General features: G+C 34.0%; 58 protein-coding genes, 1 pseudogene and 2 other annotated features (1 of these 61 running past the window's edge). Of the genes and pseudogenes, 46 read left to right on the top strand and 13 right to left on the bottom strand.

The window, feature by feature from the left end; translation table 11 throughout:
• On the bottom strand, positions 1-1,430 hold the 5' portion of the coding sequence (gene helD / locus ACQKM9_RS18085) for an RNA polymerase recycling motor HelD (protein WP_427735781.1). The gene continues 907 nt to the left of window position 1, outside the view; the window shows 1,430 of its 2,337 coding nt (coding positions 1-1,430); the start codon lies at positions 1,428-1,430; the stop codon falls past the left edge of the window.
• Positions 1,431-1,794: 364 nt separating this feature from the next.
• On the opposite strand from helD, the gene ACQKM9_RS18080 reads away from it, so the two are divergent.
• The 4 genes from ACQKM9_RS18080 to ACQKM9_RS18065 all read left to right on the top strand — a co-directional run bounded on the left by ACQKM9_RS18080 (position 1,795) and on the right by ACQKM9_RS18065 (position 3,668).
• Positions 1,795-2,061, top strand: coding sequence for a hypothetical protein (locus tag ACQKM9_RS18080; RefSeq protein ID WP_427735780.1), 267 nt, complete (start codon positions 1,795-1,797; stop codon positions 2,059-2,061).
• Between the two features lie 324 nt (positions 2,062-2,385).
• Positions 2,386-2,901, top strand: a complete 516-nt coding sequence (locus ACQKM9_RS18075; protein ID WP_427735779.1) for a YwhD family protein — start codon at positions 2,386-2,388, stop codon at positions 2,899-2,901.
• A 17-nt stretch (positions 2,902-2,918) separates the two neighbouring features.
• Positions 2,919-3,155 carry an indolepyruvate ferredoxin oxidoreductase subunit alpha gene (locus tag ACQKM9_RS18070; protein ID WP_427735778.1) on the top strand — a complete coding sequence of 79 codons (237 nt, stop codon included), beginning with the start codon at positions 2,919-2,921 and terminating at the stop codon, positions 3,153-3,155.
• A 39-nt stretch (positions 3,156-3,194) separates the two neighbouring features.
• Positions 3,195-3,668 (top strand): DUF1189 family protein, encoded by a 474-nt coding sequence (locus ACQKM9_RS18065; RefSeq protein ID WP_427735777.1) that lies wholly within the window; start codon positions 3,195-3,197, stop codon positions 3,666-3,668.
• 440 nt (positions 3,669-4,108) lie between these two features.
• On the opposite strand, the gene ACQKM9_RS18060 is transcribed toward ACQKM9_RS18065, so the two are convergent.
• Positions 4,109-4,783 (bottom strand): hypothetical protein, encoded by a 675-nt coding sequence (locus tag ACQKM9_RS18060; protein ID WP_427735776.1) that lies wholly within the window; start codon positions 4,781-4,783, stop codon positions 4,109-4,111.
• A 368-nt stretch (positions 4,784-5,151) separates the two neighbouring features.
• On the opposite strand from ACQKM9_RS18060, the gene ACQKM9_RS18055 reads away from it, so the two are divergent.
• Positions 5,152-6,726: a long-chain-fatty-acid--CoA ligase gene (locus ACQKM9_RS18055; RefSeq protein WP_427735775.1), complete on the top strand. Its 1,575-nt coding sequence runs from the start codon at positions 5,152-5,154 to the stop codon at positions 6,724-6,726.
• Between the two features lie 828 nt (positions 6,727-7,554).
• Here ACQKM9_RS18055 and ACQKM9_RS18050 read toward each other — a convergent pair.
• The gene (locus tag ACQKM9_RS18050; protein WP_427735774.1) at positions 7,555-7,932 is read right to left on the bottom strand and encodes a hypothetical protein; all 378 of its coding nucleotides are present in this window, start codon (positions 7,930-7,932) and stop codon (positions 7,555-7,557) included.
• Positions 7,933-8,256: 324 nt separating this feature from the next.
• Between ACQKM9_RS18050 and ACQKM9_RS18045 the strand changes: the two genes are divergently transcribed.
• From ACQKM9_RS18045 to ACQKM9_RS18035, 3 genes are all read left to right on the top strand, one after another.
• A complete protein-coding gene (locus ACQKM9_RS18045) occupies positions 8,257-8,679 on the top strand; it encodes a hypothetical protein (protein ID WP_427735773.1) in 423 nt (140 codons plus the stop codon).
• A gap of 62 nt (positions 8,680-8,741) precedes the next feature.
• Positions 8,742-9,593, top strand: a complete 852-nt coding sequence (locus ACQKM9_RS18040; protein WP_427735772.1) for a M15 family metallopeptidase — start codon at positions 8,742-8,744, stop codon at positions 9,591-9,593.
• Positions 9,594-9,824: 231 nt separating this feature from the next.
• A complete protein-coding gene (locus ACQKM9_RS18035; RefSeq protein ID WP_427735771.1) occupies positions 9,825-9,980 on the top strand; it encodes a hypothetical protein in 156 nt (51 codons plus the stop codon).
• A 275-nt stretch (positions 9,981-10,255) separates the two neighbouring features.
• Here the strand turns inward: ACQKM9_RS18035 and ACQKM9_RS18030 are convergent, their stop codons facing one another.
• Positions 10,256-10,513: a translation initiation factor 2 gene (locus tag ACQKM9_RS18030; RefSeq protein WP_427735770.1), complete on the bottom strand. Its 258-nt coding sequence runs from the start codon at positions 10,511-10,513 to the stop codon at positions 10,256-10,258.
• A gap of 849 nt (positions 10,514-11,362) precedes the next feature.
• Between ACQKM9_RS18030 and ACQKM9_RS18025 the strand changes: the two genes are divergently transcribed.
• On the top strand, positions 11,363-11,641 hold the full coding sequence (locus ACQKM9_RS18025; RefSeq protein WP_427735769.1) for a YesK family protein: 279 nt from the start codon (positions 11,363-11,365) through the stop codon (positions 11,639-11,641).
• Positions 11,642-11,723: 82 nt separating this feature from the next.
• Here ACQKM9_RS18025 and ACQKM9_RS18020 read toward each other — a convergent pair whose 3' ends face one another.
• Complete coding sequence (locus ACQKM9_RS18020; protein ID WP_427735767.1) at positions 11,724-12,464, bottom strand: GTP pyrophosphokinase; 741 nt, start codon at positions 12,462-12,464, stop codon at positions 11,724-11,726.
• A gap of 609 nt (positions 12,465-13,073) precedes the next feature.
• Between ACQKM9_RS18020 and ACQKM9_RS18015 the strand changes: the two genes are divergently transcribed.
• The 7 genes and pseudogenes from ACQKM9_RS18015 to ACQKM9_RS17985 all read left to right on the top strand — a co-directional run bounded on the left by ACQKM9_RS18015 (position 13,074) and on the right by ACQKM9_RS17985 (position 19,572).
• Positions 13,074-15,014, top strand: a complete 1,941-nt coding sequence (locus ACQKM9_RS18015) for a GTP-binding protein (protein ID WP_427735766.1) — start codon at positions 13,074-13,076, stop codon at positions 15,012-15,014.
• Positions 15,015-15,231: 217 nt separating this feature from the next.
• Positions 15,232-15,834, top strand: a complete 603-nt coding sequence (locus ACQKM9_RS18010) for a class I SAM-dependent methyltransferase (RefSeq protein ID WP_427735765.1) — start codon at positions 15,232-15,234, stop codon at positions 15,832-15,834.
• Between the two features lie 295 nt (positions 15,835-16,129).
• Positions 16,130-16,705 carry a histidine phosphatase family protein gene (locus tag ACQKM9_RS18005; RefSeq protein WP_427735764.1) on the top strand — a complete coding sequence of 192 codons (576 nt, stop codon included), beginning with the start codon at positions 16,130-16,132 and terminating at the stop codon, positions 16,703-16,705.
• A gap of 49 nt (positions 16,706-16,754) precedes the next feature.
• Positions 16,755-17,114 carry a hypothetical protein gene (locus ACQKM9_RS18000; RefSeq protein WP_427735763.1) on the top strand — a complete coding sequence of 120 codons (360 nt, stop codon included), beginning with the start codon at positions 16,755-16,757 and terminating at the stop codon, positions 17,112-17,114.
• A 110-nt stretch (positions 17,115-17,224) separates the two neighbouring features.
• Complete coding sequence (locus ACQKM9_RS17995) at positions 17,225-17,413, top strand: DNA-directed RNA polymerase subunit alpha C-terminal domain-containing protein (protein ID WP_427735762.1); 189 nt, start codon at positions 17,225-17,227, stop codon at positions 17,411-17,413.
• A 1,061-nt stretch (positions 17,414-18,474) separates the two neighbouring features.
• A pseudogene (locus ACQKM9_RS17990) lies at positions 18,475-18,993 on the top strand (GrpB family protein).
• A 9-nt stretch (positions 18,994-19,002) separates the two neighbouring features.
• Positions 19,003-19,572, top strand: a complete 570-nt coding sequence (locus ACQKM9_RS17985; RefSeq protein WP_427735761.1) for a GNAT family N-acetyltransferase — start codon at positions 19,003-19,005, stop codon at positions 19,570-19,572.
• A gap of 288 nt (positions 19,573-19,860) precedes the next feature.
• Here ACQKM9_RS17985 and ACQKM9_RS17980 read toward each other — a convergent pair whose 3' ends face one another.
• Positions 19,861-21,144, bottom strand: coding sequence for an MFS transporter (locus ACQKM9_RS17980; RefSeq protein ID WP_427735760.1), 1,284 nt, complete (start codon positions 21,142-21,144; stop codon positions 19,861-19,863).
• Between the two features lie 1,032 nt (positions 21,145-22,176).
• Positions 22,177-22,393 (top strand) — a binding site (T-box leader).
• A 106-nt stretch (positions 22,394-22,499) separates the two neighbouring features.
• Between ACQKM9_RS17980 and argS the strand changes: the two genes are divergently transcribed.
• Together argS and ACQKM9_RS17970 are read left to right on the top strand one after the other, a co-directional pair.
• Positions 22,500-24,182 carry an arginine--tRNA ligase gene (gene argS / locus ACQKM9_RS17975; RefSeq protein ID WP_427735759.1) on the top strand — a complete coding sequence of 561 codons (1,683 nt, stop codon included), beginning with the start codon at positions 22,500-22,502 and terminating at the stop codon, positions 24,180-24,182.
• Between the two features lie 30 nt (positions 24,183-24,212).
• On the top strand, positions 24,213-24,863 hold the full coding sequence (locus ACQKM9_RS17970) for an HAD family hydrolase (RefSeq protein ID WP_427735758.1): 651 nt from the start codon (positions 24,213-24,215) through the stop codon (positions 24,861-24,863).
• A 71-nt stretch (positions 24,864-24,934) separates the two neighbouring features.
• Here the strand turns inward: ACQKM9_RS17970 and ACQKM9_RS17965 are convergent, their stop codons facing one another.
• Positions 24,935-25,438 (bottom strand): hypothetical protein, encoded by a 504-nt coding sequence (locus ACQKM9_RS17965; protein ID WP_427735757.1) that lies wholly within the window; start codon positions 25,436-25,438, stop codon positions 24,935-24,937.
• Positions 25,439-26,426: 988 nt separating this feature from the next.
• Between ACQKM9_RS17965 and ACQKM9_RS17960 the strand changes: the two genes are divergently transcribed.
• The 14 genes from ACQKM9_RS17960 to ACQKM9_RS17895 all read left to right on the top strand — a co-directional run bounded on the left by ACQKM9_RS17960 (position 26,427) and on the right by ACQKM9_RS17895 (position 41,050).
• Entirely contained in the window at positions 26,427-27,311 is an 885-nt protein-coding gene (locus tag ACQKM9_RS17960; protein WP_427735756.1) for a phosphotransferase family protein, read from the top strand.
• 155 nt (positions 27,312-27,466) lie between these two features.
• The gene (locus ACQKM9_RS17955) at positions 27,467-28,705 is read left to right on the top strand and encodes an MFS transporter (RefSeq protein WP_427735755.1); all 1,239 of its coding nucleotides are present in this window, start codon (positions 27,467-27,469) and stop codon (positions 28,703-28,705) included.
• A 602-nt stretch (positions 28,706-29,307) separates the two neighbouring features.
• Positions 29,308-29,781, top strand: coding sequence for an NUDIX hydrolase (locus ACQKM9_RS17950; protein ID WP_427735754.1), 474 nt, complete (start codon positions 29,308-29,310; stop codon positions 29,779-29,781).
• A 60-nt stretch (positions 29,782-29,841) separates the two neighbouring features.
• Positions 29,842-30,435, top strand: coding sequence for a protein kinase (locus tag ACQKM9_RS17945; RefSeq protein WP_427735753.1), 594 nt, complete (start codon positions 29,842-29,844; stop codon positions 30,433-30,435).
• Between the two features lie 48 nt (positions 30,436-30,483).
• Positions 30,484-31,353 (top strand): GNAT family acetyltransferase, encoded by an 870-nt coding sequence (locus tag ACQKM9_RS17940; protein ID WP_427735752.1) that lies wholly within the window; start codon positions 30,484-30,486, stop codon positions 31,351-31,353.
• 113 nt (positions 31,354-31,466) lie between these two features.
• Positions 31,467-32,330 carry an AraC family transcriptional regulator gene (locus ACQKM9_RS17935; protein ID WP_427735751.1) on the top strand — a complete coding sequence of 288 codons (864 nt, stop codon included), beginning with the start codon at positions 31,467-31,469 and terminating at the stop codon, positions 32,328-32,330.
• A 147-nt stretch (positions 32,331-32,477) separates the two neighbouring features.
• Positions 32,478-33,023 (top strand): GNAT family N-acetyltransferase, encoded by a 546-nt coding sequence (locus ACQKM9_RS17930; protein ID WP_427735750.1) that lies wholly within the window; start codon positions 32,478-32,480, stop codon positions 33,021-33,023.
• Between the two features lie 52 nt (positions 33,024-33,075).
• Entirely contained in the window at positions 33,076-33,537 is a 462-nt protein-coding gene (locus tag ACQKM9_RS17925; RefSeq protein ID WP_427735749.1) for a DinB family protein, read from the top strand.
• 185 nt (positions 33,538-33,722) lie between these two features.
• Entirely contained in the window at positions 33,723-34,595 is an 873-nt protein-coding gene (locus ACQKM9_RS17920) for a YitT family protein (RefSeq protein ID WP_427735748.1), read from the top strand.
• Positions 34,596-34,826: 231 nt separating this feature from the next.
• Entirely contained in the window at positions 34,827-35,513 is a 687-nt protein-coding gene (locus ACQKM9_RS17915) for an MBL fold metallo-hydrolase (protein ID WP_427735747.1), read from the top strand.
• 358 nt (positions 35,514-35,871) lie between these two features.
• Positions 35,872-36,103: a binding site (T-box leader), on the top strand.
• 86 nt (positions 36,104-36,189) lie between these two features.
• On the top strand, positions 36,190-37,554 hold the full coding sequence (locus tag ACQKM9_RS17910; RefSeq protein ID WP_427735793.1) for a sodium-dependent transporter: 1,365 nt from the start codon (positions 36,190-36,192) through the stop codon (positions 37,552-37,554).
• 453 nt (positions 37,555-38,007) lie between these two features.
• Positions 38,008-39,360 carry a PepSY-associated TM helix domain-containing protein gene (locus ACQKM9_RS17905; protein ID WP_427735746.1) on the top strand — a complete coding sequence of 451 codons (1,353 nt, stop codon included), beginning with the start codon at positions 38,008-38,010 and terminating at the stop codon, positions 39,358-39,360.
• Between the two features lie 336 nt (positions 39,361-39,696).
• Positions 39,697-39,912, top strand: coding sequence for a hypothetical protein (locus tag ACQKM9_RS17900; protein ID WP_427735744.1), 216 nt, complete (start codon positions 39,697-39,699; stop codon positions 39,910-39,912).
• Positions 39,905-41,050: a Ger(x)C family spore germination protein gene (locus ACQKM9_RS17895; protein WP_427735743.1), complete on the top strand. Its 1,146-nt coding sequence runs from the start codon at positions 39,905-39,907 to the stop codon at positions 41,048-41,050. Before ACQKM9_RS17900 ends, ACQKM9_RS17895 begins: the two co-directional genes overlap by 8 nt.
• 318 nt (positions 41,051-41,368) lie before the next feature.
• On the opposite strand, the gene ACQKM9_RS17890 is transcribed toward ACQKM9_RS17895, so the two are convergent.
• Positions 41,369-41,779 (bottom strand): hypothetical protein, encoded by a 411-nt coding sequence (locus ACQKM9_RS17890; RefSeq protein WP_427735742.1) that lies wholly within the window; start codon positions 41,777-41,779, stop codon positions 41,369-41,371.
• 298 nt (positions 41,780-42,077) lie between these two features.
• The gene (locus ACQKM9_RS17885; protein WP_427735741.1) at positions 42,078-43,016 is read right to left on the bottom strand and encodes a helix-turn-helix transcriptional regulator; all 939 of its coding nucleotides are present in this window, start codon (positions 43,014-43,016) and stop codon (positions 42,078-42,080) included.
• 86 nt (positions 43,017-43,102) lie between these two features.
• Between ACQKM9_RS17885 and ACQKM9_RS17880 the strand changes: the two genes are divergently transcribed.
• From ACQKM9_RS17880 to ACQKM9_RS17870, 3 genes are all read left to right on the top strand, one after another.
• A complete protein-coding gene (locus ACQKM9_RS17880) occupies positions 43,103-43,546 on the top strand; it encodes a VOC family protein (RefSeq protein WP_427735740.1) in 444 nt (147 codons plus the stop codon).
• A gap of 465 nt (positions 43,547-44,011) precedes the next feature.
• Entirely contained in the window at positions 44,012-44,251 is a 240-nt protein-coding gene (locus tag ACQKM9_RS17875) for a small acid-soluble spore protein Tlp (protein WP_427735739.1), read from the top strand.
• Between the two features lie 807 nt (positions 44,252-45,058).
• On the top strand, positions 45,059-45,553 hold the full coding sequence (locus ACQKM9_RS17870) for a hypothetical protein (protein ID WP_427735738.1): 495 nt from the start codon (positions 45,059-45,061) through the stop codon (positions 45,551-45,553).
• A 347-nt stretch (positions 45,554-45,900) separates the two neighbouring features.
• On the opposite strand, the gene ACQKM9_RS17865 is transcribed toward ACQKM9_RS17870, so the two are convergent.
• A complete protein-coding gene (locus tag ACQKM9_RS17865; RefSeq protein ID WP_427735737.1) occupies positions 45,901-46,818 on the bottom strand; it encodes an EamA family transporter in 918 nt (305 codons plus the stop codon).
• Between the two features lie 434 nt (positions 46,819-47,252).
• Here ACQKM9_RS17865 and ACQKM9_RS17860 point away from each other — a divergent pair, with 434 nt between their 5' ends.
• Complete coding sequence (locus ACQKM9_RS17860; RefSeq protein WP_427735736.1) at positions 47,253-47,921, top strand: hypothetical protein; 669 nt, start codon at positions 47,253-47,255, stop codon at positions 47,919-47,921.
• Between the two features lie 483 nt (positions 47,922-48,404).
• Here ACQKM9_RS17860 and ACQKM9_RS17855 read toward each other — a convergent pair whose 3' ends face one another.
• Positions 48,405-48,512: a YjcZ family sporulation protein gene (locus ACQKM9_RS17855; RefSeq protein ID WP_427735735.1), complete on the bottom strand. Its 108-nt coding sequence runs from the start codon at positions 48,510-48,512 to the stop codon at positions 48,405-48,407.
• A 307-nt stretch (positions 48,513-48,819) separates the two neighbouring features.
• Between ACQKM9_RS17855 and ACQKM9_RS17850 the strand changes: the two genes are divergently transcribed.
• The 7 genes from ACQKM9_RS17850 (at position 48,820) to ACQKM9_RS17820 (ending at position 53,921) form a co-directional block, all read left to right on the top strand.
• The gene (locus ACQKM9_RS17850) at positions 48,820-49,386 is read left to right on the top strand and encodes a DUF4256 domain-containing protein (RefSeq protein ID WP_427735734.1); all 567 of its coding nucleotides are present in this window, start codon (positions 48,820-48,822) and stop codon (positions 49,384-49,386) included.
• A 246-nt stretch (positions 49,387-49,632) separates the two neighbouring features.
• Positions 49,633-50,016, top strand: a complete 384-nt coding sequence (locus ACQKM9_RS17845) for a hypothetical protein (protein ID WP_427735733.1) — start codon at positions 49,633-49,635, stop codon at positions 50,014-50,016.
• 762 nt (positions 50,017-50,778) lie between these two features.
• Positions 50,779-51,099, top strand: a complete 321-nt coding sequence (locus tag ACQKM9_RS17840) for a PadR family transcriptional regulator (RefSeq protein ID WP_427735732.1) — start codon at positions 50,779-50,781, stop codon at positions 51,097-51,099.
• Between the two features lie 70 nt (positions 51,100-51,169).
• Positions 51,170-51,514, top strand: coding sequence for a DUF1048 domain-containing protein (locus ACQKM9_RS17835; protein ID WP_427735731.1), 345 nt, complete (start codon positions 51,170-51,172; stop codon positions 51,512-51,514).
• A gap of 170 nt (positions 51,515-51,684) precedes the next feature.
• Complete coding sequence (locus ACQKM9_RS17830; protein WP_427735730.1) at positions 51,685-52,446, top strand: ABC transporter ATP-binding protein; 762 nt, start codon at positions 51,685-51,687, stop codon at positions 52,444-52,446.
• The gene (locus ACQKM9_RS17825; RefSeq protein WP_427735729.1) at positions 52,447-53,196 is read left to right on the top strand and encodes an ABC transporter permease; all 750 of its coding nucleotides are present in this window, start codon (positions 52,447-52,449) and stop codon (positions 53,194-53,196) included. It begins immediately after the preceding gene.
• 443 nt (positions 53,197-53,639) lie between these two features.
• A complete protein-coding gene (locus tag ACQKM9_RS17820; RefSeq protein ID WP_427735728.1) occupies positions 53,640-53,921 on the top strand; it encodes a hypothetical protein in 282 nt (93 codons plus the stop codon).
• A gap of 99 nt (positions 53,922-54,020) precedes the next feature.
• On the opposite strand, the gene ACQKM9_RS17815 is transcribed toward ACQKM9_RS17820, so the two are convergent.
• Positions 54,021-54,893 carry a helix-turn-helix domain-containing protein gene (locus ACQKM9_RS17815; RefSeq protein ID WP_427735727.1) on the bottom strand — a complete coding sequence of 291 codons (873 nt, stop codon included), beginning with the start codon at positions 54,891-54,893 and terminating at the stop codon, positions 54,021-54,023.
• Between the two features lie 327 nt (positions 54,894-55,220).
• Positions 55,221-55,844 carry a hypothetical protein gene (locus ACQKM9_RS17810; RefSeq protein WP_427735726.1) on the bottom strand — a complete coding sequence of 208 codons (624 nt, stop codon included), beginning with the start codon at positions 55,842-55,844 and terminating at the stop codon, positions 55,221-55,223.
• Positions 55,845-56,278: 434 nt separating this feature from the next.
• Here ACQKM9_RS17810 and ACQKM9_RS17805 point away from each other — a divergent pair, with 434 nt between their 5' ends.
• The 3 genes from ACQKM9_RS17805 to ACQKM9_RS17795 all read left to right on the top strand — a co-directional run bounded on the left by ACQKM9_RS17805 (position 56,279) and on the right by ACQKM9_RS17795 (position 57,530).
• On the top strand, positions 56,279-56,527 hold the full coding sequence (locus tag ACQKM9_RS17805; RefSeq protein ID WP_427735725.1) for a hypothetical protein: 249 nt from the start codon (positions 56,279-56,281) through the stop codon (positions 56,525-56,527).
• Between the two features lie 161 nt (positions 56,528-56,688).
• Positions 56,689-56,952: a DUF3953 domain-containing protein gene (locus tag ACQKM9_RS17800; RefSeq protein WP_427735723.1), complete on the top strand. Its 264-nt coding sequence runs from the start codon at positions 56,689-56,691 to the stop codon at positions 56,950-56,952.
• A 32-nt stretch (positions 56,953-56,984) separates the two neighbouring features.
• The gene (locus ACQKM9_RS17795; RefSeq protein ID WP_427735721.1) at positions 56,985-57,530 is read left to right on the top strand and encodes a GrpB family protein; all 546 of its coding nucleotides are present in this window, start codon (positions 56,985-56,987) and stop codon (positions 57,528-57,530) included.
• The last annotated feature ends 141 nt before the right edge of the window (positions 57,531-57,671 follow it).

Here is a 57,671-nt window from a genome sequence, read left to right as displayed (position 1 = left end):
ATGTCGATGAAACCAAATGTTCCGACGCGTTTACGTAACGGCTTCAATTTTTGTTGAACAATCAATCGGGCAAGTACCTCAGGCTCAACCTCATAATCGGCAATCGATTCTCCCGTAAAGCCGCGTTTTTTTGCTAAGTAGGTATGGGCGTTGTGATAATCCTCGTCGTTAAGTAGCTCGATTTTTTCCTGTACCCACGGCTTAGTCAGTTCTGCCTTTTGAGTTTCGTTGATTGTCTTAACTAGCCAATCCTTTAACTTTTCAAGTCTATTATGGAATCGGAGTGAAGTGTCGTTACTATAAAACCTTTCTGCTATTTGCCCCGCAGTAACAATCGGTTCTCCTCTGAAGATCAAGTCCTTGAATATCATTCCAGAGAACTCTAACGATTTCATATATAATTCAATAGCATTGAAAAAAAGAGGTGATGCTTTGAATCGAATGCTCGCAACCCTTGACTTGTAGGAAGGGGTGTTCGTAGTAGTTAAAACATATTCCAATTGCTCGTAGGGATTTTCAACTTGAAACTCTGTACTCAGCCGATGGTCTAAGTATTCCTGAAATGTGACCTGCTGCATATTCTCTTCTCCAAGTTCTGGAAGCACACTGGATACATAACTGTTAAACATCGAATTTGGTGAAAATAGAATTATTTGATCAGCATTCATACTATCTCGATTTTTGTAGAGTAAAAAAGCGATCCGCTGCAGGGCGGCCGATGTCTTGCCACTGCCAGCTGCACCGTGTACAATAAGCAGTTTCCCACGATCATGACGGATGATTCGATTTTGCTCCTGTTGGATCGTAGCTACTATATTGTGCATATGTTTATCTGTGCCTTTGCCCAGTACCTGTTGTAAAATCTCGTCTCCAATGGTAAGACTCGTATCGAACATGGATTGAAGAACACCGTCACGGATAAGATATTGTCCCTTTTTCTCCAAAATGCCTTTGATTTCACCCTCAAGTGTTGCATACTTAGCCGGTCCAGTCTGGTACTCATAGTAGATACTTGAGATAGGTGCCCTCCAGTCATAGATAAGAAATTCCTCGCCACTTGCATCTGTAAGTGTGGAAATGCCAATATAGATTTGTTCCTGAGTAGATTCTCCTTCTTCAATGAAATCGATTCGGCCGAAGTAGGGAACCTCCTGCATACGTCGAAGCGTAGACAATCTCTTAGATACATGTCTATCGGTGCTTTGACTTACAGTTAGAGCTTGAGCCTCTTGTCTCAAGCCGATGATGGTTTCAAGATAATCGTCAAAAGTATCAAGATTCACTTTTACTTCATCAAAGAAGTGTTTTCGTATACTAACCAGTTCGTTTTGACGTCGAGAAGTTTCTTCCTCTAATTTGCTGATACGCTCCGTTATTGTCTCTATTACACTATCCACACGTTTTTGCTCCTGCAGAAATTCTGAACCCATAGCAACCACTCCTTAAAAAAATGGATTTGACAAACGAAAAAATATGTTGTATAATTTAAAATAGGGATATACTACTCTTTATTATTTTTAAGAGTATATCTATATAAATTTACCACAGGTTCTCATTTTTATCAATGTGTTGGACTTGATTTTTATGTTTGTAGATTTTTAATGCTTTTTTGCGATAACATATACTAAGTGAACGTAAAACACATCCTCTAGTTAAGAGGGTGTGTTTTTTTTGACCAATTTTACTACGAAATATATAATATCAGTTTTGAGGTAGGTTACTTAAAAAAGTTAGTAATAATTATCTCAGAATTCTCAAAAGTAGAAGGGGATAAGAGTAAGTATGATCAGTTTTTTGTTAGAATTTATTGCTGGATTATTTGGCGGTATTGGATATAGTGGATCTTTAAATACGAAAAAAATTGACCAAAATATTGAACTCTTAAAACAACATGATTGGTTTAAGAATATATACGAAGATGAAAGATATCACCGTTTGTTTTTTGTAAGTAAAAAAGTTAGACGTTATTTACAAAGTACAATTCGTGTTAGAAAAATAATTCGTAGTAAAGAAGCGCAAAAAAAGCTGTTGTTATTTCTTAATAAACAGATAAAAGCGTAATTTTCTAATTTCAATTAACGGGGATTTCATTGAAGAAGAGCTACTAAAAAATCAAACTTTTTTCCAAACTGTATATTAAATTACCAGAAAAGAAAGCATTTTGATCAATTAATGCTTTCTTTTTATTTACTATAAATCGTGATTTTTAGAGTTGATTTTAATCAAATTTACTTCCAAACCAACACTCAGACTATTGAATGAACTTTGCTAGATTGTATTGCTAGTTGACTTTAGAATCTTTATATTAAACGTATCAATCAAGTAATGAATAGAAGCAGTCGTAGCTCTTAATGATTTTATCATTTTTGAGAGAGGGGCAGGGATATGGAACCAATTAAGAAAAAGGTACAGTTTAACATTTTAAGTAGTGATTCAACGAATGGTGATGGTGGTTTTGGTGTAGGGACACTCGATTTAAATAATATTACACCAGTCATTATTGATGTAGAGCGTGAAGACGTTTTTATAGATATGGAAGCATTACATGGGAGAAGTCGGATTGAGAAAAAAGTGCGTTTTGCACCAAATCGTGAGCATGCGGGGGATGATTATTTTGCTTATTGGATTGTCTGGATTGCTATGCAAACATCGAGTAGTGGCGCATATTATGCAGGTTGTACAGCTAGTGAAGTATTAGTTTCGAAAGGAGAAAGGCGCATCAAATTGGGTTATAAATCCCTTCCCGAGCAAGTCAATATGCTGGATAAGGCGATGAAGGGTAATGTGATCATGAATCATCTAGATTCGAAGTCGAAACAATTACTCTGTCACTTTTTGAAACGCTTCAATGAAGATTACTGGGCGCGAAGTCCACAAATATTGAAGGATCAGCTCATGTAGACGAGGGGGAACGAAAAATGGCTTTTGTTATAACAGAGGCGTGTCAGGATGAAAAAGCAGCATCTTGTTTAGATGTATGTCCTGTAGATTGTATAAAACCTGTAGGGAAGCAGTATGTGATAGACCCTAGACTATGTATTGATTGCGGTGCATGTGAAACAGTATGCCCAATTGAAGCTATCTATCATGAAGATGAATTACTAGAAGCAGATCAACCAGCGAGAATAATGGCTATTAATCATTTTAGATCATAGTATTTTAAAGTAATTAAAATTGGGAGTTAAATCAGTCGAATGAGCATTGTTACTACATTTAAAGTAAGTTTATCATTACCAAAAAAGAAGGCAGTTTATCAAATAAATCGTATCAAAACGAAAGATTACTTATTGTATATTTTGCTTATGCACTTTGTAATTGCGCTTCCTAATGGCATACAGATGGCAAGTGAGTTTATAGCAAAAGGCGACATTGATAAAACCTTTCTATTAGTCTTCACTTTATACCCTCTATTAGTCATCTTGACAGGCATTACGAGTATTTCAGTACTTGCAACGACAGGAATACTAATAAGAACCATTGCAAAGAGGAAGCTCGTATATCAACTGCTTTGGAAAATGGCTATGTATGCATGTACATACCCAGTCTTACTATACACGACGATTAATCTCTTTTATAAAACAAACTCGATGATTCATCTAACATTGGTCTTGCTGTTTCTATATATTTTTACAAAAATGATTTTAGCTTATCCAAAAAAGAAGAGATGACTATTTTGTAACGAATAAAACTTAAGAATAGATGCAATGAGTCAGGAGTTGATCTACTCTTGGCTTATTTTTTATCATTCATATCAACTTTTTAAAGGGAATGGAATTACTAAATAGAATATAGCGCCCGTCAATTCAACTGGTTGCTTGATAGACTTCCCCTAGAACAAAAAGAAGTGCATCTCAATCGCCATCATTTTCACTTCGTAGGGATAACTCACACTTGTTCCCATAGAAAAAACACCTCCTAATTGAAGTTTAGGTATCTAAACCCGAATTCAATCGAAGATGCTTTTTTTATTTGTCTATATTTTTGGGCCAGTCCCCTTATTTAGTCACTCTTTTTTAATACAATTAAAACTCTTAACTATATGATAAAAGGCAACATAAGGGGCTTAGTGGTCAAGGCTAAGCTCATAATTAGGAATGTGTTATAGTAGCTACATTCTGTGATGGTAATATTCAACAGCTGCCCCCACTCCATAACCAATAATAACACCAATAGCAACACCTGCTACAACTTGTGCAACTTTTCTGGAAACCGGATTATTGATTACAGAAATAACTTCTTTACCCTGATCAGAATTACAGAATTTCAGATTTAGTTCACTAATTGTAGAGCTAATAAAATTATCTAGTTCATCTTCATTTTCAGGTATATTCAGAATTTCTACCTCATCAAAACAAAAATCATAAATTTTTTGTTGTACATCATCTGGAATTAAAGATAATTTCTTACCAATTTCTTGAGTAATGTCTACAACTTCTGCGTTACTTTCAAAAGACCGTCCTCCAACTACTAAGTCCCCAGGTGGACATGTTGGAATATGAGGAGGCCAAAATATCGGATATGGCATAGGAGGAGGAAATATCGGATTTGTAATAGTAGGAGACCATATCGGATTTGTACCTGCAGCTGCAGCTGGAATTTGATGTGAGCGAGCAATTATGTCCCAAGGAGAGGATGGAGATGGATTTGGTATACACCAAGGCACCATCATCCATGGCATTGGACTTACTCCAGTTGGTTCAGTTGGTTGAGTTGACCTTTCCCCAGGTGGTCGACATGACAAACGCGCTCCTTTGACTTTGTTATTTGGACATTTTATTATCATTATAATTCCTCCTTTTTTTTGCTTTGCTATTCGTACGAATTTTATTATTTGTTTCATACTTTTAAATATACTCCGTTACATATTTCCCTTTGACATAATTCAAGCATTCGATGTTGAGAAAATGATCCATGCGGAGGAGTATACAAAAACTTATAATGTAATCTGTATCAAATGTTGTTTCAAAGCACTAAACATTTTTGTCATTTCCTGTACTAGCACAGCATATCACTATTATATTCCATTTGTTTAGTAGCTAATTAGTAGAGAGTTTAACTTATAAAATGTTATTTTGATAAACATAAGATGACAGAATTATCTAACAAATGTAAAATGGTAATAATTACATAAAATAGAAGGGGTGTTTAGGAATGAATGTACCACTAGTTTTATCGCAGTTCCTTGATCGTGCAGTAACACTATACGGTGATAAGGAAGCTGTGCAATGCGAAGGGAGAGTATTTACATACCGCCAGTTGGAAGGGCGTGTAAATCAACTTTCAAGAGGATTACAATCAATTGGTGTTGTAAAGGGAGACAGAGTAGCATATCTAGCTTCTAACACAGTAGAAATGCTTGAAGGCTTTTATGGCATATACCAATTAGGTGCGATAATGGTACCTCTAAATATCCGATTAAAACCAGAAGACTATTTATTTATCTTAAATCATAGTGAATCGAAGGTACTATTGGTAGATCAAGATTTATATGAATTAATCTTGCCAATCAAAGACCTGTTAGAAACAATCGAGCATATTATTGTGCATTATAAAGAAGAAGCTACGGAGGAAATTGGTTATGATGAGTGGTTAGCAACATTTTCTTCAGAACCGGTTAAACGTGCTGAATTGGATGAAAATGATGTCTGCAGTTTACTTTATACAAGTGGTACAACTGGGGATCCAAAAGGAGTTATGCTGACGCATCGCAACAATTATTTACATGCATTAAGTTCGATGCATCATTTGCGTGTAACAGATGAGGACATTTACTTGCATGTTTTACCAATGTTCCATGTAAACGGCTGGGGTGCACCGTTTTATTATACAGCGAATGGCGCGACTCATATTTGCTTGAAGAAGGCCACACCAGAGGCAATTTTCCGTGAAATCGAAGCCCAAAAAGTAACAATTGTCCATATGGCACCAACTGTACTTAATTCACTATTACAATATTATGATGAGCATAAGCCTGTCGTTGATCAAAAGGTACGGGTTGTCCTTGCAGGATCTGCACCACCACATGCTTTTATCAAAAAAGTGGAACAAAAACTTGGCTGGGAATTTATCCAGGTTTACGGTATGACGGAATCTTCACCACTAAGTCTGATTTCTAGAATTCTGCCGCAGTTCAGTGACTTATCAGATGACGAAAAATCACGTTTAAAAGTAAAAGCAGGATATCAGATGATTGGCGCCGAAGTAAAAGTAGTGGACGAGTTCGGGGAAGAAGTGCCTTATGATGGTACAGCAACTGGAGAAATAGTCGTTCGCAGTCATGGTGTAATGAAAGGCTATTGGAAAAATGAGAAAGCAACATTAGAAGCAATTCAAAATGGATGGCTCCATACGGGTGATGTGGGAACCATTGATGAAAGGGGCTATATTGAAATTACAGACCGCAAAAAGGACATTATTATAAGTGGCGGTGAGAATATTTCTTCTATTGAAGTAGAAGGCGTGCTTTATGATCATCCTGCTATTTTAGAAGCAGCAGTTATCGCCATTCCTCACGAGAAATGGGGAGAAACACCACATGCATATGTTGTTCTACGGGAAAATGCAGAAGTAACAGAACAGGAAATCATCGACTTCTCCCGTTCAAAATTAGCTCATTTTAAAGCGATTAAAAGTGTGACATTCACAGACGAATTACCAAAAACAGCATCGGGTAAAATCCAAAAAGTTCATTTACGAAATGAGCATATTGAAAGTATGAAAGTTTAAGCTCTCCAACAGTCACCTAGATTAGGCTGTATTTTCAATGAAAAGAACTCATAATTGGCGCTATAAAAAGCAAATATAAAATTGCATATAATGATAATGAAAAAAGTAAAGAGGTGGTCTAGTTGATCTTTATATTAGCCAGCAGCGTGCTAGCTTTTATACTCATACTTTCTGAATACTTGAAAAGCTCGAAAATCTTCAACGTATTTTATCTTATTTCATTAATAAGCGTCATCTACACATTTGTTAGTTTCATTGATATAGGAGGAATAGAAGCTTTAAGTTATAGCATCATCTCTCTAATATTTGGCATAATTGGCGTAGGTGGTATGATAATAACACTATGTAAACAAAAACAATTGAATATGTAAAAATAGGCTTCCACAGAGTTTTTCTGTGGAGGTTTTTTGATTGTGATGCGGAATTTGGGACGAGGTTAGGACATGAATATTCTGCTAAATAACAAAGGGCCCAGTTAGCGCAACAAACGATGGAGTTAAAGCAACAATCATCACAGATAGCGCAACAAACAATAGAGTTAACACAACAATCATCCTAGTTAGCGCAATAAACAACTTTTTCACTTTCTCCAAGCTCGCTAAATGTTAAAACTACCACAAAAATGAAATTTTTGGATTAGTTTAGTGAATAGTAGATTGAATTGGGAATCACAAATAACTTCCTACTTAACATTGACCTTCGCTGTCATTCAATAGATAGAGTCAAGAATTAGCAAATGCGGTTTGGTATGATGAGGAGGTTAGCCAAACATAATTTTAGCAAAAAAACAGACTCCTAAAAGAGATTGGAATCTGTTTGGAGGAAAAGTTAAGCTTGGGGTTTTACATTTTTGTATACGTTTACAATAAAGAGGACAACAGATAAAGCGACTGCTGAGCCACCACCAGATACACAAAACTCCATAATACCGCGAGGGACATCGACATAAATAAAGATCATGCCCAATAATAAGAATGGTAATCCAATATTAAATAACCAAAACTGTACCTTAGCCAAAGTCGTCTCGCCTGCATCCTTATAAACAGAATAAATAAGTCCAATGATAGCAGCAGAAACCCATCCGACAAGGTTTATATGAGCATGTGTTGCAGCCCACTTCAGCTGAATTGTGTAATGCATAAAAAGACCATAACCAATTCCTAACGCGAAGTACAGGACAGCAATCTTAATCCATTTAGCACCCAATCGATCCATCTCCTTTTTAGTATTAATACATGTATATTCGCGAAATTCGGTATCATTACTGATAATTCGAGGATTGGAAATTTAAATTTGTATAAAATTGTATTTCAGAAAGCGAAGAAGTAAATGAGCAAGTATAGTAATCCATCTTAGTTGAAGACCATTCTGCAAAATTAAATTAATTCATCTTCAAAATATTTTTATCATGCGTCATATTGAAGAAATGTACTCCAAATGTTATTGTTTTTATATTCTGAAAAATAATTCCCGTTGTTAGTCTGATGCGGATTTCGCAATTTAAAATATTTTAGAAGAGGGTGTATGACAATGTCAGTAGTAGCAATAAATATGATGAATGCTTTTACAATCGAAAAATTACGAGATAACACCATTTCAAATGAACAAATTCTTGAGGGCTTAGAAAAACAACAAACGGAAAACTGGATAAAAAATGACCCAACACTTAACTTAGATGATTTAGTAGCTTTATATCAAGATGATAAAAATACTCTTGAAAGTGCAATAACACAAGGTTATTCAGTGAAATTTTTAACATTCAATGGACTGAAAAGCTTATTGAAATTCCGTTTTCATAAAATAGAAGGGGAAGACTTTCAGCTTTGTGATTCAGGAATAATGGATTTAAATCTTTCGAAAGAAGATCAACCTATTTTAGAGCAAATGCTTTCTATTAATTGGTATATTAAAGCTAATACAAATGATTCATCAATCAATGTATTGCTTAAATAAAGGTTATAGATTAATAGCGAATCACTCAAAGCTGAAAGGTACATAAGGAGCTGAACTTGAAATTGAATATCAAAAAAATCTTTATTGCTAGCTCGGTGCTTGGTTTACTGTTTACACTTGGTATCGCTGGGGTGTCACAAACAGCATCTGTTCAAGCCTCACCAGCTAAAAAGTCCCTAAATAAAACTTTAAAAGCAACAACGGCTGTGAATATGAGAAAAGGGATCGGCACAAAATACAAAAAAATCATGACAGTTGAAAAAGGGATATTTGTGACCGCGAGTAAGTACTCGAAAGGTTGGTACAAAGTAAGTGCTAACGGTAAAACAGGATGGGTCTCTGGTAAATACCTAACATCAGCACCCGCAAACTATAAGGAAGCCGGTCTTGTAGAATTATCTGAAAAAGATGGTTTTATCATTGACTTAAAATATGCAACGAAGAATAATTTCATGGGATATGCATTATACCCAAAAGACAGTAAAGCATTGGTGGCAAAATCGACAGCAGTAAAACTAAAAAAAGCCAATCAACTAGCACATAAAAGAGGCTATAAGATTAAGATCTGGGACGTTTATAGACCATTATCTGTTCAATGGGAAATGTACAACAAGATTCAAAACCATAACTATGTTGCAAATCCTACGTTAGATTCCAATCATAGTAAAGGAGTCAGTGTGGACGTGACATTAGTGGATTCTAAAGGTAAAGAACTGAAAATGCCAACCAAATTCGACTCCTTTTCTACTAAAGCAGGGCGTTACTATCAAGGGAATTCTAAAACAGCGCAAAAAAATATGAACTATTTAACAACAATCATGACTCAATCTGGCTTCAAAACAATCAATTCAGAATGGTGGCACTATAACGATTTGAGTAATACACATCCAACTTTAGATGTACCTACGAAATGACGCTATCAAGCTTATAGAGGCCTACTTAATTAAGTGTAAGGTTTGCGGGGGATCTACAACTAGAACGATTTTTTTATGAAATTATGCGATATTTAATAGAATATTCTAAGGTGAATTATCATCCCATTAAGCATTCATTCCACTTTAAGCAACAGGGTTAAGTACTGCTTCACCAAGGGTTCTTTCTTTCATAAGACGCTGTATGACATTTCTAGAAAACGTTTCTGTTTAATGGGGCATTATAATTTTGGTATTGATATGTTCTCTAGAATGGATCCAGTTGTGAAATTAGATCTAATCATTACTGATGAAGAAATGGGAGCTGAAAAGATTGATGTAATAAGAGCGAAGGGGGTAGAAGTAATAGTAATCAGAAATCAGGAGTAAATAGTATTACTCAAAAAAATTACACCTCCAATTGTTAGTTGTGTCTAACAATTGGGGGTACGGTTCAGATGAGACCCTCTAATGTGGTTTGTTTTTTTGGAAACGCACTTGTTAATTGATTTGAATTTATCAGAACAAAAAGACTAATTGAGACAATTGCAAACAGTAGTATTGAAATCGTACATAAAAAGCTCACTTACATCGTGTGAGCTTTGATAGTGTGCTTTTTAAGTAAGGGTTTAATAATGTTTGGCAATAGAAATGTAGAACCATTCCTATTTTTTTCGTTCTAGATTAGATATTTGTTTTGTTAGTTGCTCAACTTGTTTTTGTAGTTGCTCTAATTGTTTTGATTGGTTATCTTGATTTGAAGATCCTTGATTATTTGAAATCTCTAATTGTTGTAGTGCGATTCCAGCAGCAACAGTCTGTATTCCATCACCTAATGTAGAGATTGCAGTTCCAATCAATGCAAGTTTAGCAGCGAAAACCTCAGGTGATTCATAATTTTGATTATTTTGTCTATTATCCATCTATATCCTCCTTAAAGGGATTGAACATATTTAAGCTTAGGAATTAAAAGTTGTATTCAGATTAATCTCTGAAGATTTTTCCTTTTCTATTCGATATAGTTCATAAATTCAAAAGCCGAAAAAGCAGGGCTTTATTCGATTAACGATATTTACATAAAATGTGGTTATATAAAGCAGTTATTTGCTCCACTTACGATCTTGAACTACGAACCATTTGCTTTGGAAATATGATTAATCAATTTGTTTGTTATTTGTTATTGAGACGAATTGTAATTAAATATTTATTCACAACATGAGATATTTTATGTTAATTGAGAAGAAGATGTGACTAGTCCAAGTACTAATGAGGCTAGTTTAAGCCATATATATGTATGATTAATACAACTGACGAATTGTTCAGACTCAACATGAATTTTCTAAATGTATAGTTAGAAACAAGCAATAAAAATTAACCATTGCGCCAGAAGGAAATATAACAATAAAGGGTATTGGATCAATGAGCAATATATCCGAATAGTTATTAATTATGGAGTTTAAATATTTGTGAAATCCATTATTTTGTAAATTGAATTTTCATTTCGTAAAATACGTTACTGTAATAGCAGAAATTATCTTGATAAGACATTTGTCTGTGAATAGGCCATTGTGGAAGTATAAACTAGCTCTAGCACATATAATATTTAACTGTATTTATGTTGATGAAAGAAGATTGTCTTGGTACGGAGAGCGCATTCTAAAGATTCATATAATATATTATTTCGGAGCTTATTATTAAAAATAAGAAACAGATGATAAATATTTTTAAAAAAACTAATTTATGGAATTTTCTAATGAGAGGGGGGAATGTATATGATGTTTTTACCTTTATTATCTGGCATTATCGTTGGTGTAGTTCTGACGGTTATAGCATCGAAGTTGAAGAAAAAAGGGCATTCTAAAACAACAATTAACATTTACATGCTGGCATCGTTGGCTTTAGGAGTAGTACTCATTGCATATGGATATACAGTAGTAAGAGGATTTGAAGGATTTGCTTACTTATTGTTAGGCAGTCCAATTGTTATGGTTTCTATATATACTATTAGCAAAACCTTTTTCAGTAACACAAAAAAACACCAATTGATTTAATAATGTTTTATCTTTTATGGGGCTGTCCAAAAGTCAATGAAAACCGACTTTTGGGGGCAGCGCCTTTTTTGTTTAATTTTTTTTACCTCAGTCTATCAATAGCAATCTTTTTCATCATCTGAATAAGCATTTTCGTTGAGACTGTGTCTTCTATAGATAGATTATCTTTTTCATCATCCTCGATTTCTTTTAGGATGTTGATTTCTTTATTTAGTCGTTCCATTTTACGATCTAGTTCAGCTGCAGTAAAAGCGGCTTCTCTTAATTCATTTGTTAGTCGTTCTGGAACTTGTTTATTGTACTTATAATAGATTTTGTGTTCCAAACTTGCCCAGAAATCCATAGCAATCGTGCGGATTTGCATTTCTACGTATACATGCTCTTCACGATCCGACATAAAGACAGGTATTTTCAAAATGACGTGAAGACTTTGATAGCCATTTGGCTTTGGCTGTTGGATATAATCCTTTACTTCGATGACTTCGATGTCTGATTGAGCCTGAATCATTTCACTAATGATATAAATATCAGAAACAAAACAGCATGTAATTCGAATACCCGCAATATCTTTCATGTTTTCACGGATACCATCCAATGTTGTAGGGATATTCTTTTTACGCATTTTTATCAAAATACTTTCTGGTGATTTTATACGTGTAGTTACATGTTCTATTGGATTATATTCATGAATTAACTTGAATTCTTCCCTTAAAATACGAACCTTCGTCCCGATTTCATCTAATGCAAATTTATAAGCCATCATAAAACGAGTTAACTCTACTCGAAGTTCTTTCATATTTTGTTGCTCCATTAAATATGTCATTAAAAAATCTACACCTTTCAGAATTAAATAAAATGGTTCAATCTATTTCCTTATATATAATACACTAGCAACAATTGAATCCCTAAGAAAAACCGTTATATAGGTAAATATTGTTATATTAATTGGGTATTAAGTATAATTTTGAGAATGAATTCTTTAAATAGTGGAATAAGGTTGCATGAAAATACTATTGGTGTGGATCTAAATAAGCCTATAAAATAAAATTTTGAAAAAGAACCAATTGAATACGAAATACGAGTTTGGGACAACGAAAATAAATTGATTGCCACATTTAAAGATTTTGACGTTGTAAAAGAAAAAAGGGAAACGATAAATGAAATCTTGACTACTTGGAAAGAAGGTCGAGTTTCTTATGAAGTTGCATTAAAGGTTCTATAGTATGCAATGTGAAAGGCATAGAAAAACTTTTAGTGCCGTGTTCACATTAATTAACATAGCAAAATAAAAATGAGCTATTGCATGTTGAGCTCTTCAAGCAAAGTTTCGATTTATTAAACAACGATATTTTTCAGCGTATCTTATCTGCTTCAAGCTACCTATTCGATGCTATAATATAGTCATCTGTACTACACGAAATGAGGAGCATATATGTATAAAACAATAGGGATACTTGCCCATGTAGATGCTGGTAAAACGACATTTTCCGAGCAGCTACTTTTTCATACGAATAGTATCCGCCAGAGGGGGCGGGTTGATCACAAGGATGCCTTTTTAGACAATCATGCCATCGAGCGAGAGCGTGGTATTACTGTTTTTGCTGAGCAAGGCATTATTACATACAACGACCACACTTATACAATTATTGACACACCTGGACATGTCGATTTTTCACCTGAAATGGAGCGCGCTATTCAAGTGATGGATTATGCCATTTTAATAATTAGTGCAATTGATGGTGTAGAAGGCCATTCGGAAACGGTATGGCAATTATTACGTAAACACAATATCCCTACCTTTTTCTTTTTAAATAAAACAGATAGAGAGGGTGTCAATACGGAAGCAGTATTAAATGAGATTCGATCGAATCTTACAAAAAATGTTTGTGATATAACAACTGCTTTCCAAGATGGACAAATGCAAGAGGAGCTCATTGAATTTATTGCAGAGCGGGATGAAGAGCTTCTGGAACAGTATATGGAGTCAGGTTATGATATAGTGAAATGGCTTGAAGCATTCAAAAAACTGATTGCATCTGGAGAAATCTTCCCTTCAGCAAGTGGTTCGGCATTAAAGGATATCGGTGTGTTGGAATTCTTCTTAAAATTAGACCAACTTACGGTGACTTCTTATAGGAAAGACAGTGATTTTGCTGCACGGGTTTATAAAATACGTCATGATGATAATGATCAGCGCGTGACGTTTATGAAATGTTTTAGTGGTTCTTTGCAAGTAAGGGATGAAGTGAAATACGGAGAAAATTCAGAAAAGATCACGCAAATCCGTTTGTACAATGGCAATAAATTTACAACAGTCAATGAAGTTCGAGCTGGTGAACTTTTCGCGGTCACTGGCTTAAGTGGTGTAGAAATAGGAGAAGGTCTTGGCGTGCTCAGAGAGAAAGCAGTTTTTGAGCTCATTCCTACATTAAAATCGAAAGTCATTTTCGACACTAATATTCATGTGAAGGAAATGTTTCGTTGTTTTAAGATTTTGGATGCAGAAGATCCATCTCTCCATGTCTTTTGGGACGAGCATTTTCAAGAAATTCATGTTCATGTAATGGGGGTTATTCAACTTGAAGTGCTAGAACAGATTGTTAGAGAGCGTTTTTCATATAAAGTGTCATTTGGTGAACCGAAGATTTTGTATAAAGAAACGATTAGGGCAACTGTAACTGGGTATGGACATTTCGAGCCGCTACGACATTATGCAGAGGTGCATCTACAAATCGAACCAACTGAACGAGGTTCAGGTGTTACATTTGAGAATAAATGTCATGCAGATCATTTATCTGTCGGCAATCAAAATTTAATCCATCAACATGTAGTTGAAAGAAACCATCACGGCTTACTAACAGGTTCTGCAGTTACAGACGTGTTAATAACCCTACTAACAGGGCGTGGAAGTAACGAGCATACATCTGGTGGTGATTTCAGAGAAGCCACCCATAGGGCATTACGACAAGGTCTGGAACAAGCTGAGAATATTCTACTTGAACCGTATTATGATTTTAAGATTAAAGTAGATATGGATCATATAGGACGTGTAATGTCTGATGTTCAACAAGCTCACGGACGTTTTAATCCACCTGAAAACATAGGGGACAAGGTTGTCATAAAAGGACGCGTTCCGGTTGCCACTTTTATGAACTACAGCACAAGCTTTGCTGCTTTCACAAACGGTAAAGGTGCACTTACACTTAACTTTGCTGGCTATGATCAATGCCATAATACTGAACAAGTGATTGAAGAAATTGGTTATGATAAGAATGCAGATCCAGAGTATACGTCCACTTCAATTTTCTGTGCCAAAGGGAAGGGCTATTCTGTCCCTTGGGAAGAAGCCAAGGCTGCGATGCATTGTTTGTAGAATATTAAGGGGTACTCTTTAAATGAAGAAATATAAAAGCAGTGGGTTTCTAATAGGAATCCACTGTTTCTTTATTATCAGGTAAAATATGTTAAAATGTTTTTGGGTTGAAAATTAGAAATAAAAATTACTCAAATATAAATAATAATGAATTTACAAGTAAGGGCGATTTGTAGTGAATATTCTTTCTTAAATGAAGAGAAAATGGAGGATGGAATTGAACCTACTAGACCAATTGATAGAACAAGCTAAGAATCCAAAAGGAATCATAGGCTCAATTATGTTGAGAATTATGAATTCTGCACACACCAGCATGAACCAATGGGCGTTAGAAAAGGTAAAAGTAAAAGAATCAGCAGTAATATTGGACATAGGATGTGGAGGGGGGAAAACAATACAATTATTGTCTAAGCGGAATACGTTTGGAAAAATTGTCGGTATAGACTATTCCGAACAAGCAGTAAAAGATTCAATTAGAGCAAATAAACAAGATGTGGAAAAGGGTAAAGTAAATATCCTCCAAGGAAGTGTTACTGACATACCATTTCCAAATAATACATTTGATATAATAACAGCTTTTCAAACACATTACTTCTGGCCAGATTTAGAAAATGGAGTGAAAGAGGCATTTAGAGTTTTGAATAAAGATGGGCACTTTCTAATTATTGCAGAACTATACAAAATAAATTATCATATGAAAAATTTTAAAACGAAAGAAGAATTGGAACAATTGTTTATTAGAACGGGGTTCAATTCAATAAAGTTTTATGAGCAGAATAATGCTAAATGGCTTTGTGTTAAGGGTCATAAGACTTTTTAAAATCGCTTTTTGTTAGAAATTGAAGAGAATATTTATTAGAAGAATAAGTCTTAATTGGCTAAGCAAATACTCCAAAACCATTCTAGAAAAAAGCCTCATAACAATGTTACTTTTTTTCTATTATTAAATAGTACTTTTAAAAACACTAAGGTACACCTAGAGATGAGATAAAGTAGAGAATAGATGATTTATACTATTCTTATTATTATTTTGGTATAATTGGATAATAAAGTTTTCGGAGTTGTAAAATCAATGGATTGATAAAAAGTGTAAATAATAGCATAGGAGGAGTTAAATGGAGTTGGTATTTATTCGTCACGGCCAAGGTGTACATACTTTGGATGTACCTAAAAGTCTGCAAATAGAAGACCCAGCATTAACTTCTACAGGGGTAGAACAGGCATTGTTTTTAAGAAATCAATTTCCGCTATCAGATGATGATGTAATCATTATTAGTCCACTTAGAAGAACGCTTGAAACTGTATTTATTTGGAACGAAAATAAATATTGTCGCAAGATTGTAAGCCCATTAGTAGCTCCAAGGATTTTTCCCATTCACTCAAGTATGAATACATTGCCTTGTGATAAGATAATTAATTTAGAAATTATTGAACATGATTACCCAACTTTTGAAATAGATAGCAAGGCATCAATTGAACTCTGGTCGAATGGTATTAATACCTTAACAGAACATCAATTCACAAACCTTGCAGAAAAGTTTATTGGTGAATGTAAAAAGTTACATAAAGAAAAAATTTATATAGTGTCACACGATGGTACGATCACTTCTTATCGACAAATGCTTTCTGGGCAAAGGCTTACTCGAAATGATTTCCCAAAAGAAACAGGATGGTTTTCAGTTATTTGTTAAAGCACAATCCGATAAAAGTAAGGGATTTTTAGGAGTAGGGGGATTAGATATGAGCATATACAGCAAAGCATATCGTGACTTTCTAAAGAAAGATTTTATGTTACTGGTAATTGCAATTGTGTTATTATTCTTTACATTTGGGTTGTGGATGGGGGTTCCAGTATTTGTTGTAGGAATTTTTCTTTGGGAAATAAATATACCACCCTTTATTTCAATTATACTTGTATTATTACTAATTAGTGTGCTATTCACGATATTCTTTATTCCAATGAATATAAAAGTTGCAAAGACAATTGGAAAAATTAAAAACCGAAGTACTTTGAGAATATTTTCAAGATTACAATTGATATTTATTCTAAGCAGTTCAGTTATTTTCTCTTTAATCTTTATTGTAATTATTTTGGTGTAATAACCATCTGTGTAAAAATAGACATCGTAAAGTGAAGACAAATGATGTCGAAGTATATGAGTGGTAAATTATATTTTCTGCGACTTAAAATAAACGGATGGGGTGAAGTCATGCAAACCTGGCCCAAAGGTGTATCAAAGCCAGCGGTAAGAGCACTTAATAGCTTAGGAATCACGACATTAGAGCAATTAACAACAATTGATGAAAAGACCTTAAAGGCGCTTCATGGTATGGGCCCTAAATCTATAAGAGTATTAAAAGAATCGCTTCATGAAATGGGGCTCCAATTTAAAGACTAATGATAGTTAATGCTAATAAGAAAGAATACCAACATGGCGCTAGAAGGCGTATGTCGGAATTTTGGTAAGATGATACAATATGTATAATTGAACCATCAGGAACGATATAAAATCGCACCTAGATGGTTACTGACTGTCGCTTCTAGAAGATAAAATCAATGAGGTAACGGTTTAGTCAATAATCTTAATATGATAATCGTAAAGCTCGGCAGGAAATTCGACGGATAGAAAAGAAATTAATTTGGATTTTAAATCATGTGGAATGTTGAAATGGATGTTACTAATATGCATTTTGCGACCTAAATGAAACAAACTTTCATAGAGTGACTCAACAGAGTGCACAGAATATTGATCGGCATTGTGGTTACTTATCCGTTTCACCACGTATTCTGAATTTTCCTTATGAATGCGTAAAGTAATCATAAACCTTCACTTCCTTTATCTTTTTATTTACACCTAAAAGTGGGTGTCTCTCCATTATATACAAAAAAACATAAGATGGAATAGCAATAAGCTTAAATGACAGAATAATATAATAATTGAGATAAAGAATCCCTTTGTAAAAAAGTATTAATAATTATAATTTTCTGATATTTAATTAATGTAAAATCGTTATAATACTAGAATTATGCGATCTAACGATTCTTTAGAATCAATTTTTATTTGTGGTGATTCCTTTAAAGTATCATTAGGTAGTTACATATTATTGAAGTCTGTAAATAATTAACGGTACTGTCATTTGTTACACTACTGTATATGCATACTCACCAATCCATTGTAGCTAAATCGATTCCAGAGGAGACAAGGGGAAAGCATTTATCTATATTAGGCTTGATGAGTGTAATTGGAGGTATGATAGCGAGTTTATTTATTTGGGGTATGCAGTTTATTCCTGAGAATGGAATTACACTTATGTTTATTGTGTTGGGGATTTTGATACTGTTCATTTATACTAGTGTTTATAAGTTAACGCAATTAGATAGATAGTTTAAAGAAGTATGCTACGATTATAATAGACTGAATATATTGAATTTAAAGGGATGTCGAAATAGAGGTGAAAAATGAGAAAGGTTGAAGTGGTAGAATACGATCAAGAATGGGTTGCATTATTCTACAAAGAACAAAAGATAATTAGGGATATTTTCAATGATGAGATTTATGATATCTTTCATATTGGTAGTACATCAGTTGAAAATCTTCTTGCGAAGCCTGTAATTGATATAATGCCAGTAGTTTATCACATTGACCTGGTTGATCAATTTAAAGAGAAATTAGAAGAAATAGGTTATGTAGCTAAAAGGGAGAATGGACTCCCAGGATGACGTTATTTTACAAAAGGTGGTGACAATCGCACACACCATCTCCACTTTTATGAATTAGGACATACGGGTATTACTAGACATCTAGCTTTCCGCGATTATTTAAGAAGCCATCCTGATGAAGCGACAAAATATGGTCGAATAAAGCAAGCAAATGCATCACAATATCCATTTAATATGGAGGCATATATACAAGGGAAATCGACTTTTGCTAGTGAAATAGAACAAAAAGCGTTACGTTGGTATGAAAACTTGAAATGAGGTGATAGGATGAAAATAGAGGATATCTACAGCAAGCTACCTATTTTAGAAACAGATCGATTAATTTTAAGGAAAATCTCACTTGATGACCTTTATGATATGCATACATATTGTTCGAATGAGGAAGTTGCACGATACTGTACTTGGGTTAAGCATAAAAGTTTAGAGGATACAGAAGAGTTTGTGCGATTTATATTAAACAAATACGAGTTAGATCAATATGCTCTTTGGGGGATTGAAGATAAAGAGACAGGTACATTAATTGGGACAATAGATTTCGTATCTTGGCAGCCACAACAACAAATAGCTGAAATCGGTTATGCAATTTCACAAGTGTATTGGGGAAAAGGCATTGTTACTGAAGCAGCCAAAGCAGTAATTGCTTTTGGTTTTGAAGAAATGGATTTAGTTCGAATCCAAGCGAAATGTTTAACTGAGAATGTAGGTTCTGCTCGGGTTATGGAGAAAGTCGGCATGTCTTATGAAGGGTTAATTCGAAAAGGGCTATTTGTGAAAGGTACCCATCAAGATTTAAAAATGTATTCTATTTTGAGAGAAGAGTATGAGCAGATGATTTGAAAACCTTTCTGTAAATCTATATGAAAAGTTAAACTTAATTGTTACATAAAAAAACACTTCCAAGTTGTCTTGGTTTTATATAACCAATGTTGCAACTTAGAAGTGCTCAATAAGGTCTATTTATTCTCTCTATTTGTTTCAGAAGAGTTTGAAACGGAGTGAATAGAAAGTAAGTTATTGATTTCAAATTCGTTAGTAAGGTTGATGAAAAGGTGTAGTAAACAATCCATCAAGAAAAAATAATTTAAAGGGAAGAATTCACTTATGTGTTAAGGGAGATAAAAGTGATTATTTCCAATGACCTGCTTGTACTAGTTTCTTTTTACCGATAAATGCCATAATAATTAATAATACATTAATAACTAACATGAAGGCAATTGCGTAAAGTACTATAGTGTAGCTACCAGTTAATTGGAACACATATCCGTAACCAGGTAATGCAACGATACCTGCAACTGCTAAACCGATAACTGCAGAAGCGTAAATTTGACCGTATTCTTTGTTACCAAAGATAGCTGTAGTTAATAGCGGTCCTAATGTTCCAAGTGATGCAACAACAAATCCATAAATACCAATTGCTAAAGAGAACATCGTAGAATTATCAGGAACAGTTAATAGAATTGCGATTGGGACTAAACCTAATAACATCGCGAAGATAGCTGTATTTTTTGCACCAATTTTATCACTTAAAATACCGAATGCTAATGCACCAATCAGTACACCCATTTGCCAGAAGCCCATTGCACCACCAGCAAATTTAACGTCATAGCCTAAGCCCATTGCAAAAGGAGCAACGTGTTGACCAAAACTACTAATAGCAGTAATAAAGAAGAAGAATAATAATAATGCATAGAATGCACTTGATTTTTTAGCGATTGCTGCTGAAATACCGGTGTTTGTATTAGATTCAACTTTAACTTTAACTGAAGAAGGACCTTCGTTTTTATTAATTTCAACTTCTAAACCTAATGGTTGTAAACCTTTTTGTTTAGGAGACATTCTAATTGTTAATAATACGATAGGCACAACGATGGCTATAACAATTCCACCTAAGATGAAGTAAGTCGTTCTCCAACCTTCACTTGCTATTAAGTTACCAGCCATAGGTTGTAGGATAGCTCCGAAAATACCACCAGATGCAACCATGATACCAATTGCTAAACCGTTATGTTTTTTAAACCAGTTGTTGATTAATACTGGCCCTGCGATTTGAGTGACAAAAATTGAACCGATTGACATTGGGATACAGAATAAGTACCAACCCCAAACAGAATTCATTAAACCAAACATTGCAAAAGAACCCGCTTGTAAAATAATTGCTGTTACTAAAATTGTTCTAATATCATACTTAGCAATGATCTTACCAGCTAATGGTAAGAAAATCATTGTTACTATAGAAGAAATACTAAAGTAAAGTGTTAGACTTCCCATTCCAATACCTAAATCTTCAGTTACTGGAGTTAAAAACAATCCACCTGCAGTCATGATTCCGCCTTTAGCCAAACCGACCATAATAGATAAACCTAATAATAACCACCATGCGTAGTGGATTTTTTTCTTATTTGTGCTCACGTATTGTACCTCTTTTTCTTGTTTTTTAACCTATATACTTCCCATATCAGACTGCTTATTTGGCAAAATACCTGAGCTTGTCTAATTTTACTCTCTATTCCCCAAAATCTCTTTAATGAGATTTATAGAAAGCGTTAAAATAAAATACCCTTTAATTATTTTCATGACCTAATTGTCTTCGTAAAAAAATTTATAAGGACCCAAAATGATTATGTAGTTTTGAGTACTTCTTGACCAATTAATTTTTACTGTGATTTGAAACTCTATTACTCATGAACGTAAATACCTAGTTCTACCTCCTGCACCGTTTTAAACATGGTAACTTTTTGACCCCAATTTACTTTACGTCTCAATAGTATACGATTAAAATATTTGTGTCAATAATATGAATTTCTTAGTTTTAAGGAAAAATAGACTTGTATTTTTTAGGAGTTTGTATGAGACCATCATTTATTCCACAGAATTTATTGTTAATATATTAATGGTTGATATTATGACTAGATTATATATTGGTTAACTAAATTGATGAGTATGTGGAAAATGTAAGAAAGTTATTTTCGAAGTTGAGAGAAGGTGAGGTTTATTCTGCTTTAAGTTGAAGTTCAGATCAACTTGAATTATTGAAGTCCAAATACTTGTTATTTATATAAGAAAGAACGTAATAAATAATAGTTTTATAGATTATATAAGCAGGAAGGTGTTATACAAAAAGTTTTAGCAAATAGACGTAATTGAACTGCCTAATGCTAATCATGAATGGAAATTGTTTGAAACAGTTATTTAGAATGAATGATTATTAAAGCGGAAAAAATTGTGGGAAACGAGTGTGTTTTTTTTATAGTTTTATAATAAAGTACTATGACTAAGTACTAATTGTAAATTCTATGACAATCAGTTGAATTTTTTATTAAAATTTTGATTTATACCATAAATTCCCTCGAAAATTCCATGTAAAAATAAATTAAATGTTATATTTTTTCTCAAACATTGACTTATTTGCAAATTAAATATACCATATTAACAATTTAATAAAAAAATTCTGTGAAAAAGAGAGTAGTTTATGGGGAAATGTCAAGCGAGTTAGGGATGGTGGGAGCCTAATACATGGAGCATGAATGAAGCGCACTTTGGAGAAACTTTTTGAACTAGCAGTAGAAAAGATCGGGGAATCACCTCGTTAACAATGGAAAGTGGTCACATATTGTGGCAACTAGAGTGGTACCACGGGATCTATGCTCTCGTCTCTTGTTTTGAGACGGGGGCTTTTTTTATTGCTTTCTGTACCATTACTGCAGGTAAACAATTGGAATTTGTTTGGAATGAACAATGATTTTATTATTTGAGGGGGAAATAGAATGGAAGACAAACAATTGATAATCAATACATTATTTGAAGCAGTAGATGGTCAATTAGCAAAGAGTGATATTGAACAAACAATTGAAAAGCCAAAGTATGCACATTTAGGGGATTATGCTTTTCCTTGCTTTGCATTAGCGAAAATTTTCCGCAAATCACCAACCATAATAGCTAAAGAAATAAGTGGAAAAGTGAACAATGACATTATTGAAAAGGTTGAAGCTGTTGTTGGATATGTGAATATTTTTCTAAAGCAATCGGAAATCTCGAAAGGGGTATTATCTAGCATAGTTTCCTCTCAATCTGCATACGGACAACAAAAACTTGGAGAAGGTCAAACGATTACGATAGATTTTTCATCCCCTAATATTGCAAAGCCTTTTTCGATGGGGCATTTACGGTCAACAGTTATCGGTAATGCAGTAGCTAATATTGCAGAGAAAAATGGCTATGAAGTAGTACGCATCAATCATTTAGGAGATTGGGGTACTCAATTTGGCAAACTGATTGTCGCTTATCATTTATGGGGAAATAAAGAGCTGATTGAGCAGTCTCCAGTTCGTGAATTGTTGAAGATATATGTCAAATTTCACGAAGTAGCAGATCAAGATGACTCATTAAATGATCAAGCACGTGCAGCATTTAAAAAGTTAGAGCAAGGTGATGAAGAAGCACTGCAATTATGGCAATGGTTTAGAGAAGCATCGCTAAAGGAATTTGAACAGGTCTATACATTACTTGGCATACGTTTCGATTCGTTTGCGGGCGAAGCATTTTATAATGATAAAATGGAAAGAGTTGTTGAATTATTAACTAAACAGGGACTACTTGAAGAATCGGCCGGGGCGATGGTTGTAAATTTAGAAAATATGCCGCCATGTTTGATTAAGAAAACGGATGGCACAACGTTATATGCGACGCGAGATTTAGCCGCAGCCCTATATAGAAATGAAACCTATAGTTCAACAAAATCATTTTACGTCGTAGGAAATGAACAATCTCTACATTTTAAACAGTTATTTAACGTACTAGCGAAAATGGGATATGGTTGGGCAAAAGAGTTACAACACATCCCATTTGGCATGATGTTAAAAGACGGGAAGAAAATGTCTACTCGTAAGGGGAAAGTGGTTTTACTTGAAGAAGTATTAAATGAGGCTATTCAATTAGCAGGCAAGAATATTGATGAAAAAAATCCACACCTGAAGCAAAAAGAAGAGATAGCGAAAGTGGTAGGAACAGGAGCAGTAATCTTCCACGATTTAAAAAATCATCGTATGAATGATATTGAGTTTTCGCTAGAAGAAATGTTGAATTTTGAAGGGGAGACAGGTCCTTATGTGCAATATACATATGCACGGATTTGCTCACTTTTACGAAAAGGTCAATATAGTAATGAAGTCAGCCAATTTGAGGGGTTATCTGATGAGGCTTGGCCAGTTGTCATCTCACTAAAAGGTTTCCCAGAAGTGGTGGCAAAAGCGCTTGAACTTGCGGACCCTTCGCAAATTGCCAAGTATTTAATCGAACTTTCAAGAGCATTTAATAAGTATTATGCCCACACAAGAATACTAGAAGACAAAGCTACAATGCAGGTGAAACTAACATTATGCGCTTGTGTTGCTATCGTGATTAAAGAAGGATTGCGTTTATTAGGAATCCAGGCACCAGAAGAGATGTAGCTAATACTAATATTCAGAGGTGAGGAATGAATGAATTACCAATATATATTATTTGATTTAGATGGAACATTAACGGATCCAAAAGTCGGAATTACTAAAAGTGTCGCATATGCTTTAGAAAAGATGAATATTGAAGTAGTGGATTACTCAAAATTAGATTTATTCATTGGACCCCCTTTACAAGAATATTTTCAGGCTTATTACGATTTAAATGACCAACAAGTAAATCAAGCAATCGAATATTATCGTGAAAGATTTCAACAACACGGCTTATATGAAAATGAAGTCTATTCTGGAATCGAAACACTACTTGAAACTTTAAAGAATAAAGGGAAAACACTAGCTGTTGCCACATCTAAGCCAACTATCTTTGCTGAGAAAATTTTGCAGCATTTTAAACTCGATCAATATTTTGAAGTAATAGTAGGAAGTAATTTAGATGGTACAAGAATTGCAAAGGCTGCTGTAATTCATGAAGTACTTTTACAACTATCTTCTCCAGATAAAAGTGAAGTCATTATGATTGGTGACCGTAAACATGATCTAATAGGGGCGAAGAAGGAAGGCATAGCTAATATCGGTGTCCTTTATGGCTACGGTAGTAAAGAGGAATTGGCATTAGAAGAACCAACTTATATTGTAAGTAATATAGAAGAACTAGACTCAATATTAATTAATTAATTAACATATTTAATACATCAAAACGCTTGGATAGTCTTCCAAGCGTTTTCGTGTGTTTATAAGACAACTAACTATTCATAACCACCAGTAGCTTCTGGGAGTTTTTTATATTCAACTTTGCTTTGAACTATATTTCGTATGTAATTTCGTAAATCAATCAGTTTATTTTCATCAGTGGCTTTGTCACAATATGCTCCAGAAATATATGGTGTAATTGTTTCACCATTAATAGTGATTTTCCATTCATCTTCACTATAAGGCTCTGTCATACACGCAGTTTTAGGGACTAATTCTTTCATGTTTATTATATTGATGTCTTTCATTTTCTCATAAACCTTGGCCTTTTCTTCTACTGTAAGAGGCAGATTTATTGTTGTTGTTCCATCAGCTACTAAATCCTTAGTAACCTTACCTTCAAAAGTATTAATTTCATTCTTTTTACCAACACCGAATTTAACTGAAAAACCAAAATCACTTGGCATTTCTTCAGGCATAATATCTTTTGGATCTTTATTTAATCCACATCCTGATAAGAACAATGAAAAAATAAATAGCATAAACTTTCCTGGCTTCACTTAATCCCTCCTCATCAACCTTTAATGAATTATGCTTGTCATTACATTGAAATATGAGTATTAATAAATCTTATAATTAAGATTCTACAGACATTCAAGAATACCTTTCAAATTGGGGCGTTCTATTAATGATGTCTGTTTAATAAATAGTAAAACAGATAGATTAGAGATATAAAAAAATTCCATATTAATACAAATCGACCGAAAAGAACAAACTATCATATATTAAATAAGAAAGTCAAAGTTGAAAAGATAACATTGTGGATGGTTCTCGAGTAGAGCCAAAAAGAGCGTGAGTAGAGCTAAAGAGAGTACGAGTAGCGCCAAAGCTCGTGAGTAGCGCTAAAGAAATCCCGAGTAGAGCCAAAGAGCCCGTGAGTAGCGCTAAAGAAATCCCGAGTAGAGCCAAAGAGCCCACGAGTAGAGCTAAAGAACCGGCGAGTAGCGCTAAAGCCCGTGAGCAGCGCTAAAGAAATCCCGAGTAGAGCCAAAGAGCCCGTGAGCAGCGCTAAAGAAATCCCGAGTAGAGCCAAAGAGCCCACGAGCAGCGCTAAAGAACCGGCGAGTAGCGCCAAAGCTCGTGAGTAGCGCTAAAGAAATCCCGAGTAGAGCCAAAGAGCCCACGAGTAGAGCTAAAGAGAGTATGAGTAGCGCCAAAGCCCATGAGTAGCGCTAAAGAAATCCTGAGTAGAGCCAAAGAGCCCACGAGTAGCGCTAAAGAAATCTCGAGTAGAGCCAAAGAGCCCATGAGCAGCGCTAAAGAGAGTATGAGTAGCGCCAAAGAACCCGTGAGTAGAGCCAAAGAGCCCGTGAGCAGCGCCAAAGAATCAGCGAGTAACGCTAAAAAAACCCACGAGCAGCGCCAATATTTCCACTCAAAAATGATCCATTCCAATACTTAAACCAACTGAGATATAATGTATATGAATCTAAATATTGTTTAAATTTATATATTTCATAACTGTACTTAATACAAAAGGAGGATTTTATGCAGAGCACACAATTACAAACTGTAATGGAGCATTTTAAATTAAGTGTCAAATCCATAGAAAATGTACCGGAGTCTTTTAGTTCAGAGGTGTATAAGCTCGGTCTGACAAACAATGAGAATGTGTATATTAAAATTCCTTTTACAAAAGATAAACTGTTCCGTGAATATACGATTCTAAAAAAGCTAGAATCAGATTTACCTGTTCCTCGTGTTTTAGATTATTGGGTAGGTGATGAAGCGGATAGTGGAGCTTTGCTACTTTCAGAGATAAAGGGTATTCCATGTACAAGCAAAGTTGACGCTAGGCTTGCTTATCAAATCGGCCTAACTCATGCAAAATTTCATGAAGTGAGTTTCCAAAGTTATGGGTATGAAGAACAAAATGGCTTTCAATATCTTGAGAAAAATGACTGGAGATTGTATATAAAAAATCTATTTAATCAGTACTTAGTTCAATGTGGGGAACTCTTACCTATTGAGCTCATTGAAAAAAGTGAAAATAAATTTAACGAGCTATTCAAAGCTTTACCCCAACCAGATGGTCCTTGCTTAGTACATCTAGATTTTCGTCCAGGCAATATATTAATCAACGACACAGGAGTAGCCGGAATCATTGACTTCGAAAGTGCAAGAGCGGGTTCTACAGAAATAGATTTCACTAAAATAAATAGAGATATTTGGAGCAACCACCCTGGAACTCGTGATGCTTATATGCAAGGGTATGAGAGTATCCGTCCAATCATTAATTTAGACAAAATACTTCCGTTCTATTCCTTATTAGATGCTATTGGATCAATTGCTTGGTGTAGTAGGAGAGGGATAGTGAAACATAAGGATTTTTATGATGAAAGTGTCAATATCTTAAAGAATTCGATGGCGTAATTATTTTAAATCACTACAATAATTTTCAGTCAATTGGATGAGCTGAAATTCGAACTTATGATTGAATTTGAAATTGGAGATTTCCATTATAGTGAAAGTACTAAATAGCTGGGGAGTTTTGGATTTAACTCACTGGATAAAAGGGGTACTTTAATATGGGAAATTTATATAATGATTCTCGTTTTCGGTTGATTATTTTTGCTAATATCGCCTCTTCAATTGGCTCAGGTATTACGATGATCGCTATACCTTGGATGTTGGTGTCTAGTAATAATGGCAATACAGTGTTTGGTTACATATCAATATGCATGACAAGTATTAACTTTCTAATTACGCCATTTATAGGAAACCTAGTCGACAAGATGAATCGAAAGAAAATACTATTAATTAGTGAATTTGTATGCTTTTTATTATTAATGCTTTTCACATTAATAGGATTTATCGGTTTACCATATGAGGTATGGCATTACACGATTATTTATATGATAGGAAGTTTATATTACACTATCTTTTTTCCTACTATGTTTGCTTTAAATCAAGAAATTTTTAATAAGGATCAATACAAAGCTTTAAACGGTACGATGGAAGTTCAGAGCCAGCTTTCGAGTATGATTGCGGGAGCTTTAGCTAGCATTTTATTGTTGAAATGGGATTTGCACTATATTTTGTTACTGGATGTCCTTTCATATGCTGCAGCTATCTACTTTTATATGAAACTTCCTTATATGAGGAAAGCAATAGATGAAACAGGGGAAAAGGATAAAACAAGAGTTAGTGAAGGATTAAGATATATGATGTTTCGGCCAACTATGTTCCTGTTTTTAATATTCTCTATAATGCCCTTTATCGGTGTGATGGTCACGAACTATTTGTTCCCGGTTTATTTAAGGGAAGTATTAAAGGCTTCAGCAAGTGCCTATGGGATTGAAAGTATGATTTATGCTTTTGGCGCAATTATTGCTGGGATGTTTGTACCAATTCTCGCGAGAAAAATAGGAAATGAAAAGACAATCATTTTCAGTGTTATTACTTATACCATTGCTATATCATTGATTGTTCTTGTGGATCTCCCCGTGTATTTAATGCTTATGTTTTTTATCGCAATAGGAAATAGTGGAGCAAGGGTTGCTAGAAACTCTTTCTTAATGGACCAAATTCCTAATGAAATTATTGGAAGGGTGGATGGTTTATTCCGCTCAATTGGGTTATTATTTAGGATCGTCTTGCTTGCTCTATTTACTCAGATGATATCTTCAGATTTAATATTATATTGTTTTATTATTCTTAGTGGGCTATTAATAGTAGCTTCTGGGTTCGTGATTCTTTCTTGGAAAAAGGGCTTAGAATTAAAAGGGGATCGGGAGATATTGTTGAACAAAGGAGAAACAACCTAATAAAGTGGGATATTGCTTGAAGACATATACCGATACAAAAAATGATAGAAAGAAAATCATAAAAGTTGTTTGTTAATAGTTGGTATTATTAGTTACGGGATATACTGGGCATTCTGTTAACCATATGATTATTATGAATAAAAATGTAAATTGAAGAGCACCTTCACAGGGTAACTTTATTTTTAAAACGACTATCTTGTGTGTTGATAAAAGATATTTATATTTAAAATGTAGTATTTCATATAGTAGAACAAAAACAGTTGCAAACTTTGTAACTGTTTTTTGAATTAAGGAAAATAGATTTTATAAGACGCATTAGGGGTCTCATCAAAGACTATTAACTAATATCTTTCTCAGGATATGGCTGTTTTTACTATTTCTATGGTTAAAAAATTATTATTTAAATTTTTACATATATCTATCTAATTAACTAAATATTAGGTTAAAATAAAGTAAGTATACTTAAAAGTGATTACGAAAAAATAAAGAACTTATAGGTCAATCGATAGGAGTTGTTGGCTAAAACTACGGACTATTGATTTAGTAATTATCACGAAGATTAAAAAAGAGTTAAGGATAATTAAACATGGAGGTGATTTCAATTGGGGTATGAACCACCAAAACAGACTATTTCGGTTTCAGCCTTAGTAAGGAACGAGAGAGATGAAGTATTATTACTTAGAACTCATTGGCGTTCGGATACGTGGGAAATGCCAGGTGGGAATGTTGAAGTAGGGGAGCCATTAGATTTGGCAGTTTATAGAGAATTTTTTGAAGAGACTGGCATTGAAATACGTCCTATAGGCATAACAGGTGTCTACTTTAATGCTACAAAGCATGTTTTATCTGTTGTTTTTAAAGCAGAGTATGTTAGCGGAGAAATTAAAATTCAACCAGAAGAAATTAAAGAAGCCAAATATATTCAATTAAACGAATCTAATATTGATCGATATATAACCCGCCCACAACAAAAAACTCGCACTCTAGATGCAATGAGAGCCAAATCTTTTGTCCCGTATGAAACATGGGAAGTAAATCCGGAATATAACTTATTATCAAGGTTATATAACGAATAATAGACTTAAATGTTGAGCATAAATTATCTCGAATTTCAACGGACAGCGAGGACTGATTAAATGGTAAACAGGATAATTTCAAATTGGCAACCCTATTGTATTGAAGAAAACTGTATTGGCATCGGGTCAACAAGGAAAGTATACCGCGTTGATGAGTTTGTCATAAAAGTACATTTACATCCGATAGGGTACAAACAATCATTGAATGAGATTGAAATATATGAATATATGAAAGCTCGAAACGCTGTAGATTTATTAGCGGAAATGGTTTATGTCAATGAGGATATTTGTATACAACGTTATCACGAAAATTTAGAGTTAAAAAACAATCAGACATATGAGTTAAACGTAGTTGAAGATAATAGAATGTCCCCGAGATTGAGAGAGTTATTAAGAGAGCTCGATCAAAGGTTTGATAGTTTTGATTTAAAAGATAGCAGTAACTTTGGTTTAAACGCTGAAGGGAAACTAGTATTAATTGATTTTGGCATGACAAAAAGCTTGTATGAAACGGAATGGGTACCATTGGCTGAAGCAGGCGAGCTACCGCAAATCTATTTTGAGAAATGCCGAGCTTGTGGGATTGAAAAGGAACTACGCATGTATGGCCAAGCAGATAAAGATAAACGTTGTTATGCTTGTGGGAAGCAGTAGTTACACTAAACATTAAATTGAAATGAGCGGATTCATTTGGAATTCAACATGAAAAAGTACACTGGTAATCAGTTAGACGAAGTGAAAGATTTGATGAAATATAGCTATGAGGAGCCCTTTGTTTTACATATTGTAGAACAACTCAAATATGAGTTTGCTTATATGGCATATGAAGAACAGAATCTTGTAGGGTTAATTGTTACTTGGAAAAGTAAATTGCATCCGTATTGCCTGTATTTTCGAGTGTATAGTAACCCGTACACTTCTCAAAATTCTCAAAAAGTGGTGCTTCAATTGTTGCAATATGTTAAGCGAAATGAGGTGTTGGAGCTTCCTTTGCAAACATCGTTATGGGAATCGTCTAAGAAGCAAATGGAGCTATATGAACAACTGGATATGAAAATTATTCGGAAAACATATATGCCTAAATTAGACTTAAACCAACATTTTCAAGCATTGGATCAGAGCAATTTCGAAGTGAAAACTTTAAAAGACATAATGGATAATCAAAGTCTGATGGAGCAACTAACAGTACTTGTAAAGCGCAATTATGAAGAAACACATCTTGTAAATCCTGTAGCAGATTTACCTTTAAAAGAATGGCAGAAACTATATGATGATGCCATTTTAGAAGGTAGTTTCCTCCTTTGTAATCCAGTAAATCAAAACATTATCGCGTATTCATTTTTACACGAAACAGAAGTTCAAACAGAATTGGAAATTGGATGGAGTGGCGTTGATCAAATAATGCATCTACCTCTACTTCAACTACTAACCTACAACCAAATTACATATGCAAAGACAAATGGTTATGAAGTTTTAATAGGTGAATTCGATACGACAAGCCCATATGCTTTAGAAATTTTAGAGCTATTTCCTAATGAGTCGTGTCCAACATGGATTACGTTTCAGGGGTGAGGGTGCTAGGTTACGTTTAGTAAAACAATACATAGAATACGGTCTAATCTCAGCATAAAATGACAGGATTTAGTTATTTGAGATTGTTATTATTCAATTAAGGAGTGAGCGATATGGGGTGGGTTGAATCATTACAAAAGGCAATAGACTTTATGGAGGATCATTTAACGGAGAACATATCTATTGAAGATATCGCGAAACAAGCAAACGTTTCGGAATTTCATTTTCAACGAACATTTGCGATATTAACCGATACGTCTATAGGAGAGTATCTTCGAGGAAGGCGTTTAACTCTTGCTGCACATGAGTTAGCAAATTCTAACTGCAAAATAATTGATGTCGCCTACAAATATGGCTATGACACTCCTGAGGCTTTTTCAAAAGCATTTCGTAGACAGCATGGTGTAACGCCAAGTGATGTACGAAAAAACATTGGAAAGCTGAAATCTTATAATCGCCTGGCTATCCAGGTTAGTCTGAAGGGAGCAACACCGATGGAATATAAAATTGTTGAACGAGACAGCTTTCAAGTAGTAGGGATTAATCGTGAATTTGCATTAAAGAATGATGAGAATCTTAAAGGCATCCCTGTATTTTGGGATGAAATCAATGCAAAAGGAACTGATGAGGTATTATTTAAGTTGAACAACGGAGAAATAACAGGTGTTCTAGGAGTTTGTGTAGATAAAAGAGAGACTGAGTCAGTAGAAAAAATCGACTATTGGATAGCGACAGAATATGATGGTAATCCTTCTGAAGGTTTTTCAAAGTTAGAAATTCCTGCATCAAAATGGGGTGTATTCGAAGTTCGTGGACCTATGCCCGATGCAATGTCAAAAGCATGGAAACAAATATTCTCAGAATGGTTCCCCTCAAATAAATATGAGCATGCAGGTACACCAGAATTAGAAGTATACACTGACGATGATCCATTTAGTCCGGATTTGTATTCTGAGATTTGGATTCCGTTAAAGTAATTAAGTTATTTTCATCAATAATATTTAACAGCAGAATCTAAGAAGATTCTGCTGTTTTTTCTTTAAAGAGGATTTGAATCATAATATAATAGTTGAAATATTCTATAATTAATTAGAACATCTGTTACAATACAGGAGGGTACTAATATGTTTTCATACAAAATAGATAATCAAATTGATATCGTATTGTTACAGCAACATAATAAAGAAGAGTTATTCCAGCTAGTTGATACAAATAGAGAACACTTACGTAAATGGTTGCTTTGGGTAGATAAAAGAAAATCAGCTGAAGATTTTGAGGAAATCATTCCAATGTGGATAACCAATTATGCTAATAATAATGGATTGGATGTAGGAATTCGATATAATGGGCAACTGGTTGGAATGATTGGATTGCATTATATAGATTGGAAAAACAAATCTACTAGTATAGGGTATTTTCTGTCTGGGGATGCTCAAGGAAAGGGCATCATAACGAAGTGTGTAGGCTCAATTATTGACTATCTATTTAATGAAATGGATTTACATAGAATTGAAATTCAGTGTGCAGCTAATAATCATAAAAGCATCACAATCCCAAAGAGATTAGGGTTTGTTCAAGAAGGTATTAAACGTGATGGGCAATGGCTATATGACCATTATGAAGATCTTATTACTTTTAGTATGTTAAAAAGTGATTGGAAGGGACATTAATAAGTTCTGATAACACATTAGTTATTATTAAATTGATCATGGAAGGGAAAAAATGAATACATATCTACAAAATACATTCCATCAAATCCAATTTACGATTAATAGTATTAAATCATTAATCGAGATACTTGATGAAACAGATTTTCAAATTGCTCTTATTGAAGGAAAGCGGACTGTAGGAGAGTTAGTGAGCCATTTAGCCATAATATGCAAGGCAGATCTTCAAATAATTGGCCAAGCATCAGTGGAGGAAATGAATGCATTTTATGACATTAATATGGTCGATAGTAAAAGGGAAATGCTGAAGCAATTGAATGAGGGGTATGAAGAATTAGTTTGTTATTATGAAAGTCTGCCTGATGTTTTTATTCCGGCAACATCATATTGGGGAACAACTTATAGCCATTTTGAATGGTTATTAGAAATTTTAGCTCATCTAAACCATCACCGAGCGCAATTACATTTGTACATATCATTTTTGGGGAAAGAGCCAGCTGTGGTGTTATTTGAATAATAGTTGCAGCTGGATTTTAATGACTAGATTATGGTTGGATTTTCTAGATGTAAATTTATAACAGAGGGTAATTTTTAGTTCTTAAAACTCATTTTAAAAGACGTAATAGAATAAAAAATTATGTTATAACTACCCTTTTCTGTTAGAATGAGTAAGGATTTATAACAAAGAGGGAGTATAGCTATATGATCAAAAAAAATCAGAAGAAGATAGTTATCATTGAATATATTCAAATCATGGTAGGAGCAGCGCTTGTTGGTCTTGCATTCAATATGTTTCTATTACCAGCTAAACTAGCGGCTGGAGGAGTTTCAGGGATAAGCACCATTCTATACGAGTTGTTTCAATTTAATCCCGCTTATGTGCAATGGATGATCAATATTCCTTTGTTTATCTTAGGCATTCTAGTGGTGGGGAAAGATTTTAGCTGGAAAACACTTGTCGGCACTACGTTTGTTCCACTTGTTATTTGGTTAACAGCTGATATCCAATTGACTATTGATAATCCTTTGTTAAGTGCTATTTATGGAGGAATTATGATAGGTGTTGGTCTTGGTATTGTTTATCGGGGAAATGGTTCAACGGGTGGTACAGCTCTAATAGCACAAATATTGAAGAAATTCACAGGGATTTCAAGTGGCTTTGCACAGCTACTTGTTGACGGATTAGTAGTCTTTACTTCAGCTCTAGTATTTGACTTTGAATTAGCGCTTTATGCCATGATAGCCATCTATGTAACAAGTAAAGTTATCGATTTTGTGCAACTACAAACATCACCAACCAAATTAGTGCTGATTATTACTGATAAAGAAGAAGAAATCCAAACCATTATCAAGAATGAAATTAATAGAGGCTTGACTAAAATTAAGACGCTCGGTGGTTATTCTAACCAAGAAAAAACAATGATTTTATGTGTAGTGGAACAATCAGAAGCTGTTTATTTTAAGAAGCTTTTATTAGATAGAGAACCCAATTCATTTGTCATTTTCTTAAATGCATCTGAAATACTTGGAAGAGGATTTTCAAAAGCAAGATTTGATGAAGATGATGTAAAATAAAAATAAATATGTTTTAAAATTGATTAAATTTTCACCTCTTGCTGTCGTTGCTTTCACGTCAAAAGGGGTGGTTTTTTCATCTTAATGAAACGCATATAAACAGCTAAAATAAAATGTTTGTTTAAAAATTAGATGATAGGATTGGTTTTATATCGTCTTTTTTCTATATCAATAAACGTCTAGCATATTAGATAAGCGAATATCACAAACATACAGTAATGGGAGAAGAAAATGAAGATAATAGAGCTACCAATTGAATTTGAATTTAATGGACAAAAAAATTACATTTATCCTAGTTTAATAATATTAAAAGATGAACTAACTTTGGTCGATACAGGGTATACAAATTTCTTACCTTTAATTGAAAATGAGATTTTAAAAAATGGATATGAAGTGAAGAATTTAAAGAATATAATTCTTACTCACTATGATGATGACCATATAGGTGCCCTTTATGACTTCAAAGAAAAGTATCCTTGGATTAACATAATAGCTAGTGAAACTGAATCAAATTACATTAGTGGTGAAATGAAGTCAGAGAGATTGATTCAAGCTGAAGAAATGCTAAAGAATATGCCGGATAACGAAGTCGAATTTGGTAAATGGTTTATACAACAATTAAAGAATTTAAAGCATGTTTCAATTGATGAAAAGGTACATGATGGTGATATGATTTTAGATAATAAATGTAGGATAATAGCAACACCGGGTCATACTTCAGGACATATTTCATTGTATTTTCCAAGCTTGAAAAGCGTAATCACAGGTGATGCAGCTGTTAATGAAAACCAGGAATTGATCATTGCTAATCCAAGCTTTTGTCTACATGTCGAGGATGCACAGCAGTCTTTAAGCAAGATTAAAAATCTTAAATCTGAAACTTACTATTGTTATCATGGTGGCAAATTTACTTTATGATTTGTACTTAACGTCGGTGTTCGGTTTTCAACAGTTTTATTATTCAGTTTTATAACAATTATCGTGGATACAATTAAAAATTACATAACATCAATACCCTTCAAAATAATTTCATCATTGTAAGGATATTGGTTTTATTATTTTAAAATGAAACGGTTTTATTATCTCTCACCACATAAAATAATCCCTTTATTTATGCGGATAAATTACAGATTTTGAACTTAGAAAATACCTGTGAACAGGAGTATATAAAAGAGGCATAGAGAAGTAATTAAGTTGAATAATATTAAAAGTCTGAAAAAAAGTCTTGACCTTAATGTTTTCTCATACTATAATTTCGTTTAATATTCTAAATAGCAAATGAGCGATGACAAGAACATATTAAGCCGGGTCTCCCTGTTGACAGAGAATCAGTGGTTGGTGGAAACTGATACATAGACTTTGGTGAATTTCATTCTTAGAGCTTTTTTTATATTACATCTTAGTGATCGTAGTATAAAAACGGATTAAACCGTTATTTTACCAAGTAAGTGGGAAACTTGATTTGTTTCCAATTAGGGTGGTACCGCGTGAACAGCCACGTCCCTATCGTTAAAGATAGAGACGTGGCTTTTTTGTCTTTTCCTTTGTTTTTTATGAGGAAAAGACGTAATAAATATAGATTGGATTGGTAAGTATTAAAACATCAGAGCAATGGTCATCTAAGATTGGATTTATTTTATCCGCAGCAGGGTCAGCTATAGGAGTAGGCGCAATATGGAAGCTGCCCTATGTGACTGGTATCAGTGGAGGGGGAGCATTCTTTCTACTGTTTATCCTTTTTTCATTATTCATAGGTTTTCCCCTGTTATTAGCAGAGTTTGTCATTGGTAGAAGCACGCAAAAGGAAGCAGTTAGTGCTTATCGTACTTTAGCTCCAAATACTAAATGGCATTGGATTGGCAAGTTAGGGGTATTCACATGTTTCCTCTTATTGTCTTTTTATAGCGTAATTGGTGGCTGGATTGTTATATATTTTGTAAAAGGTTTGTTTGGTGGAATTATAAGTGAAGGCGCAGATTATGGATCTGTCTTTAACTACATAATTGGAAATCCAATGTTAGTTATTGGAGCTCAATTTGCATTCTTAGCTTTCACAGTTCTAGTTGTAGCAAAAGGGATTCAAAATGGAATTGAAAAAGTAAGCAAAATTTTGATGCCCGCTTTATTTATCCTATTTTTTGTTCTTATCATTCGTTCACTTACACTTGAAAACGCTATGGAAGGTGTAAAATTCTTCTTAGCACCTGATTTCGCAAATCTCACATCTCAAAGTATTCTGTATGCAATGGGACAAGCTTTCTTCTCCCTAAGTGTCGGTGTATCAGTGATGGTTACTTATAGTTCGTATCTTTCAAAAAAAGAAAGCTTAATTCAACCGGCTATTTCAATCGTTTCAATGAATTTATTCATCGCTTTATTAGCAGGTTTAGCAATCTTCCCAGCTGTATTTTCACTAGGTTTAGAACCTGCTGAAGGACCTGGTTTGCTGTTTGTTGTATTACCTGCTGTGTTTGATCAAATCATTTTTGGAGAAGCTTTCTTATTAGGGTTCTTAGCTTTATTTTTATTTGCCACATTAACATCGGCATTTTCTATGTTAGAAATTATTGTAGCTTCTCTAGTTAAAGGAAATGAAGAGAAGAGAACAAAATATGCATATATTACTGGTGTTTTAGTATTCGCAGTCGGAGTTCCATCTGCATTATCATATAGTGTTTTTGATGATGTTCTAATCTTCTCGAAGAATATATTTGATTCCGCAGATTATTTAGTTAGTAATATTTTAATGCCACTTGGTGTGTTTTTAATCTCTATTTTCGTACCACTTAAGATTAAGAAAAGTAAATTACGAGAAGAAATATTACAACATTCTAGTTTAGGTGCTACTGCATTTAATATATGGTTCTTTATAATGAGATATATTATTCCATTAGTAATTATCATCGTATTCCTTGATATTACTGGAATACTAGATAAGATTATTGCTATTTTTAAATAAGAAACTTTATTAATGAGAGCAACAGAAAGTGCTGAAGCTAGCAGGGATTCTGCTTAACTTCAGTACTTTTTTATTAGAACTGAATATCCAGTTACAGTGTAGGAATCAATTTTGAACAACATTATCTAAATTGATACTTTTAATTTTCCTTAAAATGCAGGTTCAAGATTAAAACATTTTAAAGTATATTATAGGAATTCTATCTTAAAAAATATTAAATATTCAGAAAACAAAAACTATAATTCAACTAACTAAATTAGTTGAAAGATGCTTAGAGAGTAGTTAATAATTTTTCTAATCTTGATTCACAAATAATACTTGTCAATATTATTGAAATCTTTTCCATGAAGTACTTGAGGCATTAAAAAAATTGAATAACTTCATTCAAATTTCACTCTTTTTTTATAGAATAGTATTGTTCATTAAAACGAGATTATTTCTAGGAGGAAAGAAATGAATAAGGGTTTATATAATCGCTTTTGGCGATGGCATTTTTATGCTGCGTTATTTATCACGCCATTGCTACTTACTTTAACAATTAGTGGAATTGGCTTTTTGTTCTATACGAATGTCGAAAATAATGTATATGATGATTACTTCTTTGGTGATAGTACATATTCTGAACAGTTAACGATTGATGAGGGAATAGCTAAAGCTAAAGAACAAAATGAAGGGTACTCAGTATCTAAAATCATTGTTCTCGACGACCCATATAATACACGTTTAACGATGGGGAATAAAGAAGGCGATGAAAAATATGTTTTCTTAGATGAACATAATCAAATCGTAGGAACCCAAAATGCGAAATATACATTTGCAAATATCATGCGAAATGTTCATAGTTCACTATTTGTTGGAGGAACAGTTGTCAATTATCTAGTTGAATTAGCTGCTTGTTGGGCTATATTCCTACTAATTACAGGTGTATACATGACTTTTAAAGGGAAGGTATTGAAGAAAAAACAAAATGCTTCCACTCGTCAAAAAAACAAAAAATGGCATGCACTTGTAGGGACAATTATTACTATTCCGATGCTTGTTATCATCCTTACTGGATTACCTTGGTCGGCATTTATGGGGAATTTCATATATATAGCCTCACAAGAGCACCCCTCTATTGGTAATCCAGAAAAACAAGTAAATCCACCTACTTCTGATATGAGTGAAATACCGTGGGCTACTCGAAAAAATGCGGCACCGGCTTCTTCAAATGATGATCCACATGCACTTCACAAAGGCATGAATATGTCTGGTATGGATATGTCTGAAAATGATAATATGCTAAATGTCCATCAACTGATGCTAAAAGTAGAAGATGCTAATATTTCTAAGCCATATTCTATTATTTACCCTTCTGATGAAGAGGGGGTATATACTGTTGCTAAAAGTAGTAACACTGGTGTAACTGGATTAGATGTTAGTCCATACGATGAAATGACATCATATTTTGATCAATATAGCGGGAAGTTAATTTCTAAAGCGGGCTATGATGACTATGGTATCTTAGCTAAGTGGTTTACTTGGGGAATTCCTTTACATGAAGGACATTTATTTGGATGGCCAAATAAGATTATCAATTTAATTGTCTGTCTTGCCTTTATTTTCGTCATTTTTTGGGGTATTAAAACTTGGCTATCCCGCAAAAAGAAAGGTGAGTTTTCTGCACCACCTAGTACATCAAAAGGTACTTCTGTTGGATTTTTAATCATCATGATTTTGCTGGGTATTGTTATGCCACTATTCGGTATCTCACTACTTCTTGTATTACTAGTAGAAACGTTCATGTTGGTAAAACAGAAGATATGAAGTACGAATATCAACTTCTGAACATTGAAGTGAAGAAAAAATTGATGTACATTTACTAACCATTTTCTATTTATGTATAACACAGTAACCGGCAGAATTATTAATAAAGATATAGAAAACCTTCAAAGTTAATAACTTGAAGGTTTTTTATATTTTACGAAGATTTTTAATTGATCTACCATGATGCAATTAGTAGTGTAATACTACTTATTCAAAATCACAAAATGCAACATTATAAATTACTGCTTATAATATCTCTTGTTGTTGGTGATAACTAACAAATAATAAACAATTCTTTAATGTAGGAAAATAATAAAGCAGAAAGTAGTGAGTGGGATGGAACATGCCAAAGATTCAATAGATTTTAATATCTTGAGACAGTCTTTTTCGAAGTCTGAAGCTGTTTATTTTCTTTGGTTTACACTCAATTTAAAAGGACCAATGAATAGCTTCATTGATGATATATCGCTTAACAGAAAATTCTATTATAGACGTTCAGCTAGGTTAGTCCCTCAAGATAAAACACGTCCAAAAGAAGCCAAAAATGAATAAGAGAATATTCATATTAGTTATTATACTCACTACTCTCATAGCAGGTTGTTGGGATGTAAAAGCACCCGAAAGAATGCTATATATTCATGGGATGGGCTTGGATTATAAGGATGGGAAGTATGAGGTATATGCTCAAATAATTGATTTTACTACTACTGCAAAAAATGAACAGCCAGTCACTAATATTCCACAGGCTGAAGTAGGGTATGCTTCAGGGAAAACCATTAATGAGGCAGTTTTTAATTTATATCATTCAATGGATGAAACGGTGCTGTGGGGCTTTTTTTCTTATGTTATTTTATCTGAAGAAGTATTAAAAAACGGAAGAGCTAATCAGGTTATCGACGCTTTTATACGATATAGAGAAACGCGATATCAAATATGGGTTTACGGCACTCATAATCCAGTAAAAGATATACTTTTGACTACACCAAATCTCAATAGATCTATAAGTTTGTCAAAGTTAGGGAATCCAGAAAATTCGTATGAACAAGAATCCTTTATTAAACCAATCAATTTTCGAACATTGATTATTGGACTAAATGAACCTAGTTATGAAATAGGTATTCCTTTCGTTACTATAGCAGAGTGGAAAACAGAAAAAGAAACCAAAAACGAAGTTGAGTTAACGGGAGTAGGTGTACTTTCTCCTCATAGCTTTAAAGGTTTTATCCCTGGAGAAAAGGCAAGTGGATTACAATGGATGACAAATGATACAAAGAGGGGAGAAGTTACGTACAAAATAGGTTCAAAAGATGAACAACACTTTACAGTTGTAGTAGACAAAGTAAAAGTAAAAGTGAAACCAATTGTTTTAAAAGATAAAGTGAAGTTTAATGTTCATATAAAATTGGATTTTAATATAAGTGAATTTAAGGACAAAGTATCAATTGATGAAATTCGAAAAGGAGTAATAAAGGAAGTCAAAAAAGAAGTATTAGATACCTATAAAGCAGGATTAGAAAATGATGTAGACATTTATCGATTATCAGAGTACTTGTATCGCGAAAATGTAAAAGTGTGGAAAAAAATACAGAAGAAAGGGAAGGTTCGGTTAAATGAAGATTCGATAAAGCTCAAAGTTGAAATTAATAAAATTAAAACGCAGAGAAAATCATTTAAAGAAACAATTGATTAATAACAAAAAAATGATATTTAATGTCATCCTTATAATAAAGATTATTTACTTATGAAGAGTTTGTCCATAAGTTCTAATGTGGCAAGAGCCACATTGGTTGTTCATAGAATGATTAAAGAATAACCGATACTATCTTGATTATGTTTAGCGAAAATAAGGAAACATGTGATTAATGGAACTACTTCTCCTAGAGAGATTAAATGCGACATTTGCGTAAGCTGTAACATTTTAATTTCATTCGAGCTTCATGTAGCGAATAAAAAATGCTGATATTCTAAAGCAATAATAATCGAGGTCTTCTGGTTGTAAATTCTTAAATTACCAATTTAAAATGATCGTTAGTCCACAACAACCATTTTTAGTCAAATTAATTCGAATACTGTCTGGTGTATATTTTGTATCGAATGTAATGGTGATTCCTGTTGATGAAATTAATCTGTCTACTTCAGTTTTATTTGAAGTTTGTGCGGCGTTTATTAAATCATGTGCAAATTGCTCTGAAACAGAAATCTTATCTACAAGCAGATGAGCTTGTTGCATAATGTTCTGTATATCTTTCGCTGAAGTCTTAAACTTATGTGTATTTACAGGGGGAAATGGGCTGATATTTGTAGGGTTCGTTGGCATTGCTAATTGTCTAGGGATTTGAGAAGGTGAAGAATGATTTGCCGTAACCCACTGTGGATAGTGATTTGCATAGAGAACATACGGATAAGGACTGTAATACAATTGGATTCCTCCTAACCAAAAGTGTGTATCCTATCTTATGAATTAGATGGACGTTAGGTGTAAGATGAGTAATTTCATTCGAATCAGAATATCAAATATTTTTTTAGACAATAAAAAGAGTAGAATACCGGCATGTAACAGTTTATTAAACTGAAATGGTTTAAAAAAGCCGCTATTTATGGAGTTTTCATAATAGCGGCTAAATAGATGGACCTACAGAAAAGAGTTGGTGTTACGGTTGAGTAGTTTATATCAAAACTAAGTACTATTGATTGTTTCAATCGTTTTTAAATTCACATTACAAATGGTTAATTAAATCTAAATAGTATTTTTTCAAGCATTCTTTTAAAGAAGGTGGCTCAATTATTTGTATGGATTTACCCAAACTAGCCAGGTAAGGAATAATAAAATTCATTTCAGTAGGTTCATAAGTGCCAATTAAATATAAACTTCCATTTTCTTCTGACAATTTCATGGAAGGAAATTGTTGTTGCTTGAATATTTCTACGCCTGTTGAAGTGATTGTACATTTAAAATGAATGGCATGCTCGGTTGCTTTCCATAGACTATGCGCATTTTGTATATTAAAGTCTTTTAAATCTACAGCAGGTTCAAGCTGTACTATTTCTAAGAATTTAATACGATCGCAGCGGAAGACACGATAAGCTGTTTTATCTAAATCATAGGCTTGGCAATACCAATAACCTTTCAGTGCATAGATCGAAATGGGTTGAATACAGCGAATTGTCGTTTGTTTGGGTGTTGTGTAGTGTATATTTACAATCGTATTCTGAACAGCGGAGAGCAAGAGTTCTTCGAGGAAAACACATTCATGTGCTTGTTCTGTATGATAGAAAGCTACTCTCTTTCGAAAACTTTCGATTTGCTCACGTTGCTTAGGCGAAACGCTTTCTAAAAACTTCTTATTTATTGATTGAAAAGATATTTGAAAAGGACTACTCGTAAAACTTTGTAAAGCTTGCATTGCAAAATAAAGCGCAAAAACTTCATGACTAGTAAATGAAATTGGTGGTAATGTCATCGATTTCAATAAATGATACCCTCCATACCGACCATACTCTACAAAAATAGGGGTACCAATTTCCTCTAATGATGCAATATCACGTAGTGCTGTCCTTTTAGAAATTTGAAATTCATTCATTAAATCTTTCAATGTGAACATTTGTTTCTGATTGATAAAACGTAGCATCTGATTTATGCGCTCAACTTTTTTCATAAAACCGTCCTTAAAGGTGCCAAGTATTGTCACCTTATTATTTTATACTTATAAGTGTAAAGGACATACACTAAGGAGGCAATACAATGAATTTTGAAGTAATCCCTTTTTTATCGTTAAATGGGCAAGGGGCAGATGCAATTACATTTTATGAACAGTGTTTAGGAGCAAAGGTTTTATTTATGAAAACTTATAAAGAAATGAAAGAAATGGATCCACATTTTAAATATGAAGAAGGCCAAGACGATTATATTACACATTCTGTTTTACAAATTGGTATTAACAAAATTATGATTGCTGAAGTGGAAATGGATTCAACCCGTCCATGGCAATTAAGTAACAGCTCATCTCTATGTATCCAATCTAAAGATTTTTCAGTCATTGAAACAATCTATCATAAACTAATTAAACATAATGAGGTCCATATCTTAACACCTTTTGAAAAAAATTCGTTTAGCCCTGGTTATGGCATTGTACGAGATCCATTTGGAATAACAATACAATTAACTGTAACAAAGCATGATTTTTAAAGATTAATTACAACGTAACTGAACCTTTACTTGAAATAATAGTAGGGGTTTTTATTTTATTTACAATCGTATTAAACACATTGGTATTGATATATTAGGAGTAGAGGGAACATCATTCTTGGTATATCAAATTAGCTGTTACTAAGATAATAAAAGGCCACCATCAAAATTAAATAGTGGCCTTTTTAAGATTCACCAATAACTTTTAGATATACCTCAATCAATATAAATAAAAGGTAAATACAATTAATATTTGTATGTATCAAAAACGTTAAAGAGTTGGTTTTTAATGGATTTATTGAATTTTATATTGATGTTTGCAATTTGAAAATTGTGAAACAATCAAAGAAAAGGCGTTCTTTTAGAGTCTATCAAAGGCAGGTTTTCTTTTTTTATTACAGTATAAAGTGTACAAAGAAAAACAAACTAATACAGTAATAATTAAATGAATGAGGAGGTCTATAAATGGAAGATCAACATTATCCAAAGTCTAATGATAAATCGAATAGTGCTGCAAGGGTACAAAGCATGATTGAAAATACGGAAAAAAATATTCGTGAAGCTGAAATCAGTATGGAATTTGCGGGTGAAGAAGAACTAGAAAATCTTCAAGAAAAAAATCAACGACGTAAACAAGAACTATATGTCAAGAAAAAGGAAATGCAAGACAAAGCTGAAGCAGAAGAAAGAAAAAATCAGTTTTAAATAGGAGAATGTTGGCTGAGATAATAGTATTTTATATACATTTATCTCAGCTTTTCTTTTACTCAGCTTATTGGAATAATTATTACTGAAATACTGATTTTATTTGGCAATTGTAGGAGTCTAGTGGAATTATAGATGAATGCTTTACAGCGAAACCTGGAAGTTTTGAATCGTAGGGTTGAAATTTACGAAGATCAGTTAAAAGGGAATAAATATGATTTCGACCTTTATTCAAATGAAGTTACGAATTCATAATACAATCGTTTAAGGCTAGTAAAACTTTTTGAAAATGGAAAGTTTCAGTAGCCTCTATATAATTTATTATCGAAGTTTTTTAATGAACAAAATGCTTTGGAGGATTCATATTTTTATGACTTAGCCATTTTACTTGCCAATTATTTGAATGCAATTGAAGAATTGTTGAAAGAAGACTAATCCCTATCATTATGTTGGCAATCTTGAACTTGTTCACGATTTTTTTATATCTTTACAATATTTGTATATACTAATTCGTTTATTTTCGATAGAATTATCTGAATAGATACTTTATTTGCGAGTTTTAATAAATAAAATACGTATTAAAATTAAGTCCGAGTAATTTTGTGGATTTTTATGAATCTAAAACGCTCTCAGATGATTCGAGAAAGAAGATAACGGGTATAGGAAGTAGAAGAGAGGGTGATAAATTGGATTGCATAACATTTTTGTATCATACAAAATCTGATGACAAAATAATGTTTACATATTTTATTGAAACAAATAAAACAAGCTTTTCATAAATAGATAATCATAAGTGAGGTGAAAATATTGCTTGATATAGATTTAGGTGTAATAAGAAAAATGAAAGTCAGTTATTATCCTTTTGAGAGTACAAAGAAAATTGGTGAAGTAAGTGAAATCGACGAGAAATATTATTTGATTATAGGTATTGAGTGTTTTGAGATTACGGAAGAAAGAATGATAGAGATAGTTTATATAGTTCAAGATCTTAGTAAAAATCAATTTATACCACATGATACTGAGTTTAAAAAATCTAGGGCTAGAGATGAAATAGAGGTAAGTATTCATTGTGAGTTTAATGATTCGCGTATATACGATTTTAAGTTAGGAAAAATACTACCTGTAACTATTAATCAAAATAGATACTTTTATAGATTGTTAGAATATACAGGTGTTGATGTGATAGAATCGAATATTAAGTTAAGTGCGATAATGCGTCCTATTGTTCCTGTAAATTATAAAGATGCCAAAGAGATATTTAGAAAAGAACGTATGAGGAAAATGGAATTTGAAGTTTTATAAAGGAAGAGTAAAATACATAAAATGCGTTTGTCCTATAATCTATTCTTCAAGTTTATTATTTTGAATTAGTTCGTTAATCGATTAGAGGCGGGCTATCTAGAAAAGGTCGATCTATCCAACAGTACGGATTCTTTGATTCAACATATGCAGTGCCCAGAAAATTTTTGGGATTACATATGAAGCTTTAAGTTTGATTTTTTCTGTAGAGAACCTGAAACCTTGATAAGTATTGTATGAAATATTTCACCATCAAATAAAAAGAATCCATTTTGAAAAGGTTTGATCGAAATGGATTCTTTTTTGAAAACATCAAAAGCTAATTTTAGTTTGTGGAACTACATAGATACCTACCTAAAGTTCTGTAGTTTCTCGCGAAAACGGAATTGTTTCTTCTCTTTTTGTACTTGTAACATTTGAGGTATGAAAATTCCGGATAAAATACAAATGATTCCAATCCATTGTAAAGGCGATACGACTTCATGAACAAGTGTAATAGAAGCAATAACTGCTGTTGGGAGTTCGACTGCGCCTAAAATTGTTCCAAGGCCTGTCCCTACTTTTGGAACACCAATGGAAAAACAAATGACTGGTATAACAACACCAAAGAAACCTAGGATTAAAGCATATTTCCATAATCCAGCCTGCAGTGTGCCATCAATCAAGTATGTCGGGGGAAATACTAAGCAAACAAAGAGTGTTGCACTCGTTGTCATAAGAAAGCTTTTTGAATAGATTGGAACTTCTGTAGAAACACGTCCACTTGCAAATATATATAAGGAAAAAGTTATAGCTGCTAGTAAACCAAAGATGATTCCTTTTATAGATAATTGTTGTCCTAAACCTTCAAATACACCCCCAGCAAACACCGTTCCTACAAATAAGATGAGAATGGACAATACCTTTTCACGACTTGGAAAAGTTTTATTAGCAATTGCTTCAATTAGAACGCCCATCCATGTGAATTGAAATAACAACACAATAGCAATGGATGCAGGTAGTTCTTTTACAGAAAGCCCGTAAAAAATACTTGTTAAACTCATTGTTATCCCAACGGCTAACAACGATAATATATTTTTTGAGGATACTTTATAACGAGAAAAGGTAATAACAAGTAATAATAGTCCTAACCAGCCAAATACATATTGTCCACCTAAAAGTTCAGGAAAAGAAAATCCATTTAAAAATCCAATTTTAAGTATGGAAGATAGGACTCCATAGCTACAGGCACCTAATAAAACCACTAAAGAAAACTTCAATTTATTCAAAAAATCCCTCCAAAAAATAAAAAATCCCGTCGTCTATAAATAGACGACGGGCGAATGAAACAGAGTTAAAACTCTACAAAATTCCGCCACTCACGAATTCGTGTGAGTTTGCGTATCAAATTATGAAAATTGTATATAAAAGTTTGCTAGGTGTCAACAACTATTTTGGCATGATAAAATAGGGTAAAGTTAATTGGCACTAGTTTATGTTACATTTTCCTAGATAATTAGAGTTGAAATTTTTTGGTTTTATCAGATTTGATAGGCTTTTAGGAGAGTATTAATAATAGTTTAATATAATATCATCTGTCTTGAATCACTTGATAAGGATGAATGGTTACGTTGTACAGTCATTTCACATTTATTGTTGTTTCTGAGTATCCTAATGAAAGAACTTAATTTAGAGTTCCACAAATTAAAGGAGTGAATGTACAGTGTACCCTTATTCAAATGGGTTCTACTCGTATCCTGGAATAGCGAATTATAACCCTCTATACTCACAATATACCGCACCCTTTAGCCATTTTTCGAACCAAAATTCAAAATATAATGCCTCTCGTTGCATCAGTAAAGCAGCAGTTGATAATATAAGTATGAATCGGTTACTTTGGATGGAGCATGTCAACTGGACCAGGATGACAATTATAAGCATTGTTTTTGGTTTGCCAGATTTACCATTTGTACAAGAGCGACTTTTACAAAATGCTACCGATTTAGGGAATAGCCTCCGTCCTTATTATGGTGACCAAATCGCAGATCGTTATGCTGAGCTAATGAAAGAACATTTAGTAATAGCCGCACAATTAGTTACTGCAGCTGTAAAAGGTGATACAAAAACAGTAGATGCTAAAGAAAAAGAATGGTATCGTAATGCAGATGAGATTATAGCTTTTTTAAGTAGTATAAATCCATATATAAATAAAGAAGAATTACGAAAGATGTTTTATTCACATTTAGCTTTAACTAAAAATGAAGCAGTTTCTATGATTCAGAAAAACTATAAATTAAGTATTGAAGTTTTTAATAAAATCGAAGCAGAAGCATTGGAAATGGCAGATATGATTTCATCAGCTATTATAATGCAATTTCCTTATCGATTTTAGATGATGAGTTGATGTGAGCAATCCAATGAGGGTAAATGTAGACTGAACTACTATGCTCTTAGATTAGTAAAAAGTATTTATGAATAATTCAATGGAATGACTTTATTAAAAGATACTAGAATAACGATTATTATATTAATTGTCATTAGTTAGTGAATACTTTACTACACTCACACCAAAAAAAGAGGCAAAATGTGGTTAAGGGAAGGGCGTTGCCATAATCGGGAAACATGTTCAACTAACGGGTACTTTACTGCAACTAAGTAGAGCACCTTTTTCTTATTCAAGTAACGGGAAAGGTTAGTTGAAGAAAAAAGAGTAGAAGGTTATTTTAAACAGATATACTAAGCAGAGATTACTAATTTTATCACTATATTGATTGAATATCTGAAAGAAAATTTGCAGTAAATGAAACGTGAACTAAATATGTATATGAAGAAAGAAACTATTAAAAGGGTCACTCGGTGGAAAGTGACCCTTTTTTTAACACATGAAAGCAGTGCCGACAATAATTAGTAGAATGAATAGTACAACGAGTAGAGCGAATGCTGAACCATTGTTATGTTCACGAAATTCTCCACTGTATTCCATAAAAACCCCGCCTTTCTACAAGCTATAATATGTATAGTTATAAAAATGAGAGGTAGCTTCAATCTAATACATATTTTCTTTTGTAAAATAAATAATCATATTACGTATTTTGAGGGATAAACGATAAAAATAAGTAATAGGAGGTTTACTGCTTTTCAGAAGGTTAATTAGAATTTTAGAGAAAAATATTGACATCCTATCAGCTGATTTAGTTTAAGATTAATGTACTGCATAGACGACGCTTTTTTTATTATGCAGTATTTTAGTACTTAAACCATAATGAATAAACAATAAGGGGGAAACTAATATGACAAAGAGAAATAAGGAGTTGTCACTAGAACAACGTGAGGAACTACTTAGAACTTTGAAAGCCCGTTTTGAGAAAAACATGAACCGCCATAAAGGTCTTGAATGGGCTAAAGTACAAGCTAAGCTCGAAGCTACTACTGAAAAACTGTGGTCGCTTAATGAAATGGAAGGAACTGGTGGTGAACCGGATGTTGTTGGCTATGATATAAAGACGGGCGAATACATTTTTTATGATTGTTCAGCTGAAAGTCCTAAAGGGCGCAGAAGTGTTTGTTACGATCGTGAAGCACTGGAGTCAAGAAAAAAACACAAACCAGAAAATAACGCTAATGATATGGCAACTGCCATGGGCATTGAACTATTAACGGAAGAAAAATACCGAGAACTGCAGAAACTTGAAAATTTCGATTTGAAAACGTCGAGCTGGGTGCAAACACCTGATAATATTAGAAAACTCGGCGGGGCAATCTTTTGTGATCATCGCTACGACACTGTCTTTGTGTACCATAATGGAGCAGAATCCTACTATGCTGCAAGGGGCTTCCGTGGCTCGCTAAGAGTCTAAATTTTGCATTGACAGCTATATTTGAACTTGAAAACGGATCGACTGGGAAAAGGCTATCATTTCATTCTTCAACTAGTGGGTACAGAAGGAATTCCATTTTATAACGAGTTTAATATTAGTTTCGGTGAACCGTATCATAAGTAACTGCAAACTTGCATGATACAAGCCAGATTTTATAATGATTAAATTAAAAGAGGTAATAACTCCAAAATCACTTTGAGGTTATTACTTCTTTTAATTTTTCTGATGAAGAAGGGGATTACCCGTGGTGTTCGATTCCATTACCAGTTCCTATTCGATTGGACAATTTATACATTGCCTCTCGATAATATTGAACAACTTGTTTTTAAGAAAAACGCCGTTAAGCATAATGGTTTCCCGACCTTTTTCCGTGGAAAGTTTGATGTTGAGGAGATTGGGGATACATTTGTGGAGTTGACTGGCTGGAAAAAAGGGGTTGTATTCATTAACGGATTCAACCTAGGAAGATATTGGGAGGTTGGTCCACAGGAGACCTTATACTTACCTGGGCCACTGTTGAAAAAATGTGAAAATGAACTGATTGTCTTTGAACTCCATGAACATGAAAATGATAGCATTTCACTCATTAATGAACATAAATTAGGCTAAACTAGGGAGCTTTCATTCTACTCAGCCACTATCAATCTATCAATTGAATAAAAATAGTCAATCAGATTACTCTGGTTGACCTAATAATACGAATGGGGGCTTTAGTAGAATATCATTGAGCTGTACATACTGCTCTTTTTTCTTGTTCAACTAGAGGGGCAGGTTAGTTTAAGTAGGTTTGTACAGAAAAATTAAGAATTACATTGTTAAGTTGTATTCAAATAAATTGAGGGGATGAATTATGGTAATAAGAGAGATGGACTTTTCAAGATATTGAAAGTATTAGGTCTATTGCAGTTGCTACGTGGAGGAATACATATAGTAGGTTTATTCCAGAAAAAATACAAGATATAGGATTGCCATATTCACATGTACAGCTCCTAGACGGGAATGATCCTCGAAGAAATCATTGTGAAAAAAGCATAGGAGGAAGTAAAATCTTTATAAAGAAAATTGGCTGTATCCAATGGGGATAGCTGGTTTTAAAAATATTTAGAAAATCCAGTTGACGGTCTATCTACTTCGTGTTACGATATACCTGTAGTAAGTAACACTGGATACTGACACCACTGAATAGTGAGGTTGCAAAAATATTTTTAAGAAAAAAAGTTGACACCTTCTACTCGGTGCTACAATATATATGTAATAAGTAATACTGAATAGCGTGATTTCCCAAAAGCTATTCAGTAAAAATTTACCTTAGTACTCTGTTATACTGAATATAAGTCAGACAAAATAGGGGAGGTAGAGGAGGATCTAAACATGGAAAATTTAACTGAAATGCTGAAGGGTTCGCTGGAAGGCTGCGTGCTGGAAATCATCAGCCGCCATGAAACCTATGGCTATGAGATTACCCGCCGCCTAAACGAGCTCGGGTTTACCGAAGTCGTGGAAGGGACGGTCTACACCATTCTCGTGCGATTAGAAAAGAAAAAACTTGTGAACATAGAAAAAAAACCGTCGGATATGGGGCCGCCCCGCAAGTTTTACTCACTTAATGAGGCTGGCCGCCAGGAACTTGAATTGTTTTGGGAAAAATGGAATTTTGTATCAGCAAAAATCAACGTCTTGAAGTCAATCTAGCTTCATAAGATATTCCGTACGATATTTTTGGAGTGTCTTGTTCAGCTTTATAAAAGAGGAGGAAAAAAACATGATGGAAATGTTCAAAAAAATGATGGGTGATAAAAAAGAATACAAGATGATGATGGCACGGGTTGAATCCCTGCCAAAGGACTACCAGTTTGTATTTAAGAAAATTCAAAACTACATGTGGAAATTCTCAGCGGCGGGCAGCGGGATGGATATGCTGCACATACAGTATGAATTAATCGAGTTGTTCGAAGCCGGTGCGGCGGAAGGTAGACAAGTGATAGAAATAACTGGGAACGACGTGGCGTCCTTTGCCGACGAACTAGTGGCAAACGCTAAAACCTATGTCGCCAAGTATCGTGAAGATTTGAATCAGAGTATCTTGAATCGATTAGGAAAAAAATAAATTCAATAGATAATACCGACTGAATAGCTGATAACAAATGTGAAATTACACCTTCGTTATTCAGTTTTATTTTATACCAGGTAGTAAGTAATACAGAATATCAGTCATACTATATAGAAGGGTATATGCAATCTAGCTCCACAAGAAGCTTATTAAAAGGGGGAAAAAGTATGGGCAATGCAACGATTTTTGTAAAAGGGTTAAAAAAATTCTTTAAAGACAAGGAAGTCTTAAAGGGGGTGGATTTTGAGGTGCGGCGCGGCGAAATTTTCGCACTGCTGGGCTCAAATGGAGCGGGCAAGACGACGACGGTCAATATCCTCTCGACGCTGATGAAGCCGGATAGCGGCGAAGTAAGTATTTGCGGATTTGACGTCCAGCGTCAACCGGATCATGTTCGCCAGAGCATCAGCCTGACAGGGCAGTTCTCAGCTTTAGACGGTATGCTCACCGGACGGGAAAACCTGATGATGATTGCAAAGTTGCGGGGAGTTGCCAATCCCGCTCAAGTCGCCGACAATCTGCTTACAAGATTCAGCCTGACCGATGCGGCTAACCGCCGGGCGGGCAAATATTCCGGTGGGATGAAGCGCCGGCTAGACATCGCCATGAGCCTGATCGGGACGCCAGCAGTCATTTTTCTCGACGAACCGACGACAGGGCTTGACCCCGAAGCGCGGATAGAAGTCTGGGATACCGTCAAGGAGCTTGCCGACGGTGGCACGACCGTCTTACTGACGACCCAGTACCTGGAGGAAGCCGAACAACTGGCGGACCGTATCGCCATCCTACATGGCGGAAAAATCATCACGACCGGTACCCTTACCGAACTCAAAGAGATGTTCCCGCCAACGAAAGTGGAGTACATCGAGAAGCAGCCGACATTGGAGGAAATTTTCCTCGAGATCATAGGTGAAAAGGAGGAGATGTAAATGAAAAGTAATACAGGAGTATTACTAGGGCGTTTAATGCGAAACATCATGCGCAGCCCGGATACGATTATCACGGTGGCGATTACTCCGATTATGATGATGATGCTGTTTGTCTATGTATTTGGCGGCGCCATAGAGACAGGCACGGACAACTACGTCAATTATTTATTGCCGGGAATCTTGCTGATGGCTATCGCATCCGGCGTCGCTTACACTTCCGTGCGGCTGTTTACGGATGTAAAGAGCGGGCTGATGGCGCGTTTTATTACCATGCCCATCAAGCGCTCGTCGGTATTATGGGCTCATGTGTTGACCTCGCTTGTTTCCAATGCGCTTACTGTCGTGGTGGTTATCCTCGTCGCGCTCTTGATGGGCTTCCGATCCAACGCTGATATCCTGGATTGGCTCGCGGTAGCTGGGATACTCGTGCTGTTTACGCTGGCGCTGACATGGCTGGCGGTCATTCCCGGATTGACAGCGGGGTCTATGGAAGGGGCGACAGCCTACTCGTACCCACTGATTTTCCTGCCGTTTATCAGTTCGGCCTTTGTCCCCACCGAAACCATGCCTAAAATTGTTCGTGCGTTCGCTGAGAACCAGCCCGTGACTTCAATTGTGAATACGATTCGTGCCCTCTTGTATGAAGGGGCTGTTGGCAACGGTATCTGGATCGCGCTTGCCTGGTGCGTCGGCATCATGGTCATCGCTTACTTCTTCGCAAGTAATGCATTTAAACGCCAGTTAGGGTAAGTACAACATCGGTTCGGTGACTTGTGGCAACTAAATCTTCCGAAATAATAAAATATATATGAGATTCGACTAGGGTAATCTATTGTTGATCTCCGAAAGAGCGCGCATTACTTAAATCACTCGCATCCGTAGATGTTAGTGGTAGAAGAGTATGTTAGAGATTTTTGGAATTGATACTAAGCGAGAAAAGAAAATGTGTTTTGAAGGTAAATTAATAGAGCATAAAATTCAGATGGGTAAGCGTATTTTATGCATCTATAAGCTTGGTAATGTCTGAGCAGATTTAATCGAGGTAGCTGGCTATAAAAACAAATATTGACTTAAACTCGAAGTGCCGGATGTATTAAAACTACTTATATATTACCACCTTTATAGTTATTTACCCGATATGCAAATTGCACCTGCTGTTAAACCTTTTGTGGGATCACTAGAGGATGCTGATAGTGGGTGGTAATCAATTATTCGTTTATATTTTACGTGACAATATTGATGATTTACAACAATTCTTGAAGTGGGAAGAAAATTTCTCGGAGAGACTTATTATCGTTACCGAAAGCCTTACTCATGTAGAGCCATTAGTTTTACTTGTAGCAAGTAAAACTAATGTTCGTATAGCGGAAGATTTGGATCTGTACACCGATGAACAGATTCAAAATTCATTTTATTTTATAGATAAAGATACAAAGCAACTATTAAGAGATCAAGTGATATATAGCGAGTCATAACGTGCCCCTAATAGGGGCTTCTATTATATTTGTAGGAGCTTACTTTGAAGGGTGACTGTATTTCGCAATATTTCGAACTAATTAAAAGGCTATAAAAAATCATGAGTCGTTTAGAAGCTCATTGAGATTAGATAAGTCTAATTTTGCTCTATTTAAATTTGTTTCATTTTTAGTTAATGTAAAAATAATTATGGCATTTTTGAATGCTTCTTTAGCTTCTTTAAAATTACCTCTTTTCCTCGAAAGCATACCTATCAAATGATGTATTTCACCTAGCGAATATATCAAGTGATTAGATTCAATGTAGTAAAGAATTTCTAGGGTTACTTTTAATGACTCATCATATAATTTTAATCTGTACATACAATTTGCAAGGTTATACCCTACTCTGGGGAGTAGAGTAATATCTTCTAAAAAATGTTGATTTTTAATTTTACTGTATATAACTTTATAAATTTTATAGGCTTCATCCACATTATTATCCGATAAATATATTAAAGCACTAGAATTCAATATATTTATATCAAGTTCAGATGAACAGTTTTCTAAATTTACGAGGCTTTTTAATAAATTCAATGCATCTTCTATTATATTCTCTTTTTTATGTAAAAGTATAGATCTATGCCAGTCTATATGCTTTTTAAACTCTTGTTTAATAAATGTACTTGTAAGTTCCTCTTTCACGTTGTTACATTCTTCTAGTACTAATTCTAATGCCAAATAATCTTCTGTATAAGTGAATTCTCTGCAAAGTTTTTTTAGTTTTTTCACTTCTTCATTAAAAGGAAATAAAGCTTTGAAAGGAATCTCTAATTTCATACAAATGTCATTTAATATTTCAATTCTAGGTAATTGTTTTCCTTTTTCAAGTCTATATATCGTAGAATCATCACATATATTTTCAGCTAACTCCTTTATTGTAAGCCCTTTAGATCTTCTGAAACATGCCACTTTACCCCCTAATTTATCCATTTTCTACCCCTCCTTAATGACACAATTTTGCATAACATCCTATTTCTTGTATGTTTATATTACATTATTATGATGTTAGTCGTACATAAAAAGGAGGGGAAACAAAAAATGAAAATAAGAAAAGTTATAGTATCATTACTACTTACCTTTGGTTTAATTGTTAATTTCTCAAGTAACTTTAATATCCATAATCCCTCGTCTACAAAAACCAATATTATTAAATCGTCAGATGATTTACCGATTGACGGGAAACACTAATAACAAAATAAGTATTTGGCAAAAAAAAGCATGTCCCAAATCAAAAAGAGGGACATGTTTTTTAGGATGTTATGAAACTACACCACTTGAACTACAAAGGAAGTCTGTATTTATAGTGTGGGAACTAACAAGACCAACATAAGTCAACTGACCACCAATAGTGAATGTGTAAGTTCTACCTCCATCAATGATTCGTGCATCGACTCCCGTTGTTTTCCAAGTACCAGATGAAGCAGTTACGCTAAGGCCAGAGTAGTTAGTAAATACCTGGCGACCACTGGATAATTGTGTAGTAAATGTAGCTTGTATTGTCATACTGACACTAGATGAACCATGATTAATATTTTTATTATGGGATGCTGAAGATGAAGAGTATGGTGTAATACCAGAGTTGATATCTACAGCATTTGCTTGTGTAGCATCAACTGCTCTTTGTTTAAATGTTTCTGGCGAAACCCATTCGTCTTCCTTAAATTCACTAATTGGAGCAACTTCGATCCCAACAAGGCTGTTTCCCCATACAACAGTAGATTTTACTTCATTCAAAATCTCTACATATTGTTCATGTAACGCCTCTTTTTGTCCTTGTGTTAAAGCTTCAGCTGCTGATGCTTTATTATTTGCGATAATGAAAATACAAGCAAAAGCAAATAAAGCACTAAAAACCTTTGAAATTTTACTTTTCGTTACCATCTTCCCATCTCCTCACAAGAATATTTTATGCCAGATTTCTTCATGGCTTACTCTTAATATAAGTGAATAGAACACTAGGATAAATAGGATGTTTTGCGAAAATGTGTCAAATAGTCTTGGTTATTTCCAAACTGATGATAAACAAGCAATACCGGTTTTAAAATTCCAAAAAATTAATGTAGTAAAAGAGTAATAATTTGTAATAGAGTTTAATTAAAATCAACGCACCACTATAAACTTTAAGATGTGCGATGATTTATTCCTTGGATATTTATATAACAATAAAGATTGTGACGAAATGTACTTAAACTAACGGGGCAGTTTAGTTGAAGAAGCCGACAAAGATTTTTGTATATTGAGATGGGTGAATTATTAAAAATTGGAACGTTTATTCCTTTCAACCGTATTAAAGTATAGGGATAAGAGGTGATAAAATGAAAATTGAAATGGAAGTAAAAGCATTTGGCGAAGTTGAAGTTCAAGGCGCAAAAGATGCTTTTAAAGGTGTAGAACTAATGAGCGTACATAAACTATCTAAAGATACAACACTAGGTGAATTAGAAGCACTAATATCTACACTATTTGAAGAAGTCGAAAATGGATATAAAAACCCAGAGCAATGTGTAGGTAAAATTACAATTCGTGCAAAAAAAGAAAATGGTGAAATTGTATATTTAGGTTAGATTGAACGGAGTGCGTTTCTGCGATATATAGGAACGTTCTTTCACTAACCTGGTGCTTTACTTCAATAAGGATTAAAGCCCTTTTCCTTTTTAAACTAACGGGGCAGGTTAGTTTAAAAAGGTGTTTTTTGGAAGTGACAGATTATCCGTGGGAGGTATAAATGAAAGAAAAAAAGTTTGATACTTTAATGTTATTTCAATTAATTTTTGCAGTCCTTGTTTTGTTAATTGGAGTTTACGGTAAGGTTACGGAAAACTACAACTTACTACCATTAATGTTAATACTCCTGAGTATAACGTTACTTATAATGGGGTTTCGAGAATATAAAAGAACTCAGAGTTTATGGTGGGGTATCTTAATTTTATGCATTTCGTTATACATTTTATTCTCTGCGGTTGAAGGCATTATAATTAAATTGAAGTAATATTCAACTAACAAATCCTGGGGGAGAATAAAATGAAAGATATTCATGATGAAAGCACCTGGCCCGTTTGGGCTAATGAGACAATAGACATTGTCGGACCAAATCCCAAGTGGATAGAAAAAGGTATTCAGGAAAAAGCACTTCTGCTTAATCTTCTTTCAACTTTCGGCATAACGGAAATTCAACATTATGGAAGTACATCTATTCCTAATTTACCAGCTAAACCTATCATTGATTTAATGGCTAAAATTGATTCATTTCAAAAAATTAAAGAAATATCTTTATGGTTAGCTAATCACGACTGGCATTATGTACCACCTAACTTAGACAATCGACCTTGGCAAAGATTTTTTGTGAAAGTAATTAACGACAAACGAGTAGTACATCTACATATTTTACTTGAGGGAGATGAAAGGTGGGATAGTCAGTTGCTTTTTCGTGATTTATTACGGACTAATCAGCAGTTTATTGATGAATACACTATTCTTAAAAGAAATTTAGCGAAAAAATACAGAAATGATCGTGAAGCGTATACTAAAGAAAAAACAGAATTTATCAATTATGTTCTTAAATCTTAGTTGCGAACTAATATAAGTTTGTGAAGAAATGTACTTAAACTAACGAGGTGCTTTACTTGAAGAAGAAGGTTACTTTAAACAGATATACCAATGCGGAATTTTAAATTCCATCACTATATTGAATGAATATCTGAAGGAAAG

This window comes from Viridibacillus sp. NPDC093762 (genome assembly GCF_050279675.1).
GTDB lineage: Bacteria > Bacillota > Bacilli > Bacillales_A > Planococcaceae > Viridibacillus.
The sequence above is the reverse complement of the archived record's forward strand: the minus strand, read 5'-3'. Positions and strand labels throughout refer to the sequence as shown.

Bases quoted from the DNA above. Each gene is read 5' to 3' on its own strand.
- ACQKM9_RS18075 (WP_427735779.1), top strand. From the start codon at position 2,386: ATGGAACCAATTAAGAAAAAGGTACAGTTTAACATTTTAAGTAGTGAT.
- ACQKM9_RS17825 (WP_427735729.1), top strand. From the start codon at position 52,447: ATGAAAAGTAATACAGGAGTATTACTAGGGCGTTTAATGCGAAACATC.
- ACQKM9_RS17960 (WP_427735756.1), top strand. From the start codon at position 26,427: ATGCAGAGCACACAATTACAAACTGTAATGGAGCATTTTAAATTAAGT.
- ACQKM9_RS17810 (WP_427735726.1), bottom strand. From the start codon at position 55,844: ATGGTAACGAAAAGTAAAATTTCAAAGGTTTTTAGTGCTTTATTTGCT.
- ACQKM9_RS17875 (WP_427735739.1), top strand. From the start codon at position 44,012: ATGGAAGATCAACATTATCCAAAGTCTAATGATAAATCGAATAGTGCT.
- ACQKM9_RS17795 (WP_427735721.1), top strand. From the start codon at position 56,985: ATGAAAGATATTCATGATGAAAGCACCTGGCCCGTTTGGGCTAATGAG.
- ACQKM9_RS17925 (WP_427735749.1), top strand. From the start codon at position 33,076: ATGAATACATATCTACAAAATACATTCCATCAAATCCAATTTACGATT.
- ACQKM9_RS18065 (WP_427735777.1), top strand. From the start codon at position 3,195: ATGAGCATTGTTACTACATTTAAAGTAAGTTTATCATTACCAAAAAAG.
- ACQKM9_RS18020 (WP_427735767.1), bottom strand. From the start codon at position 12,464: ATGACATATTTAATGGAGCAACAAAATATGAAAGAACTTCGAGTAGAG.
- ACQKM9_RS17935 (WP_427735751.1), top strand. From the start codon at position 31,467: ATGGGGTGGGTTGAATCATTACAAAAGGCAATAGACTTTATGGAGGAT.
- ACQKM9_RS17970 (WP_427735758.1), top strand. From the start codon at position 24,213: ATGAATTACCAATATATATTATTTGATTTAGATGGAACATTAACGGAT.
- ACQKM9_RS17815 (WP_427735727.1), bottom strand. From the start codon at position 54,893: ATGGATAAATTAGGGGGTAAAGTGGCATGTTTCAGAAGATCTAAAGGG.
- ACQKM9_RS18015 (WP_427735766.1), top strand. From the start codon at position 13,074: ATGTATAAAACAATAGGGATACTTGCCCATGTAGATGCTGGTAAAACG.
- ACQKM9_RS17830 (WP_427735730.1), top strand. From the start codon at position 51,685: ATGGGCAATGCAACGATTTTTGTAAAAGGGTTAAAAAAATTCTTTAAA.
- ACQKM9_RS18005 (WP_427735764.1), top strand. From the start codon at position 16,130: ATGGAGTTGGTATTTATTCGTCACGGCCAAGGTGTACATACTTTGGAT.
- ACQKM9_RS17985 (WP_427735761.1), top strand. From the start codon at position 19,003: ATGAAAATAGAGGATATCTACAGCAAGCTACCTATTTTAGAAACAGAT.
- ACQKM9_RS17850 (WP_427735734.1), top strand. From the start codon at position 48,820: ATGACAAAGAGAAATAAGGAGTTGTCACTAGAACAACGTGAGGAACTA.
- ACQKM9_RS17840 (WP_427735732.1), top strand. From the start codon at position 50,779: ATGGAAAATTTAACTGAAATGCTGAAGGGTTCGCTGGAAGGCTGCGTG.
- ACQKM9_RS17945 (WP_427735753.1), top strand. From the start codon at position 29,842: ATGGTAAACAGGATAATTTCAAATTGGCAACCCTATTGTATTGAAGAA.
- ACQKM9_RS18055 (WP_427735775.1), top strand. From the start codon at position 5,152: ATGAATGTACCACTAGTTTTATCGCAGTTCCTTGATCGTGCAGTAACA.
- ACQKM9_RS17800 (WP_427735723.1), top strand. From the start codon at position 56,689: ATGAAAGAAAAAAAGTTTGATACTTTAATGTTATTTCAATTAATTTTT.
- ACQKM9_RS17845 (WP_427735733.1), top strand. From the start codon at position 49,633: ATGAAGAAGGGGATTACCCGTGGTGTTCGATTCCATTACCAGTTCCTA.
- ACQKM9_RS17895 (WP_427735743.1), top strand. From the start codon at position 39,905: ATGAATAAGAGAATATTCATATTAGTTATTATACTCACTACTCTCATA.
- ACQKM9_RS18060 (WP_427735776.1), bottom strand. From the start codon at position 4,783: ATGATAATAAAATGTCCAAATAACAAAGTCAAAGGAGCGCGTTTGTCA.
- ACQKM9_RS17930 (WP_427735750.1), top strand. From the start codon at position 32,478: ATGTTTTCATACAAAATAGATAATCAAATTGATATCGTATTGTTACAG.
- ACQKM9_RS17805 (WP_427735725.1), top strand. From the start codon at position 56,279: ATGAAAATTGAAATGGAAGTAAAAGCATTTGGCGAAGTTGAAGTTCAA.
- argS (WP_427735759.1), top strand. From the start codon at position 22,500: ATGGAAGACAAACAATTGATAATCAATACATTATTTGAAGCAGTAGAT.
- ACQKM9_RS18045 (WP_427735773.1), top strand. From the start codon at position 8,257: ATGTCAGTAGTAGCAATAAATATGATGAATGCTTTTACAATCGAAAAA.
- ACQKM9_RS18035 (WP_427735771.1), top strand. From the start codon at position 9,825: ATGGGGCATTATAATTTTGGTATTGATATGTTCTCTAGAATGGATCCA.
- ACQKM9_RS17920 (WP_427735748.1), top strand. From the start codon at position 33,723: ATGATCAAAAAAAATCAGAAGAAGATAGTTATCATTGAATATATTCAA.
- ACQKM9_RS18025 (WP_427735769.1), top strand. From the start codon at position 11,363: ATGATGTTTTTACCTTTATTATCTGGCATTATCGTTGGTGTAGTTCTG.
- ACQKM9_RS17880 (WP_427735740.1), top strand. From the start codon at position 43,103: ATGAATTTTGAAGTAATCCCTTTTTTATCGTTAAATGGGCAAGGGGCA.
- ACQKM9_RS17995 (WP_427735762.1), top strand. From the start codon at position 17,225: ATGCAAACCTGGCCCAAAGGTGTATCAAAGCCAGCGGTAAGAGCACTT.
- ACQKM9_RS17915 (WP_427735747.1), top strand. From the start codon at position 34,827: ATGAAGATAATAGAGCTACCAATTGAATTTGAATTTAATGGACAAAAA.
- ACQKM9_RS17885 (WP_427735741.1), bottom strand. From the start codon at position 43,016: ATGAAAAAAGTTGAGCGCATAAATCAGATGCTACGTTTTATCAATCAG.
- ACQKM9_RS18030 (WP_427735770.1), bottom strand. From the start codon at position 10,513: ATGGATAATAGACAAAATAATCAAAATTATGAATCACCTGAGGTTTTC.
- ACQKM9_RS17855 (WP_427735735.1), bottom strand. From the start codon at position 48,512: ATGGAATACAGTGGAGAATTTCGTGAACATAACAATGGTTCAGCATTC.
- ACQKM9_RS17955 (WP_427735755.1), top strand. From the start codon at position 27,467: ATGGGAAATTTATATAATGATTCTCGTTTTCGGTTGATTATTTTTGCT.
- ACQKM9_RS17940 (WP_427735752.1), top strand. From the start codon at position 30,484: ATGAAAAAGTACACTGGTAATCAGTTAGACGAAGTGAAAGATTTGATG.
- ACQKM9_RS17835 (WP_427735731.1), top strand. From the start codon at position 51,170: ATGATGGAAATGTTCAAAAAAATGATGGGTGATAAAAAAGAATACAAG.
- ACQKM9_RS17900 (WP_427735744.1), top strand. From the start codon at position 39,697: ATGGAACATGCCAAAGATTCAATAGATTTTAATATCTTGAGACAGTCT.
- ACQKM9_RS18000 (WP_427735763.1), top strand. From the start codon at position 16,755: ATGAGCATATACAGCAAAGCATATCGTGACTTTCTAAAGAAAGATTTT.
- ACQKM9_RS18070 (WP_427735778.1), top strand. From the start codon at position 2,919: ATGGCTTTTGTTATAACAGAGGCGTGTCAGGATGAAAAAGCAGCATCT.
- ACQKM9_RS17905 (WP_427735746.1), top strand. From the start codon at position 38,008: ATGAATAAGGGTTTATATAATCGCTTTTGGCGATGGCATTTTTATGCT.